General features: G+C 65.8%; 49 protein-coding genes and 4 pseudogenes (1 of these 53 only partly in view). 26 read left to right on the top strand and 27 right to left on the bottom strand.

The window, feature by feature from the left end; genetic code table 11:
- Positions 1–702 carry the 3' portion of a TRAP transporter small permease subunit gene (locus RGUI_RS18440; RefSeq protein ID WP_081535562.1) on the top strand. It extends 192 nt beyond the left edge of the window, so 702 of the gene's 894 nt are visible here — the last part of the coding sequence; the start codon falls outside the window, past its left edge; it ends in the stop codon at positions 700–702.
- 17 nt (positions 703–719) lie between these two features.
- Entirely contained in the window at positions 720–3,080 is a 2,361-nt protein-coding gene (locus RGUI_RS18445) for a TRAP transporter large permease subunit (RefSeq protein WP_081535564.1), read from the top strand.
- Between the two features lie 100 nt (positions 3,081–3,180).
- On the opposite strand, the gene RGUI_RS18450 is transcribed toward RGUI_RS18445, so the two are convergent.
- The 3 genes from RGUI_RS18450 to RGUI_RS18460 form a co-directional block, all read right to left on the bottom strand.
- Positions 3,181–4,017, bottom strand: a complete 837-nt coding sequence (locus RGUI_RS18450) for an arginyltransferase (RefSeq protein WP_081535566.1) — start codon at positions 4,015–4,017, stop codon at positions 3,181–3,183.
- Positions 4,018–4,087: 70 nt separating this feature from the next.
- A complete protein-coding gene (locus RGUI_RS18455; RefSeq protein ID WP_081535568.1) occupies positions 4,088–4,546 on the bottom strand; it encodes an RDD family protein in 459 nt (152 codons plus the stop codon).
- An 80-nt stretch (positions 4,547–4,626) separates the two neighbouring features.
- On the bottom strand, positions 4,627–5,019 hold the full coding sequence (locus RGUI_RS18460) for a DUF2852 domain-containing protein (protein WP_081535570.1): 393 nt from the start codon (positions 5,017–5,019) through the stop codon (positions 4,627–4,629).
- Positions 5,020–5,221: 202 nt separating this feature from the next.
- On the opposite strand from RGUI_RS18460, the gene RGUI_RS18465 reads away from it, so the two are divergent.
- The gene (locus tag RGUI_RS18465) at positions 5,222–8,026 is read left to right on the top strand and encodes a glutamine-synthetase adenylyltransferase (protein ID WP_081536170.1); all 2,805 of its coding nucleotides are present in this window, start codon (positions 5,222–5,224) and stop codon (positions 8,024–8,026) included.
- Complete coding sequence (locus RGUI_RS18470; RefSeq protein ID WP_081535572.1) at positions 8,016–8,282, top strand: hypothetical protein; 267 nt, start codon at positions 8,016–8,018, stop codon at positions 8,280–8,282. Before RGUI_RS18465 ends, RGUI_RS18470 begins: the two co-directional genes overlap by 11 nt.
- Positions 8,283–8,299: 17 nt before the next feature.
- Here RGUI_RS18470 and eda read toward each other — a convergent pair whose 3' ends face one another.
- Together eda and edd are read right to left on the bottom strand one after the other, a co-directional pair.
- Complete coding sequence (gene eda, locus RGUI_RS18475; RefSeq protein WP_081535574.1) at positions 8,300–8,941, bottom strand: bifunctional 4-hydroxy-2-oxoglutarate aldolase/2-dehydro-3-deoxy-phosphogluconate aldolase; 642 nt, start codon at positions 8,939–8,941, stop codon at positions 8,300–8,302.
- Positions 8,942–9,058: 117 nt separating this feature from the next.
- A pseudogene (gene edd / locus RGUI_RS18480) lies at positions 9,059–10,866 on the bottom strand (phosphogluconate dehydratase).
- 106 nt (positions 10,867–10,972) lie between these two features.
- Here edd and RGUI_RS18485 point away from each other — a divergent pair.
- The gene (locus RGUI_RS18485; protein WP_081535576.1) at positions 10,973–12,169 is read left to right on the top strand and encodes an RSP_2647 family RNA methyltransferase; all 1,197 of its coding nucleotides are present in this window, start codon (positions 10,973–10,975) and stop codon (positions 12,167–12,169) included.
- On the top strand, positions 12,166–12,705 hold the full coding sequence (locus tag RGUI_RS18490) for an RSP_2648 family PIN domain-containing protein (protein ID WP_081535578.1): 540 nt from the start codon (positions 12,166–12,168) through the stop codon (positions 12,703–12,705). Before RGUI_RS18485 ends, RGUI_RS18490 begins: the two co-directional genes overlap by 4 nt.
- A gap of 273 nt (positions 12,706–12,978) precedes the next feature.
- Here the strand turns inward: RGUI_RS18490 and RGUI_RS18495 are convergent, their stop codons facing one another.
- Positions 12,979–13,674 carry a M48 family metalloprotease gene (locus RGUI_RS18495; protein WP_081536171.1) on the bottom strand — a complete coding sequence of 232 codons (696 nt, stop codon included), beginning with the start codon at positions 13,672–13,674 and terminating at the stop codon, positions 12,979–12,981.
- A 436-nt stretch (positions 13,675–14,110) separates the two neighbouring features.
- Here RGUI_RS18495 and modA point away from each other — a divergent pair, with 436 nt between their 5' ends.
- From modA to modD, 4 genes are read left to right on the top strand one after another with little or no spacing between them, the layout of a single operon-like run.
- Positions 14,111–14,872, top strand: a complete 762-nt coding sequence (gene modA / locus RGUI_RS18500) for a molybdate ABC transporter substrate-binding protein (protein WP_081535580.1) — start codon at positions 14,111–14,113, stop codon at positions 14,870–14,872.
- A gap of 19 nt (positions 14,873–14,891) precedes the next feature.
- Positions 14,892–15,560 carry a molybdate ABC transporter permease subunit gene (modB, locus tag RGUI_RS18505; protein ID WP_156883028.1) on the top strand — a complete coding sequence of 223 codons (669 nt, stop codon included), beginning with the start codon at positions 14,892–14,894 and terminating at the stop codon, positions 15,558–15,560.
- Entirely contained in the window at positions 15,557–16,675 is a 1,119-nt protein-coding gene (modC, locus tag RGUI_RS18510; RefSeq protein ID WP_081535584.1) for a molybdenum ABC transporter ATP-binding protein, read from the top strand. Before modB ends, modC begins: the two co-directional genes overlap by 4 nt.
- 52 nt (positions 16,676–16,727) lie before the next feature.
- Positions 16,728–17,561 (top strand): ModD protein, encoded by an 834-nt coding sequence (gene modD / locus RGUI_RS18515; protein WP_253798618.1) that lies wholly within the window; start codon positions 16,728–16,730, stop codon positions 17,559–17,561.
- A gap of 12 nt (positions 17,562–17,573) precedes the next feature.
- On the opposite strand, the gene RGUI_RS21775 is transcribed toward modD, so the two are convergent.
- On the bottom strand, positions 17,574–17,726 hold the full coding sequence (locus RGUI_RS21775) for a hypothetical protein (RefSeq protein WP_172841196.1): 153 nt from the start codon (positions 17,724–17,726) through the stop codon (positions 17,574–17,576).
- Positions 17,727–17,772: 46 nt separating this feature from the next.
- On the opposite strand from RGUI_RS21775, the gene RGUI_RS18520 reads away from it, so the two are divergent.
- On the top strand, positions 17,773–18,723 hold the full coding sequence (locus RGUI_RS18520) for a GNAT family N-acetyltransferase (RefSeq protein ID WP_253798621.1): 951 nt from the start codon (positions 17,773–17,775) through the stop codon (positions 18,721–18,723).
- A 4-nt stretch (positions 18,724–18,727) separates the two neighbouring features.
- On the opposite strand, the gene RGUI_RS18525 is transcribed toward RGUI_RS18520, so the two are convergent.
- Genes RGUI_RS18525 through iorA form a run of 5 tightly spaced genes read right to left on the bottom strand, consistent with a single transcriptional unit; the run spans position 18,728 to position 23,965 of the window.
- Complete coding sequence (locus tag RGUI_RS18525; RefSeq protein ID WP_081535588.1) at positions 18,728–19,267, bottom strand: 2-oxoacid:acceptor oxidoreductase family protein; 540 nt, start codon at positions 19,265–19,267, stop codon at positions 18,728–18,730.
- Positions 19,267–20,115 carry a 2-oxoacid:ferredoxin oxidoreductase subunit beta gene (locus RGUI_RS18530; protein WP_081535590.1) on the bottom strand — a complete coding sequence of 283 codons (849 nt, stop codon included), beginning with the start codon at positions 20,113–20,115 and terminating at the stop codon, positions 19,267–19,269. Before RGUI_RS18530 ends, RGUI_RS18525 begins: the two co-directional genes overlap by 1 nt.
- A complete protein-coding gene (locus RGUI_RS18535) occupies positions 20,112–21,254 on the bottom strand; it encodes a 2-oxoacid:acceptor oxidoreductase subunit alpha (RefSeq protein ID WP_081535592.1) in 1,143 nt (380 codons plus the stop codon). Before RGUI_RS18535 ends, RGUI_RS18530 begins: the two co-directional genes overlap by 4 nt.
- The gene (locus tag RGUI_RS21780; RefSeq protein ID WP_172841197.1) at positions 21,251–22,141 is read right to left on the bottom strand and encodes a 2-oxoacid:acceptor oxidoreductase family protein; all 891 of its coding nucleotides are present in this window, start codon (positions 22,139–22,141) and stop codon (positions 21,251–21,253) included. The genes RGUI_RS18535 and RGUI_RS21780 overlap by 4 nt, the downstream gene beginning before the upstream one ends.
- Before the next feature lie 3 nt (positions 22,142–22,144).
- Positions 22,145–23,965 carry an indolepyruvate ferredoxin oxidoreductase subunit alpha gene (iorA, locus tag RGUI_RS21785; RefSeq protein WP_172841198.1) on the bottom strand — a complete coding sequence of 607 codons (1,821 nt, stop codon included), beginning with the start codon at positions 23,963–23,965 and terminating at the stop codon, positions 22,145–22,147.
- 243 nt (positions 23,966–24,208) lie between these two features.
- On the opposite strand from iorA, the gene RGUI_RS18545 reads away from it, so the two are divergent.
- The gene (locus RGUI_RS18545) at positions 24,209–24,913 is read left to right on the top strand and encodes a VPLPA-CTERM sorting domain-containing protein (RefSeq protein ID WP_081535594.1); all 705 of its coding nucleotides are present in this window, start codon (positions 24,209–24,211) and stop codon (positions 24,911–24,913) included.
- Between the two features lie 61 nt (positions 24,914–24,974).
- Here the strand turns inward: RGUI_RS18545 and paaK are convergent, their stop codons facing one another.
- Complete coding sequence (paaK, locus tag RGUI_RS18550) at positions 24,975–26,285, bottom strand: phenylacetate--CoA ligase PaaK (protein ID WP_081535596.1); 1,311 nt, start codon at positions 26,283–26,285, stop codon at positions 24,975–24,977.
- On the bottom strand, positions 26,282–26,746 hold the full coding sequence (paaI, locus tag RGUI_RS18555) for a hydroxyphenylacetyl-CoA thioesterase PaaI (protein ID WP_156883106.1): 465 nt from the start codon (positions 26,744–26,746) through the stop codon (positions 26,282–26,284). The genes paaK and paaI overlap by 4 nt, the downstream gene beginning before the upstream one ends.
- Before the next feature lie 413 nt (positions 26,747–27,159).
- Between paaI and RGUI_RS18560 the strand changes: the two genes are divergently transcribed.
- The 5 genes and pseudogenes from RGUI_RS18560 to RGUI_RS18580 all read left to right on the top strand — a co-directional run bounded on the left by RGUI_RS18560 (position 27,160) and on the right by RGUI_RS18580 (position 31,710).
- Positions 27,160–28,302 carry an ABC transporter substrate-binding protein gene (locus RGUI_RS18560; RefSeq protein WP_081535598.1) on the top strand — a complete coding sequence of 381 codons (1,143 nt, stop codon included), beginning with the start codon at positions 27,160–27,162 and terminating at the stop codon, positions 28,300–28,302.
- Positions 28,303–28,415: 113 nt separating this feature from the next.
- Positions 28,416–29,288, top strand: coding sequence for a branched-chain amino acid ABC transporter permease (locus RGUI_RS18565; RefSeq protein WP_081536174.1), 873 nt, complete (start codon positions 28,416–28,418; stop codon positions 29,286–29,288).
- A gap of 2 nt (positions 29,289–29,290) precedes the next feature.
- A pseudogene (locus RGUI_RS18570) lies at positions 29,291–30,246 on the top strand (branched-chain amino acid ABC transporter permease).
- The gene (locus RGUI_RS18575) at positions 30,243–31,022 is read left to right on the top strand and encodes an ABC transporter ATP-binding protein (RefSeq protein ID WP_081535600.1); all 780 of its coding nucleotides are present in this window, start codon (positions 30,243–30,245) and stop codon (positions 31,020–31,022) included. Before RGUI_RS18570 ends, RGUI_RS18575 begins: the two are co-directional and overlap by 4 nt.
- Complete coding sequence (locus RGUI_RS18580; protein ID WP_081535602.1) at positions 31,009–31,710, top strand: ABC transporter ATP-binding protein; 702 nt, start codon at positions 31,009–31,011, stop codon at positions 31,708–31,710. Before RGUI_RS18575 ends, RGUI_RS18580 begins: the two co-directional genes overlap by 14 nt.
- A gap of 89 nt (positions 31,711–31,799) precedes the next feature.
- Here the strand turns inward: RGUI_RS18580 and RGUI_RS18585 are convergent.
- The 3 genes and pseudogenes from RGUI_RS18585 to RGUI_RS18595 form a co-directional block, all read right to left on the bottom strand.
- Positions 31,800–32,332 (bottom strand): annotated as a pseudogene (locus tag RGUI_RS18585) (polymer-forming cytoskeletal protein).
- Positions 32,322–33,668 (bottom strand): M23 family metallopeptidase, encoded by a 1,347-nt coding sequence (locus tag RGUI_RS18590; protein ID WP_081535604.1) that lies wholly within the window; start codon positions 33,666–33,668, stop codon positions 32,322–32,324. Before RGUI_RS18590 ends, RGUI_RS18585 begins: the two are co-directional and overlap by 11 nt.
- Before the next feature lie 229 nt (positions 33,669–33,897).
- Positions 33,898–34,359 carry a peroxiredoxin gene (locus RGUI_RS18595; protein ID WP_081535605.1) on the bottom strand — a complete coding sequence of 154 codons (462 nt, stop codon included), beginning with the start codon at positions 34,357–34,359 and terminating at the stop codon, positions 33,898–33,900.
- Positions 34,360–34,492: 133 nt separating this feature from the next.
- Here RGUI_RS18595 and RGUI_RS18600 point away from each other — a divergent pair, with 133 nt between their 5' ends.
- The 6 genes and pseudogenes from RGUI_RS18600 (at position 34,493) to RGUI_RS18625 (ending at position 42,604) form a co-directional block, all read left to right on the top strand.
- Positions 34,493–37,765, top strand: coding sequence for an AsmA-like C-terminal region-containing protein (locus RGUI_RS18600; RefSeq protein ID WP_081535607.1), 3,273 nt, complete (start codon positions 34,493–34,495; stop codon positions 37,763–37,765).
- A pseudogene (gene queA, locus RGUI_RS18605) lies at positions 37,762–38,813 on the top strand (tRNA preQ1(34) S-adenosylmethionine ribosyltransferase-isomerase QueA). Before RGUI_RS18600 ends, queA begins: the two are co-directional and overlap by 4 nt.
- Positions 38,814–39,028: 215 nt before the next feature.
- Complete coding sequence (locus RGUI_RS18610; protein WP_081535609.1) at positions 39,029–40,294, top strand: MFS transporter; 1,266 nt, start codon at positions 39,029–39,031, stop codon at positions 40,292–40,294.
- Positions 40,295–40,369: 75 nt separating this feature from the next.
- Positions 40,370–40,948 carry a DUF924 family protein gene (locus RGUI_RS18615; protein WP_081535611.1) on the top strand — a complete coding sequence of 193 codons (579 nt, stop codon included), beginning with the start codon at positions 40,370–40,372 and terminating at the stop codon, positions 40,946–40,948.
- A 59-nt stretch (positions 40,949–41,007) separates the two neighbouring features.
- On the top strand, positions 41,008–42,402 hold the full coding sequence (lpdA, locus tag RGUI_RS18620; protein ID WP_081535613.1) for a dihydrolipoyl dehydrogenase: 1,395 nt from the start codon (positions 41,008–41,010) through the stop codon (positions 42,400–42,402).
- 16 nt (positions 42,403–42,418) lie between these two features.
- Entirely contained in the window at positions 42,419–42,604 is a 186-nt protein-coding gene (locus RGUI_RS18625; protein WP_081535615.1) for a hypothetical protein, read from the top strand.
- A 111-nt stretch (positions 42,605–42,715) separates the two neighbouring features.
- Here the strand turns inward: RGUI_RS18625 and RGUI_RS18630 are convergent, their stop codons facing one another.
- Positions 42,716–43,078 carry a rhodanese-like domain-containing protein gene (locus RGUI_RS18630; RefSeq protein WP_081535617.1) on the bottom strand — a complete coding sequence of 121 codons (363 nt, stop codon included), beginning with the start codon at positions 43,076–43,078 and terminating at the stop codon, positions 42,716–42,718.
- A 112-nt stretch (positions 43,079–43,190) separates the two neighbouring features.
- Positions 43,191–43,568: a rhodanese-like domain-containing protein gene (locus tag RGUI_RS18635; protein ID WP_172841200.1), complete on the bottom strand. Its 378-nt coding sequence runs from the start codon at positions 43,566–43,568 to the stop codon at positions 43,191–43,193.
- A 247-nt stretch (positions 43,569–43,815) separates the two neighbouring features.
- Between RGUI_RS18635 and uvrA the strand changes: the two genes are divergently transcribed.
- Together uvrA and RGUI_RS18645 are read left to right on the top strand one after the other, a co-directional pair.
- Positions 43,816–46,674, top strand: a complete 2,859-nt coding sequence (gene uvrA / locus RGUI_RS18640) for an excinuclease ABC subunit UvrA (RefSeq protein ID WP_081536175.1) — start codon at positions 43,816–43,818, stop codon at positions 46,672–46,674.
- 124 nt (positions 46,675–46,798) lie between these two features.
- The gene (locus tag RGUI_RS18645; protein WP_081535621.1) at positions 46,799–47,449 is read left to right on the top strand and encodes a VPLPA-CTERM sorting domain-containing protein; all 651 of its coding nucleotides are present in this window, start codon (positions 46,799–46,801) and stop codon (positions 47,447–47,449) included.
- Positions 47,450–47,629: 180 nt separating this feature from the next.
- On the opposite strand, the gene RGUI_RS18650 is transcribed toward RGUI_RS18645, so the two are convergent.
- The 7 genes from RGUI_RS18650 to RGUI_RS18680 all read right to left on the bottom strand — a co-directional run bounded on the left by RGUI_RS18650 (position 47,630) and on the right by RGUI_RS18680 (position 53,525).
- Positions 47,630–47,827 (bottom strand): DUF2892 domain-containing protein, encoded by a 198-nt coding sequence (locus tag RGUI_RS18650; RefSeq protein WP_081535623.1) that lies wholly within the window; start codon positions 47,825–47,827, stop codon positions 47,630–47,632.
- A gap of 99 nt (positions 47,828–47,926) precedes the next feature.
- Positions 47,927–48,586 (bottom strand): Crp/Fnr family transcriptional regulator, encoded by a 660-nt coding sequence (locus RGUI_RS18655; protein ID WP_081535625.1) that lies wholly within the window; start codon positions 48,584–48,586, stop codon positions 47,927–47,929.
- Complete coding sequence (gene mmsB / locus RGUI_RS18660; protein WP_081535627.1) at positions 48,583–49,455, bottom strand: 3-hydroxyisobutyrate dehydrogenase; 873 nt, start codon at positions 49,453–49,455, stop codon at positions 48,583–48,585. The genes RGUI_RS18655 and mmsB overlap by 4 nt, the downstream gene beginning before the upstream one ends.
- A gap of 14 nt (positions 49,456–49,469) precedes the next feature.
- Positions 49,470–50,084 (bottom strand): glutathione S-transferase family protein, encoded by a 615-nt coding sequence (locus tag RGUI_RS18665; RefSeq protein ID WP_081535629.1) that lies wholly within the window; start codon positions 50,082–50,084, stop codon positions 49,470–49,472.
- 43 nt (positions 50,085–50,127) lie between these two features.
- The gene (locus RGUI_RS18670) at positions 50,128–51,174 is read right to left on the bottom strand and encodes an enoyl-CoA hydratase/isomerase family protein (protein WP_081535631.1); all 1,047 of its coding nucleotides are present in this window, start codon (positions 51,172–51,174) and stop codon (positions 50,128–50,130) included.
- A complete protein-coding gene (locus tag RGUI_RS18675; RefSeq protein WP_081535633.1) occupies positions 51,171–52,316 on the bottom strand; it encodes an acyl-CoA dehydrogenase family protein in 1,146 nt (381 codons plus the stop codon). The genes RGUI_RS18670 and RGUI_RS18675 overlap by 4 nt, the downstream gene beginning before the upstream one ends.
- A 75-nt stretch (positions 52,317–52,391) precedes the next feature.
- Complete coding sequence (locus RGUI_RS18680; RefSeq protein WP_081535635.1) at positions 52,392–53,525, bottom strand: carboxylate-amine ligase; 1,134 nt, start codon at positions 53,523–53,525, stop codon at positions 52,392–52,394.
- 362 nt (positions 53,526–53,887) lie between these two features.
- Here RGUI_RS18680 and RGUI_RS18685 point away from each other — a divergent pair, with 362 nt between their 5' ends.
- Entirely contained in the window at positions 53,888–54,433 is a 546-nt protein-coding gene (locus RGUI_RS18685) for a VPLPA-CTERM sorting domain-containing protein (RefSeq protein WP_156883029.1), read from the top strand.
- Positions 54,434–54,498: 65 nt separating this feature from the next.
- Here RGUI_RS18685 and RGUI_RS18690 read toward each other — a convergent pair whose 3' ends face one another.
- Positions 54,499–55,998: a CoA-acylating methylmalonate-semialdehyde dehydrogenase gene (locus tag RGUI_RS18690; protein WP_081535639.1), complete on the bottom strand. Its 1,500-nt coding sequence runs from the start codon at positions 55,996–55,998 to the stop codon at positions 54,499–54,501.
- Positions 55,999–56,224: the final 226 nt, after the last annotated feature.

Below are 56,224 nucleotides of genomic sequence, written 5' to 3' on the forward strand. Positions count from 1 at the left end.
GGCATATGGCGACGGTCGATCATGTGGGGCGCGGTGCGCGTGCTTGAAGGCTTCGCCAACTCCGTGGGCCGCGTGGTGGCCTGGGCCGGTCTTCTGATGGTTCTGCAGCAGGTGATGATCGTCTTCCTGCAACGCATCTTCCGCGTCGCCGAGATCGAGCTTGGGCCGTTCGGCTATTCCTTCGCCAAGGACCTGTCCTGGTGGGGGGAGGAACTGAAGCTTTACAACGCGATGATCGTGGCGCTGTGCGTGACCTACACCTTCGTGCAGTCGGGCCATGTGCGGGTCGATCTGGTCTATTCGGCGGTCGGGCACCGGGCGAAACGCGTGATCGACATGTTCGGCTCTCTGTTCTTCATGATGCCGATGGCGGTGCTGATCTGGATGTATGCGTGGTTCTTCATGTGGCGCCACCTGATCACGCCGAAACCCTCTGCCTCCGACAGTATCGAGCGGTTGTTGATGAAGGCCCGCGCGGTGCGCTGGAATGTCGAGACCATCGGGTTCTCGCCCAACGGGTTCAACGGGTATTTCCTGTTCAAGGTGCTGCTGGTTGCCCTTGCGGGCCTGATTTTCCTGCAGGCCATCGCGTTCTTCTACCGCTCCTTCCTCGAAATGGTCGAGGGGGAGGACAGCGTCGGAAAATACCTCGACCGGGACAGCCTTGGCGCCGGTGAAGAAGCCTATGAAGGCACGCATTAAAGGGGCTGGGCATAGTCATGCTTTTCGGACTTGATGGCATCGAGATCGGCCTGATCATCGTCTTTCTCTGCCTCTTCAGCGGGATCCTGTCGGGCTTCCCGGTGGCCTTCGCCATCGGCGGGTCGGCCATCATTTCCTTCGGTGTCATCGCCAGCCTCGACAGTGCCGGTCTGCTCATGCATCAGGCGATCGACACCGGCAGCGCGGCCTATAACGCGCTGATCGCGCAAGGGCTGCACCCCGACGCGATATCGCATTTCCGATACCCCGACCTGCCGACATATGAGGAACCGCTGTTCCCCCGCGGGTGGGAGGTCGCGCTTGACCGGAACATCAGCTTCATCGTGAACCGCATCAACGAACGCGTGCTTGCGGGCCAGTCGATCGAGACGCTGCTGGCGGTGCTGATGTTCGTGCTGATGGGCATCACGCTGGAACGGTCCAAGATCGCCAATGACCTGCTGACGACGATGGCGCGGGTCTTCGGGCCGCTGCCGGGCGGTCTGGCCGTGTCGGTCGTTGTCGTGGGGGCGTTCCTTGCGGCCTCCACCGGGATCGTGGGGGCGACGGTGGTCACCATGGGGCTGCTCAGCCTGCCCACCATGTTACGCAACAAGTATTCGCCGGAACTGGCCACGGGGGTGATCGCAGCCTCCGGCACGCTGGGGCAGATCATCCCACCCTCGATCGTGATCGTCCTGCTGGGCACGCTGGCCGGGGACCTCTACGCCACCGCGCAGGAACAACGGGCGCAGATCGCGGGCTGTTCCGACGCGCTGACCTATCTGGGAGAGGCCGCGGTCGTCTCGGTCGGTACGCTGTTTCAGGCAGCGATCCTGCCGGGGATCCTGCTGGCGGTGCTCTATGGTGTCTACGCCTTCGGTTATGCGCTTCTCAACCCGTCCAAGGCCCCGCCGGTTGTTGCCGCGGGCGCGCAGGCCGGGGACCGCGGGTCGCGCAAGGCGGCGCTGACATGGCTTCTGGGCGTGCCGGTCGCGCTCATCGCCGCGGCGACGATGGCGACATGGGTCGGCTTTGCGGGCAGTCAGGACATCACGGTTTCCAGCTTCTCGGAACGGGGGCAGGGCGCCGTCCTGCGCACCAACGTGTCCGAACAGTGCCAGGCCTCGATGATCGAGTTGCACGGGCAGGAGAAATGGGATCTTGCCGTCCGGCAGCAGCAGGCGCTTGAGGCGTCCGGCGCGGCGATCGAGTCCCGTGAACTGACCGCCGAAGAGATCGAGGCCGCGCGGGCCGACAAGATCGCGAATGCGGCACCTGTCTCTACCCCGGTTCTGATCGGGTTCATGCTTCTGGCCCTGATCCTCGCCTTTTCCCGCGGGATCGTTCCGACGGCCGGCACGCGGCCGCTGATCGTCGGCGCGGCGGGGGTCTTGCTGGCCTTTGCCGTCGATGCCCTGTTCATCACGCCCCTGACGACGCCGGGCACCGCGTTCCTGCTGTTGGCCGTGCCGCTTGCGATCACGCTTTACGGTGTCCGCTATGCGGTGGGTCTTCTGGGCCATTCAGAGCTTTTGCGGGTGGTGTTCCCGCCGCTTGTGCTGATCGTGGCGGTGCTCGGTTCCATCCTTGGGGGCATCACCAACCCCACACCCGCCGCGGCGCTGGGCGCGGGCGGGGCGCTGATGCTGGCCGCCTATCGCAAGCTGAGCGAGGAACAGGGATCGGGCAAGCTGATCATCTGGGCGTCCTTTTCCATCGTGATCATGATCCTTGTCGGCGTGAATTTCGATTTGCGGGTGCATCGCGAAACCGTGCCGGTGGAAGACTGGATCGCCTTCCTTGTCGCGCAGGGTGCATACCACTTCGCGATGCTGGGGATCCTCTATTCCTGCTTCGTGCTGTTGCGTTCGGGCGTGCTGGCCCCGGTGGTGCGGGAAACTGCCAAGGTCACGTCGATGGTGTTCACGATCCTGATCGGGTCGCAGCTTCTGAACCTCGTCGTGATTTCCTTCGGCGGCGAACACTACATCCAGCAATTCCTGCGCAGCTTCGACAACGAGTTCACGGTATTCCTGCTGGTGATGCTGGTGCTTTTCGTGCTGGGCTTCGTGCTGGATTTCCTTGAGATCATCTACATCGTGGTGCCCATCGTCGGCCCGGTGATCTATGGCGGCACGTTCGACCCGAAATGGGTGACGATCATGATCGCGGTCAACCTGCAGACCAGCTTCCTGACACCGCCCTTCGGCTTTGCGCTGTTCTACCTGCGCGGCGTGGCACCCAAGGAGGTCACGACGATGCATATCTATCGCGGCATCGTTCCCTTCGTGCTGATCCAGGTGCTGGGGCTGGCGATCCTGTGGTATTTCCCCGACATCGTGACCATCGTGCCCAGCCTGCTGCCGAACGGCTAAGGCGCGCCAATCCGCGGGCTGGCGCGGGGCGTGATCCTGCCACAAGATGACCGGTTCAGCCGGCCATCAGGGCGCTGACGGGTCTGTCGTAACGTTTGGGTCAGCCCTTCGTCGGCCGCGTATCCGGCAGGGTGATCTTGGCCACCTGTTCGGCAATCGGGGCGACCGACAGCGGGTGGGTTTCGCCGTTGTGGGACTCGGCGTCGCCGATGTCCTGCCATGCGCCGTTCTTGTAGATCTCCAGCGCGTCGAAGTTCGACTTGTAGCCCATCTTCGGGCTGCCCGGCACCCAGTAGCCCAGGTAGACGTAAGGCAGGTTGGCCTCCCGCGCGATCTCGATATGGTCGAGGATCACATGGGTGCCGACCGACCGGCTTGCCCTTTCGGGTTCGTAGAAGGAATAGACCATCGACAGCCCGTCATCGAGGATATCGGTCAGGCTGACGGCCACCAGCGGGCGGTGGCGGCTGCCCTCGGGCGGATCGGCGCTGTATTCCACGACGCGCGAACGCACCGGGGTTTCCTCGATCATCGCGGCGAATTCGAAGATGTCCATGTCGGCCATCCCGCCATCGGCGTGACGACTGTCGAGATAGCGGCGGAACAGCGTGTATTGTTCCTCCGTTGCCCAGGGGGAACTGGCCTGCCGTTTCAGGTCGGAATTGCGGTTGCGGGCCTTGCGCTGGCTGCGCGTGGGTTTGAAATCCGCCACCCGGATCCGGGCCGACAGGCAGGCGGTGCAATCCGCGCAGGCCGGCCGGTAAAGCACGTTCTGGGACCGCCGGAACCCCTGCTTGGACAGGGAGTCATTCAGCGTTTCGGACGTGTCCCCCTGCAATGCGGTGAAAAGCTTCCGCTCCATCCGTCGGGGCAGATAAGGGCAGGGTTGTGGCGCAGTCACATAGAACTGCGGCGCGAGCGGGAGCGTGTGGCGCATGGCAAAAATCGGTCATTCCAGTGTTACGAATACGCTAACACCGGCTTTGCCGCCCGCCAAGTCCGTTCGCTCATGTTGTGGCGGGACGGTTAATGGCTGCCGTCCCAAGAATATGGTCGCCAAGGCCCTGGGCCCGCGCCCCCGTAAGCATGAGGATGATGGAGACCAATTGCGGCAGCACAAGGGCCAGACTGGCCGAATAGATCAGCGTATGTATGGCAGCGGTCGCCGTATCCAGCCGTTCGCCACGGGCATTGCGCATCTCGATGGACACAAGGCGCATCCCCCATGTGGCCGATCCGCGGGCCAGCGTCACCGTGCGATAGGCGAAGGCCACCAGAACGCTGAGGGCGGGCAGAAAGAAGATCGCCGTGAAGGCGGTGAAGGGCACGGCCAGAAGCGACAGCACAAGGATGACGATCATGTCGAAGATCCACGCCACGAACCGCTTGGTCGGGACGTTTGCATAGAATTCGGCGTGGCTGTCGGGGTCGGGCAGGCCCCAGTAGGGATCGGATATGTGAGACATGGCTTTAAGGTAGGCAGGCTCTGATGCAATGAAAGGGGGACACGCCGGCGAAGGGGGCCGGCGTGTCGGTGGGGCGGGCGTCAGGCCTCCGCGGGGGTTTCGCGGGCGCGACGGGCGCGGTCTTCCATGAACTGGTCGAACTCGGCCTTGTCCTTGGCCTGGCGCAGCCGTTCAAGGAACTCTTCGAACGCGTGCTGTTCATCCTCCAGCCGTTTCAGCGTTTCGGCCTTGTAGGCGTCGAAGGCGCTGTTGCCGCTGCTGCGGAATGCGTGTTGCGCGTGGCGGAAACGGCTGTGGCGGGATTTGCAGGAACCGGTGAACATGCGTTTGCTCCAGATCAGATAGGCAAGAAGGGCAAGCCCGATGGGCCAGAAGAAGATGAAGGCGAGCACGAGGGCGGCGATCCACGCGCCCTTGCCGCGCTCGTCCAACCAGCTTTCGGCCCGGCCGGGCCAGGTGGCGACGGAAGACATGATGTTACTCCTCGGGGTCGGTCGGCTTTATGTGAATGCTTTTCACATGACATGAGATTGGCATGGGGTGGGGCCGGTTCAAGGCGAGATGTAAAATATATTCACATTTTCTTCCGGCCCCGTCCGCGGGTGGCGTCGGCCGGGGGCGACCTCTGCCGACAAGGCCGTTGACCGCCCGGCAATGCCCCGGCATCACTGCTGCATGAGTTTTGCATCGCGCCTGACCCGAACCCCCATCGCCCATGATACGGACCGTGCGACCGAAGCCGCCGCACGATTTGCCAGCCAACCGCCAGAGGTCCTGGCCCTGTTGACCGGTACGGCCGGATGCAGCCCCTATCTGTGGGCCCTGATGACGCGTGAGGCGGAGTGGATCGAACCGGCACTGGCCGAGGACCCCGACAGCGCCTTTGCGACCCTGATGGCCGATGTCGCCACACTGCCGCTGGAGGGGCTGAAAACCGGGCTCAGGGTCGCCAAACGCCGCGCCGCCCTATTGATCGCGCTGGCCGATCTGGGGGGCGTCTGGCCGCTGGAACGGGTGACGGCGGCCCTGACGGATTTTGCCGATCTCTGCGTCGACACCACCATCAAGCGTCTGGTCGCGGCGGAAATCGCCCGGGGCAAACTGCCCGGCCAGACCGAGGACGATGCCGCGACGGCGGGGGGCATGGTCGCGCTGGCGATGGGCAAGCAGGGGGCCCATGAACTCAACTATTCTTCGGACATCGACCTGATCGTCCTGTTCGACCAGGACCGGTTCGACGAGGCCGACTTTCACGAGGCGCGCAGCGTCTTCATCAAGGTCACGCGCCGGATGACGTCGCTGTTGTCGGAACTGACGGGGGAGGGCTACGTCTTTCGGACCGACCTGCGGCTGCGCCCCGATGCGTCGGTAACGCCCGTCTGCATGTCGATGGAGGCGGCCGAACGGTATTACGAAAGCCTTGGCCGCACATGGGAACGCGCGGCCCATATCAAGGCGCGGCCCTGTGCGGGGGATATTCAGGCGGGCTGGGACTATCTCGATCGCCTGCGTCCCTTCGTCTGGCGCAAGCATCTCGACTTCGCCGCGATTCAGGACGCCCATGACATGCGGATGCGCATCCGCTCTCACAAGGGTTTGCACGGGCCGATCACGCTGCCGGGGCACAACATGAAACTGGGCCGTGGCGGGATACGGGAGATCGAGTTCTTCACCCAGACCCGCCAGCTCATCGCCGGCGGGCGGGACCCGGAGTTGCGGGTGCGTGGCACACTCGACGGTCTTGCCGTTCTGTCGGCCAAGGGCTGGATCCCGTCCGATGTGGCCCAGCGGCTGACAGAGGACTACCGCGCCCATCGCGAGGTCGAACACCGGTTGCAGATGGTCAACGATGCCCAGACCCATGTCCTGCCCGGCACGGATGACGGTCTTGACCGGATCGCGCATTTCACGGGGGAAGGCGACGTTCGGCAGTGGCGGCAAACGCTCACCGCGCGGCTGACCCGCGTGCATGAATTGACCGAGGATTTCTTTGCGCCGGACAAGGCCGACCGCGAAACCGTGACCCTGCCGAAAGAGGCCGAGAGTGTCGTGGAGGCCTGGCCGCACTATCCCTGCTGCCGGACGGCGCGGGCGCGCGAGATCCTCAAACGGCTGAAGCCGGACCTGTTCGGGCGGCTGTCGCGCGCCCCGCGCCCGGTGGAGGCGTTCGTGGCCTTCGACGGGTTTCTCAAGGGGCTGCCCGCCGGGGTGCAGCTCTTCTCGCTGTTCGAGGCCAATCCGCACCTGATCGACCTGATCATCGACATCACCAGCGTCTCGCCCGATCTGGCCCAGTACCTGTCGCGCAATGCCCGCGTTCTGGATGTCGTGATCGCGGGCACCTTTTTCGAGGACTGGCCGGGCAAGGCGGCGCTGCACGACGACCTGTCCAAGCGGTTGTCCGCGATCGGGCACTATGAGGGTCAGCTTGACGCCGCGCGGGGCTGGGCCAAGGAATGGCATTTCCGCATCGGGGTGCATTTCCTGCGCGGGCTGATCGATGCCGAAACCGCCGGGGCCGAATATGCCGATCTGGCAGAGGCGGTGCTGTCCGCCCTGTGGCCGGTCGTGGTCGGGAATTTCGCGGCCAAGCATGGCGACCCGCCGGGCAAGGGGGCCGTGGTTCTGGGCATGGGCTCGCTCGGCGCGGGGCAGTTGACGGCGAAGTCCGATCTCGATCTCATCGTGATCTACGATGCCGACGGGGTGGAGCAGTCCGAAGGCCGCCGCCCGCTGGCTTCGCGCACCTATTACGCCCGTCTCACCCAGGCGTTGGTGACGGCCCTGACCGCCGCGATGAGCGAGGGCAAGCTTTACGAGGTCGACATGCGCTTGCGCCCCTCGGGCAACCAGGGGCCGGTGGCGACATCGATCCAGAGTTTCCGCAACTACCAATTGGACGAAGCCTGGACATGGGAGCACCTGGCCATGACCCGCGCGCGCCCCGTGGCGGGCGACGCGGCCGTGACGGCAGAGGTGGAGGCGTTCCGGCGTGATCTGCTGCGCCAGAAGGCGGACATTGAGAAAACCCTTTCCGGCATTGTCGACATGCGCCAGCGGCTGGCCGAAGCCAAACCCGCGAAGTCGGCATGGGACGGCAAGCAGGGGCCGGGCCGGGGGCAGGATATCGAACTGATCGCCTCGGCCGCCGCCCTGATCGCGGCCAGCCCCGCCACATCGGTGCCCGACCAGCTTGCCGCCGGGGTGGCGGCCGGATGGCTGCACCCGCCCGAGGCCGACACGCTGCTGGAGGCCTACCGGTTGCTGCGCAAGGTGCAGGGGGCGGCCAAGCTGATCTCTGACCGGCCGCTCGACCCCGCGACGCTGGGTGACAGCGGCCTGACTTTCCTGCTGCGGGGGACAGGGGCAGAAAGCGCCGAGGCGTTGGAGACCCTGTTGAACGACGCGCGCGCCCGGGCCGCCGGGATGATCGAAACGGTGATCGCACGGGGCCCAGTCGGGGGGCAGGATGCGGATTGAGGACGCCGACCCCAAGGGCCTGATCCGGGAATCCTATCGCATCGAAGGCTTGGGCGAGGTCGAATGCCGGTCGATCTTCTTCGACTGGTCGCTGGACCTGCCCGCCACGACAGATGCAAGGCGCGCGATCAAGCGGCTGCTGGCCGAATACGGGCGCGACACCGCCGATCACCCGATGACGGCTGTCCTGCGGTCCGGCCTTGACGCGGCCCCCAGGCCGCGGCGGCGGGGTGGGGCGGCAGGACGCAGGAACTAGACCGCTTGCCCGGCGCGTCAGCGCGGCAGGCCGGCCGCCTCTGCGGCAAGGGCCGTGATCCCCGCCCAGTCCCCGGCTGCGACTATTTCTTTTGGGGCGACCCATGATCCGCCCACGCACAGCGTGTTCGGCAGGGAAAGATAGGCGGGCGCGTTGGCGGGCGTGACCCCGCCGGTCGGGCAAAAGCGGATTTGCGGCAGCGGGCTGGCCAGCGCCTTTAGTGCCGGAACGCCGCCCGCGGCCTCTGCCGGGAAGAACTTCTGAACCGTATATCCCCGTTCCAGCAGCGCCATCGCCTCGGTCGCCGTGGCCGCCCCGGGAAGCAAAGGCAAGTCCCCCGCCCGGGCCGCGTCCAGCAGCGCGGGGGTCGACCCGGGCGATACGCCGAAGCGTGCCCCGGCCGCTTGCGCGGCCTCGACATCGGCGGGTGTCAGCAATGTTCCGGCCCCCACGATGCCGCCCTCGACCTGCGCCATCTCGGCGATTGCCTCCAGCGCGGCGGGCGTGCGCAGCGTCACCTCCAGCACCGGCAGACCGCCGGCGACCAGCGCCTCGGCCAAGGGCCGGGCGGTCCGCGCATCCTCGATCACAAGCACGGGGATGACCGCGGCGCGGCGGCACAGGGCCTCGGTCATTTCACTGGCGGCATGGGGGGTCATGGGCTGGGGCCTCCGTAAGAGTTGTCGGGCGCGGTCAGAGTGATGTCCCGCGCGCCCGCGAACAATGCCCAATCCGCGCCGAAGGGGAAATTTACCGGGCCTTCGGGGCGGTCCGTGTCAAACCCCCAGGCTGCCCGCGCCGCAATCGGCCGGGCGGGCCATCTGGCGGAACGTCTCGAACAACTCGCGTCCCATGCCCGTCTGGTTGGCCGACAGGTCCGGGGTGACCGCGGCGCGGTCCAGCGCACCGTCGGTCAGCACATCCAGCGTACCGGCGGCGGCGTCCAGCCGGACAAGATCGCCATCGGCAAGCCGTGCCAGCGGCCCGCCATCGGCGGCCTCGGGGCTGACATGGATCGCCGCGGGCACCTTGCCGCTGGCCCCCGACATCCGCCCGTCGGTGACCAGCGCGACCTTCAGCCCCCGATCCTGCAGCACCGCCAGCGTGGGCGTCAGCGAATGCAGTTCCGGCATCCCGTTCGCCTTCGGCCCCTGAAAGCGGACCACGACGATGGTGTCGCCCGTGAATTCCCCCCGCTTGAAGGCGGCCTTAACGTCTTCCTGATCGTGGAAGATGCGCACCGGCGCCTCGATCACATGGCGTTCCGGTGCCACGGCAGAGACCTTGATGATCCCGCGGCCCAGATTGCCGTCCAGCGTCCGCAGCCCGCCGGTCGGCTGGAACGGGTCCGCGGCCGGGCGCAGGATGCGGTCGTTGCGGCTGTGGGTCGGGCCGTCCTCCCATGCCAGCGCGCCATCCTTCAGCTTCGGCTCCTGCGTATAGGTGGCCAGCCCGCCGCCCGCGACGGTCAGCGTGTCGGGATGCAACAGCCCCGCCTCCAGCAACCCGCCGATCATGTAGCCCAGACCGCCCGCCGCGTGGAAATGGTTCACGTCGGCCAGACCGTTGGGATAGACCTTGGCCATCAGCGGCGTGACGGCCGACAGCCGCGCGAAATCCTCGATATCCAGCACGATCCCCGCGGCCCGCGCCATCGCTGGCAGGTGCAGCACAAGGTTCGTCGACCCGCCCGTCGCCATCAGCCCCACGATCCCGTTGGCAAATGCGCGTTCGTCCAGCACCTGCCCCGCGGGCGTATAGGCGTTGCCCAGGGCCGTGATCTCCAGCGCCCGTTTCGCGCCGGCCACGGTCAGCGCATCGCGCAGCGGCGTGCCGGGGTTGACGAAGCTGGCGCCGGGCAGGTGCAGGCCCATCACCTCCATCAGCATCTGGTTGGAATTGGCGGTGCCGTAAAAGGTGCAGGTGCCGGGGCTGTGGTAACTCTCCATCTCCGCCTTCATCAGCGCGTCGCGGTCGACCCGGCCTTCGGCGAATTGCTGGCGGACCTTGGCCTTTTCATCGTTCGGCAGGCCGCTTGGCATCGGGCCTGCGGGCAGGAAGACCGCCGGCAGATGGCCGAAACTGGCCGCGGCGATCACCAGCCCCGGCACGATCTTGTCGCAGACGCCCAGAAACACCGCCGCGTCGAAGGTGTTGTGGGAAAGCGCCACCGCCGCGGCCATCGCGATCACGTCGCGGGAAAAAAGCGACAGTTCCATCCCCGTCTGCCCTTGGGTGACCCCGTCGCACATGGCAGGCACGCCGCCGGCCACCTGTGCGGTGGCCCGGCCTCGGCCGCGGCCTGCTTGATCAGGGCGGGGAAGCGCTCAAACGGCTGATGTGCCGACAGCATGTCGTTATAGGCCGTGACGATCCCGAGGTTGGGCGCGCGCCCCTCTGCCAGCCGGTCCTGTGCCGGGCCCATCGCGGCATAGGCATGGGCCTGGTTGCCGCAGGTCAGATGCGCCCGGGCGGGGCCCTGTTCGGCGGCCCGCGCGATGCGCTCAAGATAGGCTTGGCGGCTGTCCTTCGACCGGGCCACGATGGCCTCGGTCACCTGTTGCAGGACGGGGTTCAGGGCCATGTCGGGCTCCTTCCGGTTCCGATCCGGTTCGATATAGTCCGGGGACGTCAACGGGAAAACCCCGCGGCCCCTTTCCGCCCGCTCTGCAAGGGCGTATGCAGCGGATATGACAGACACCCGCCCCACCGTCCGCCTGCGCCCCAAGGCCGAGGCCCGCGCCATCCGCCATGGCTTCCCCTGGGTCTATGCCGATGAACTGGTCACCGACCGCCGCACCAAGGCGCTTGCCCCCGGCACGCTTGCCCGGTTGGAGGATGCGGAGCGTCAGCCGCTGGCGCTGGTGGCGGTGAACCCGCAGTCGAAGATCATCGCCCGCGTGCTGGACCGCGATCCGGATGCCGAGGTTGACGCGACATGGTTCGAAGATCGTCTGCGGCACGCCGTGGCGCTGCGCGACCGGCTGTACGACGCGCCTTTTTATCGCCTTGTCCATGCAGAGGCCGACGGCCTGCCCGGTCTGGTGATCGACCGTTTCGGGGACGCCGCTGTGATCCAGCCCAACACCGCGTGGACGGAGGCCCGGCTGGACATGCTGGCCGGGGCGCTGACCGCCGTCACCGGGGTGACGACCATCGTCAAGAACGGATCGGGCCGGGCGCGCGTGCTGGAGGGGCTGGACGAAGAGACCGGCATTTTGCGCGGCGATCTGGCCGGGTCGTTGCCGGTGCCGATGAACGGCGCGACCTACGTGGCCGATCTGCTGGGCGGGCAGAAGACGGGGCTGTTCTTCGACCAGCGGGACAACCATGCTTTCGCACAGAAACTTGCCAAGGGCGCGCGGGTGCTGGACGTGTTCTCCCATGTCGGCGGCTTTGCCCTGGCCGCACTGGCCGCAGGGGCCGACCGGGCACTGGCGGTCGACGGATCGGCCCCCGCGCTGGAGCTTGCAGAACAGGGTGCCGCGGCGATGGGCGCGGCCGACCGCTTTGCCACACGCAAGGCGGATGCCTTCGACTGCATGACGGCACTGGCAGAGGAGGGGGCAGAGTTCGATCTTGTCATTTGCGACCCGCCCGCCTTCGCCCCGTCGAAACAGGCACTGGATGCAGGGCTGCGGGCCTATGAACGGGTGGCGCGCCTTGCCGCCGCGCTGGTGGCGCCGGGCGGGTATCTTGCCCTTTGCTCCTGTTCGCATGCCGCCGATCTGGCAAGGTTCCGCGCAGCATCGGCCCGCGGTATCGGCAAGGCCGGGCGGCGCGGGCAGATCATCCATACCGGATACGCGGCCCCCGACCACCCGGTGCTGCCCCATCTGGCGGAATCCGGCTATCTCAAGGCGCTGTTTTTCCGGTTGATGCCGTGAAGGTGTTGCTGGACGCCTGCGTCCTGTACCCCACCGTATTGCGGGAAATCCTGCTGGGCGTGGCGGGTAAGGGGTTGTTCCAGCCGCTCTGGTCCGCCCGGATACTGGAGGAATGGGCCCGCGCCGCCCGCAAGATCGGCCCCACCGGAGAGATGCAGGCCCGGGCGGAAATCGCGCTGCTGCGCGCGGCATGGCCGGGGGCAGAGGTTGCTGTGCCCGCGGGGCTTGAGGCGCGGCTCTGGTTGCCGGACCCGGCCGATATCCATGTGCTGGCCGCCGCCATCGCGGGCAACGCGGACACGATTGTCACCTTCAACGCGCGCGATTTCCCCCGGGACACGCTGGCCGAAGAGGGCCTGCGGCGCGACGCGCCCGACGCGCTGCTGCTGGACCTGTGGCAGACCCATCCCGATGCGGTCGCCGGGGTGGTGGACGCCGTCCGGCAAGAGGCCGCGCGCCTGTCGGGGGAGGAGATGGCCGTGCGCGCACTGTTGAAACGCGCCCGCCTGCCGCGTCTGGGCAAGGCGCTGGAATAGGGGACTGAACGAGGACACCGAAGGGCAGGTGCCGGAACGGGGGCCCGTCACGTACCGCGCTGCCAGAGTGTCTGGCGCGGAGGCAAGGCCGCAGGCCGCCGCGCCATCGCCGGGCCGACCCCACGGCACGGCGATATGGCGAAGCAGGTGCGCCGCCGGAGGTTCTTCGGGCTTGGCACGATAAACTGCCCCCCTCGTCCGTTGTATCGCCGCGCCTCGGCCCGCCAATGGCGCGGCTCTGATCTGCATCTGGCCAAGGCGCTGGCCGCCTGATCAGGTTGCGTCGATGGTATTCCAGCGCGCTTCCAGCGCCTCGATGGCCTTCACGCGCTCATCGGTCTTGGGGTGGCTCATCAGCCAGGCGGGCATGACGCCGCCGCGCCCGGCGGTCAACTCCTCCAGTTTGCGGAACAGCGACTTCTGCGCGGCCGTCCCGATGCCCGACTTGGTCAGCAGCGCCGCGGCATAGGCGTCGGCCTCGTACTCGTCCTGTCGGGACAGCCGGGCGGCCAGAAGTGCTGTCAGAGCGTTCGCGATATAGACCCCGATCCCCGGCAGGAACCGGCTGAGGATCATGGCAAGCGCGGTGCGCAGCGCATTTTGCCCGGAAAAGTCGATCATCCGCCGCCGGGAATGGCCCAGCGCCACATGGCCCAGTTCGTGGGCGATGACGCTGGCCATTTCCTCTGCCGTCACCTCGCCCGCGCGATAGCGGTTGTAAAACCCGCGCGTCAGGAAAATCCGCCCGTCGGGTGCGGCCAGCCCGTTGACCGGGTCGATTTCATAGATGTTCACCCGGATCCGCGGCAATTCCAGCGCCGCCGCCATCCGGTCTGTCATCGCCTTCAGCCGCGCATCGGCCAGTTCGGTCGATTTCGCATCCAGTTCGCGCGCGGTGCGCCATGCTGAAAAGCGGTACATCGCGACGGCGTACAGGATCGCCAGCAAAAGGGGGGTCAGCTTCAACATGGGCGCAATATGGGGCGCGGGTCGGGGCATGGCAAACGCACGCGCCCCGAATTGGCCAGAGTTTCGCATGCGAAACGTTTGAAAATTTCCTTAACCGGCCTGTTTTGCGGCCAGACATATCCCCGCATGCCGAATATGCGTGCAATTTCCGAGTAAAAGTGTCACCCAAGCGTGGCAGGCTGACGCGGTGCCCTTTCGCAACCGCAATTCGCTATGTAGGTTCGGTGCATAACGATTGCCGTCCCCTGAAAGTTCCCCCATGGCCGAGACTGTCCTGACCCCTGCGCTGACCGTCGAACCTGCCGGTTTGTCCCCTGTGTGCGGGGACGTTTGCTGGCCGGTGCACGCGGTGGACGAACACGGCCCCGGCACCGCCATGCCGCCGGCATCGCGGACGTCGCCATTCCCGATGCCCAAGACCCCGAAAGGATGTTCCATGACCCGTTTCCCGTATTTCCGACCGTCCCTTGCCGTTCTGGCGCTGTCGGTGGGCCTTGCCGGGCCTGTCCGGGCAGACGACACCATAATCGCCGTCGCGGCCAACTTTACGGCCGCGGCCAAGGAAATCGGGACGGCCTTTGAAACGGCGACGGGCCATCACGTCACCTACAGCTTTGGCTCCACCGGGCAGCTTTACACCCAGATCACGCAAGGCGCGCCGTTCGAGGCATTCCTGGCCGCCGACACCGCCCGCCCCGAAAAGGCAGAGGCCGCGGGGCTGGGCGTGCCCGGCACCCGCTTTACCTACGCCACCGGCAAGATCGTGCTGTGGAGCGCGGACCCCGACCTGATCAACGCGGACGGTGATATCCTGCACTCCGACGCGCTGACCCATGTCGCCATCGCCAACCCGGTGACCGCGCCCTATGGCGCCGCGGCGGTCGAGGCGATGCAGGCGCTGGGCGTCTACGAGGCCCTGCAACGCCGGATCGTGCAGGGCAAGACGATCCTGCAGACCTATCAGTTCGCGGCGACCGGCAATGCCGATGTGGGGTTCGTGGCGCTGTCGCAGGTGGCGATGGACGATGCCGGGTCCCGCTGGGGCGTTCCCGATGACCTTTACGCGCCGATCCGGCAGGATGCGATCCTGTTGCAGAAGGGCGCTGACAGCGCAGCGGCGGCCGCCTATCTCGACTTCCTGAAAAGCCCCGAGGCCGCCCGGATCATCGAGCGGTTCGGCTACGGCACCGGCGGCTGAGGGCATGGGAGGCAGCCCGATGTTCGACGCGGCGATGACCCAGACGATCCTGCTGACCCTGCGTCTGGCCGGGATCACCACGGTCGTCCTGCTTCTGGTGGGTACGCCGCTGGCCTGGTGGCTGGCGCAAGGCCGCGGCCTGTGGAAAGAGGTCGTCGCCGCCATCGTGTCGCTGCCCATCGTGCTGCCGCCGACGGTTCTGGGGTTCTACCTGCTGATCGCGATGGGGCCTGACAGCCCGTTGACCGCGATCCTTGGCCGGTCGCTGGCCTTCACGTTCGAGGGGCTGGTTCTGGGCTCGGTCATTTATTCGCTGCCCTTCGTGGTCAACCCGATCCGCAACGCGTTCGAGGCGATGGGCCCCCGCCCGATGGAGGTGGCCGCGACGCTGCGGGCCGCACCGCTGGACGCCTTCTTCACCGTGGCGCTGCCCTTGGCACGGCCCGGTATCCTGACCGGGGCGATCCTTGGCTTCGCGCATACGGTCGGCGAATTCGGCGTGGTGCTGATGATCGGGGGCGGTATTCCCGGCCAGACCAAGGTGCTGTCGGTGACGATCTTCGACTATGTCGAGATGCTGGAATGGGGCAAGGCGCATGTGCTGGCGGGCGGCATGCTGATGATGTCCTTCGCCGTGATCCTGACCATGCTGCTGATCGAACGCCGCCTGACACGGGGGCAGCGATGATCGAGGCCGCGTTTTCCGCCGACCGCGGCGGGTTTCGACTGGATGTCTCCTTCACCGTGCCGGGGCAGGGGGTCACGGCTCTGTTCGGGCCGTCGGGATGTGGCAAGACCACGGTGCTGCGCTGTCTGGCAGGGCTTTTGCGCCTGCCGGGTGGGCGGCTGGTCGTCAACGGGGAGGAATGGCAGAACGGCCGCCGCATCCGCCCCGCCCATCGCCGCGCGGTCGGTTACGTGTTTCAGGAGGCGAGCCTTTTCCCCCATCTGTCGGTCCGCGAAAACCTGCGCTTCGGCTTGCGCCGGTCGAAAGGCCCGGTGCAGATCGGTGAGGATGAGGTCGTGGACCTGCTGGGCATCGCGCGGCTGTTCGAACGGCCCACTGCGGCGCTGTCGGGGGGGGAGCGTCAGCGGGTCGCCATCGGCCGGGCGCTCTTGTCGCAGCCCAAGCTCTTGTTGATGGACGAACCGCTGTCTGCGCTGGACCGGTTCAGCAAGGATGACATCCTGCCCTATCTGGAAAAACTGCACGCGACGCTCTCGATCCCCGTCGTCTATGTCAGCCACGATATCGCCGAGGTCGAGCGTCTGGCCGACACCCTTGTCCTGATGGACACCGGGCGGGTGCGGGCCGCCGGGCCGATTGCGGAGCTTCTGTCGGACCCGGCCCTGCCGCTGATCCACATGCCGCAGCCCGCCGCCGTGATCGAGGGGGAGGTCGTTGCCACCGATCCGAAATATGGGCTGACTGATGTGCGCGTCCCCGGCGGGCGGCTGACCGTGGCAGGGGATCTGGGGCCCAAGGGCACCCGGCGGCGTCTGCGCATCCCGGCCAGCGATGTCAGCCTTGGCCGCCACGCGCCGCTGGACACCACCATCCTGAACGCCCTGCCTGCCCGCATCGTGGGGGCCGAACCCGAGGCCGAGCACCAGATGACGGTGCGCCTGCGGCTTGGCCCCGATGGCACCGGCGCGCCGCTTCTGGCGCGGGTGTCGCGAAAGTCGTGGGACACGCTGACCCTCCGCCCGGGCGAACTGGTCGTGGCGCGGCTGAAGGCCGTGATGCTGGGCGACAACAGCAGTGCCTCGGGCAAGGCCGGCCCCGGCACTCCCCCCGGATAGCCCCGTAACCGAAGCCTCGCCGATCACGCGAAAGGACCGATGCCCGATGTTCATGCTCGATGACAAAGCCCTGATGTGTCTTTTGAAGGAAGACGTGCCCAACGGCGATCTGACCACGCGCAGCCTGGGGATAGAGGGGCAGAAGGCCAACCTGACCATGCGCGCACGCTATCCCATGACCGTTTGCGGCACGGAAGAGGCGGCGCGCCTGTTCGCCCTTGTCGGGGCGGCGGCGGATGTTTCGGCCGAAAGCGGCACGCAGGCCGCGGCGGGGGATCTGCTGCTGGCGACAAGCGGGTCGGCCGCGTCCCTGCTTGCGGGTTGGAAGGTGGCGCAGACGCTGGTCGAATGGGCCTCTGGCGTGGCGGGGGCTGCGGCGGCGATCGTCACGGCGGCGCGGGCCGTGGATGCGGGGGTGAACGTGGCCTGCACGCGCAAGGCCATTCCGGGCACGCGGCCCCTGTCGCTGAAGGCGGTGACGGTCGGGGGCGCCACGATCCACCGCACGGGGCTGTCCGATACCGTGCTGCTGTTCCCCGAACATCGGGTCTTTGGCGGCGCCGGGGCCCTGCACGACCAGATCGCGCGCCTGCGGGCGGCCTGTCCCGAACGCCGCGTGGTGGTCGAGGTGAAAAGCCACGACGAGGCGCTGGAGGCCGCCAAGGCCGGCGCCGATGTCCTGCAACTGGAGAAGTTCCCGCCAGAGGACGTCGCCGCCACCGCCACGGCGCTGGGCCCGCACTGGCCGGGCTGCATCGCCGCGGCAGGCGGGATCAATGCCGGCAATGCGGCGGCCTATGCCGCGGCGGGGGCGAGGGTGCTGGTGACCTCGTCGCCCTATTATGCAAAGCCTTCGGATGTTGCCGTGACCATCGAGGCCGCCTGACGGCGCACAGACCTATCGCCCCAGCAGCCAGAGCGCGCCCTGGATCAGCATCACGATGACGGCCAGTGGCAGGGTGATCACCAGCGCGACCCACAAGGCCCCGGCGATGGTGGGTTTCGGGGGCGGGGCATGCACGCCCTGAACGGTCTCGGTCACTTTTGTCATGGGGCCATTTACACTTGATTAGCCTTTCTTTGGGTTAACATGCGGTATGGAAATCACATGGTCCGAGGCCCAGCGCCCGAAAACGCCGAAAGGCGCGCCGATGCCGATGCAGCAGCACCGGGCCTATGGCGCGGCGTGCAAGCGCATCGGGTCTCAGGTGATGTGGCTGGAGGGACGCGCGGGCGGAAAACCCGTGGCCAGCGCGCAGATCCTGCGGCGGACATGGCCGCTGTTCGGGCAGTTCGCGTTGCTGTCCCGCGGGCCGCTGTTTGCCCCGTCCGTGGGGGCAGCGGATGCAGGCCGCGCAACCCGTGATCTGGTCGCGATGCTGGCGCCGGACCATCGCGGCGTGATGGCGACGCCCGATTGCATCGACGGGCGCGATCCGCTGATGGGGCAGGGGCTGTTGCAGATGGTGACGGGCGGCCATGTCGCGCGCCTGTCGCTCAAGGAACCCGAGGCGGCGCTGCGGGCTGCCCTGCATCAGAAATGGCGCAACCGCCTGAAACGGGCAGAGGGGGCGGGGTTGTTCCTCGACAGTGGGCCGATGCCACCCGATCCCGGCCATTGGCTGTTGCGGGAAGAGGCCCGGCAGGCCAGCCAGCGCCGCTATGCCCGCCTGCCGCCGGAATTCGCCGTGGCCTGGGCGAGCCTTGGCGAAAGCCTGCTGGTCACGGCCAGCGACAAGTCCGGTCCGGTGGCGGGGATGCTGTTCCTGATCCATGCGCCCTGGGCCAGCTATCACCTTGGCTGGACGTCCGAAGACGGGCGCAGGATGGATGCCCATAACCTGCTGATGTGGACCGGCATGCTAGCGCTGAAGGCGCGCGGGCTGACGGCGCTGGAACTCGGCACGCTCGACACGGTCAAGACGCCGGGGCTGGCCCGGTTCAAGCTGGGCACCGGTGCGGTTCCCGTGCCGCTTGGCGCCACCTGGATGCGCTCGGTCGGCAGCGGCGCGGTGGCGCGGCTGGCGGGATTGCGGCGGGCGGCCTGATCTCTCAGGCCGGGACCGGTGCCTCTGCCATCGCCTTGCCGGCGGCGAAGGCTTCCCGGTTCAGTTGCGCGAATTTCGCAGGTGTCATCGCCAGGATGCTGCGTTCCAGCGCGTCCGCGTCACAGACCTTGCCCAAGGCGACCAATGCCCCCAGCGCCACGATATTCGTCACCCGCGGATTGCCCAACTGCCGGGCGGTTTCGGTGAAAGGCAGGGCGTGCACGGTGAACGGCCCCTCTGGCAGCGTCGTCACCCGTTCGGCATCGGCCAGCACCACCGACGCGGCGTCCAGCAGATGGGTGGAGGCCGTCGCCGCGGCCTCGTCCAGGATAAGCAGGAAGTTCAGCCGGCGGCTGAGGGGATAGTCCGCCTCCCCGTCGCTGATCACCAGATCCGACCGGGACAGCCCCCCGCGCGACACCGGCTCATAGGCGTTCGACTGCGCGATGTTGCGCCCCTCTTCGGCCAGCGCTGCGGCAAGGATGCGCGCCGACAACAGCAGGCCCTGCCCGCCGCTGCCGCTGAAACGGATTTCGGTGGCCATCAACCGCCCTCCCTCTCGCCGCGGATCATCGCCGCCATCGACCGGTAGGCAGCGCCATATTCCGGGCGTTCGTTCTGCGACAGGACCCCGGTGCGCAAGGCGTTGGGCCGGAACGGCACGTCCACGGTGTTGCGATAGGCATAGGGGCGCATCTCGCTTTTCTTGGCCAGCATCATCTCGGGCGAGGCGCCGAGATCGTTCTTGCGGCCGTAGATCTCGGTGCAGTCCGACAGCACCTCGACGAAGGAAAAGCCCTCATGCCCCAGCGCCTGCCGGATCAGGTCGCGCAGGGCAAGCACCTGCATTGTCACCTCTCGCCCGACAAAGCCCGCGCCCGCCGCGGCGGCCAGTGCGCAGGCATCGAAGGTGGGTTCGGTATTCCCCGCCTGCGTGGTGGAGGTATAGCGCCCCTCCGACGTGGTGGGGGACACCTGCCCGCCGGTCATGCCGTAGATCTCGTTGTTCAGCATGATGCAGGTGATATCCAGATTGCGGCGCGCGGCATGGATCAGGTGGTTGCCGCCGATGGCAAGGCAGTCGCCGTCGCCGGTGATGACGATCACATGCAGGTCGGGACGCGCCAGTTTCAGACCGGTGGCAAAGGTCAGCGGGCGGCCATGGGTGGTGTGAAAGGTGTTGGCGTCGATATAGGCGGACAGGCGCCCCGAACAGCCGATGCCCGAAACCACGGCCAGCTTGTCCTTGTCGATGCGGGCGTCGTGGATGGCCCACAAAAGGGCGCGCAGCGCGATGCCGTGCCCGCAGCCGGGGCACAGGAAATGGGGCATCTGGTCCTGCCGCAGCCAGTCGTTGACGTCGAAGGCGGCCTCAACGGTGGTGTCTTTCATCGCAGCGCCTCCCGCGCCTTTGCGGCAATCTCGTCGGGCGTGATCGCCTGCCCGTCAACCTTGCCCAGCCCTTCGACCGTGGCGCGGCCGGCCAGCACGCGCTCGACCTCCAGAACCAGTTGGCCCTGATTCATCTCGGGCACCAGCACGGTCTTCGCGCCTGCCTTGGCCACCGTTTCGCGCAGCGCATCCTCGGGGAAGGGCCAGAGCGTCACCGGGCGGAACAGCCCGACCTTAAGCCCCTCGGCCCGCAGGTCCTTGACCGCCTGCCGGGCGGCGCGGGCGGAAATGCCGATGGCGACGATCAGCAGGTCGGCGTCGTCGGTGTCCTGCACCCGCCAGCTTTCGATCCTGTCACGGTGCAGGATCAGCTTGTCGGTGGTGCGGTTCAGCGCCTCCGCCGCGACGGTCGGCACCTGCGTCGGGAAGCCGCCCGGCGCATGGGTCAGGCCGGTGCAGTGGGCGCGATAGCCGTCGCCGGGCCGCGCCATGGGCGGGATCATGTCCTCGGTCACCTCGTAGGGCTCGAACCCCTCTACCGGGCCATCGGCGAACTTGCGCCAGACCTCCGGCGCCTCTGGCACGGCGGCCAGATCGACGGTTTCGGTCAGATGGCCGATCACCTCGTCCAGCAGCACCACGACCGGCACCCGCAGTGTTTCGGACAATTCCACCGCGCGGATGGTTTCGGAATACGCCTCTGACACCGAGGCCGGGGCCAGCACGATGATCGCGTGGTCGCCATGGGTGCCCCAGCGGGTCTGCATGATGTCGCCCTGGGCGGGGCGCGTGGGCATCCCCGTCGACGGGCCGCCGCGCATGACGTTGACCACGACGCAGGGGATCTCTGCCCCGCAGGCATAGCCGAGATTTTCCTGTTTCAGCGAAAAGCCGGGGCCAGAGGTCGCCGTCATCGCCTTCACGCCCCCCATCGAGGCGCCGATCACGGCGCCCATCGAGGCGATCTCATCCTCCATCTGGATGAAGGTGCCGCCCACCTTGGGCAGTTCGCGGGACATGACCTCGGCCACTTCCGAGGACGGGGTGATGGGGTAGCCTGCAAAGAAGCGGCAACCGGCGCGGATCGCGCCCAGCGCGCAGGCCTCGTTGCCTTCCAGATTGCGGCGCGTCGCAGTCATTCGGCGGGCTCCGTTTGGGGAATATTCGTAACCTTGATCGCCTGATCGGGGCAGAGCCAGGAACAAAGCTGGCAGCCGGTGCAGAGATCGGGCAGGGCAAGTTCGGCCTTGAGCTGGTCGTTCAGCCGCAGGCAGCGCTCGGGGCACATCTTCACGCATATATCGCAGCCCTTGCACCATTCCTGCGTGATCTCCAGCACGGTATCGACCTGCGGGTGATGCACCTCCACATGGGACTTGTGCAGGCCCGAGGCGGTGACATCGATGCGCTTTTCGCCCAGCTTGGCCCACTCCCGGCCCTCGGCAAAGGCTTGCCGGTTGATCTCTACCGATTTCGGCGGGACGGTGGCCGAGATGATGTCGACCCAGGCCTCTGGCGGGAAGTCCAGAACCGTGGACAGCGCGCCCAGCAGCACCGTGTTCGATGCCCGCGCATTGCCCAGATTGGCCGCCATGGTGGTGGCGTCCATGACATAGCCTGCGTGCACCTGTTCGATGATCTCCTCGGGCGTCTGGGGCGCATAGGCGGGCTCTGCCCCGCGCTTGCGGTTGCGGCAGGCAAAGGGCGGCACGATCTTCTGGCAATCGGCGATGAAGGTCCCGGTGTCGGGCTTGAGGTGTTTCAGCCAGCGCAGGCCTTCCGCCCATTCCAGCGCCACGAGGATATCGACCTCGCCCTCGGGGATCGTGGGCGACCAGACCTTGGGGCCAAAGCGGACATGGCTGAACACGCCGCCCCCGCGCTTGGCCATGCCATGGACTTCGCTTTGCTTCACATCGTGGCCGTCGGCCTGGCAAAGCTGCGCCAGCACCTTGGACACCATGATCACGCCCTGTCCGCCGACGCCGACGATCAGCACATTCGTTGTCGTATTCGGTTTGCTCATGGGTCAGGCAGGCTCCGCAACCGGTTTGATCGAGTGGCTGGTGCAAAGCTGCGCGCACAGGCTGCAGCCGATGCAGGCCTCCGGGTCGATCTTCACCTTGTGGCGGCCGTCGTGCCAGCCTTCGGACCATGTGATCGCCGGGCAGCCAAGGTTCATGCAGGCCTGACAGGCGATGCAGCTTTCCTGCTCGACCTCCATCGCCGGGCCCTTGATCTTGACCGGGTCCAGCACGCAAGGCCGGTCGGAGATCACCACCGACACGCCCTTGTAGGCCGTTGCCTCGCGCAACTGCTGCTGCATCGTGGCGGTGTCGTAGCTGTCGATCTTCTGCACCCATTTCACGCCCAGCGATTTCACCAGATCGAAGAAATCGACGCGCGGGGCGATCTCTCCGCGCAGGGTCCGGCCGGTGCCGGGGTGATCCTGCCCGCCGGTCATCGCGGTGATGTGGTTGTCGAGGATGAAGACGGTGATGTTGGCGTTGTTGTAGACCGCGTCGATCAGCGGCGGGATGCCCGAATGCAGGAAGGTGGAATCGCCGATGGTCGCCACGATCGGCTTGGTCTCGGTCCCCGCCTTGGCCATGCCGACCGCGTTGGCGATGGAGGAACCCATGGAGACACAGGTGTCGATGCTTTTCAGTGGCTCCACCACGGCAAGGGTGTAGCAGCCGATATCGCCGGCCACCCGCGCATCCATCGCGCGCAGCGCCATGAAACAGGCCGCATGGGGGCAGCCCGCGCACAGCACCGGCGGGCGCACCATCGGGGCGAATTCGAAGGGGGCCGCGTTCTTGCGCGGCTCCATCAACCCGGCCTTGGCAAAACCGTCATGGACGATTTCGGGCGAGAATTCGCCCTCGCGCGGGAAGAACGCCTTCCCCTCGCACGCGACGCCCATGGCCTTCAGCGCGTCCTCGATCAGCGGTTCCAGTTCCTCCACCACGATCACCCGGTCGACGCCGGCGGCGAAGTCGCGGATCAACTGGTCGGGCAGGGGATAGGTGACGCCGAGTTTCAGGACAGAGACGTCCGGCAGGCATTCCTTCACATAGGTATAGGGGATGCCCGAGGTGATGACGCCGACGCGGGTATCGCCCGGCTCCACCCGGTTCAGGGGATTGTCGGTCAGCCATTCCTTCAGCCGCCGTTCGCGTTCCAGCACCTGCCCGTGCTGCATCCGGGCATGGGCGGGGATCATCACGTTCTTGCGCGGGTTGTCGGCAAAGGCGCGCCCCTCTGGCGCCGTGCGCTCGCCCAACTGCACCGCGCTGCGGGTATGGGACAGGCGGGTGGTGGACCGCACGAAGACCGGCGTGTCGAACGCTTCGGAGATGTCGAACGCCTGGCGCGTGAATTCCAGCGCTTCCTGTCCGTCCGACGGTTCCAGCACCGGCACCTGAGCAAAGCGGGCATAGATCCGGCTGTCCTGTTCGTTCTGGGACGAATGGATGCCCGGGTCGTCGCAGACGGCCACGACCAGCCCGCCATTGACCCCGATATACGAGAACGACATCAGCGCATCGGCGGCCACGTTCATGCCGACATGTTTCATCGCCGTGAAGGCCCGTGCCCCTGCGAAGCTGGCCCCGATGGCCACGTCCATCGCCGTCTTTTCGTTGGTCGACCACTGGGCGTGGATGTCGGCGGCCGGATAGGTGGCGACGTTTTCCATAATCTCGGTCGACGGCGTGCCGGGATAGGCGGCGGCGACCTTGCAACCGGCCTCCCACACGCCGCGGGCGATGGCCTCGTTCCCGGTCATGGGGCGGATGGCACCGGCAGCAGTCGGGGTGGCGGTGGCGGACCGCAGGGCTTGCGTCATGGGCTGGCGTCCTGTTTCGCGCGTTTCAAGTGCAGAAAGTTACGTGCATTCCAAACTTTGAGCAATTTGGTAATACATGGCGGATCGCCGCAGTCGTTGACATGGGTCAACAGCCCGGGGTGACAGCTCTCGGGGTGCCAAAGTGTAGCGGGAAATTCACGCGCGAATCCTCTCTTTTGCAGTACATTCTCCCGCGTGGGATGCGCGATGAGGCAGAATGCTTCGCAATTGGGTGGAACTTCAATGAAACACTACCGCTACCATCTTGCCGGCATGGCCGCTGCGGCTGCGATTGCCGGTCTTGGTGTGGCCGATGCCGTATGGGCCGGCACCATCACCGACGGGTTCACATATGCAGTGGCGTCTGACGGGATCGACAACCGATTTGGCGACCACTTCCACTCCAGCACCGGCGGGGATTACGGAAACCCCGCCGGCAAGGCCGAGGTCGGCAACTTCTACTCCGAAGAGGTTCGCGGCCTGTCGGAATACAACCTTGACAGCCTTTCTGTGGCCACGTCGGCCTTTGTGACGTTCGAGGTGTATCTCCTGGGCGGTCTGTTCGTGGGCGAAAACGACTTCCTGTATGAGGGCAACATCGCAGTGGCCTCCTACCTCGGGAACAACAGCGAAGACATCACTGACTATGAGGCGGCGAGCACCGGTTCGATCGGAAGCTTCAGCACCATCGGCCTTGCGGTCGGCGACACGCTCAGCTTCGACATCACATCCGTCTACAACGCGGCGATCCTGAACGGTGACGAGTCCCTCGGGATCAAGTTGTTCTACACCCCGACCCAGTCCAATGGCGGGGCGATCACGTTCGACTGGTTCCGGCTGACCACGGACAACCAGTCGAACATCGTGCCGCTGCCGGCCGGTCTGCCGATGCTGGTGTCTGCGCTTGCCGCGCTTGGTGTGCTGGCTGGCCGCCGCCGCCGCATCTGAGACGGCCTGATCCAAAGCGCCGCGGCGGCCGTGTCTTGCGGCCGCCGCCTGCTTTCGGGCGTCAGGCTTTCGGCCGGTGATCCACCACGCGCTTGGCCTTGCCGACCGAACGTTCGACCCCTTCGGGTTCGTGGACGACGATCTTCGTCGTGATCCCGACCACCGACTTGATGTGATGCGCCAGTTGCTCGGCCGATGCCTTGCGGGCCACGGCCGTGCCGTAGCCTTCGGCATGTTCGACATGCACGGTCATGTCGTCCCGGTGGGCGTCGCGCGTCAGTTCGATCTGGAAATGGGGGGTGAGGCCTTCGCATTTCAGGATCTGTTCTTCGACCTGCGTGGGGAAGACATTGACGCCCCGCAGGATGATCATGTCGTCCGACCGCCCGGTGATCTTCTCGATCCGCCGCATGCTGCGCGCCGTGCCGGGCAGAAGCCGCGTCAGGTCGCGCGTACGATAGCGGATCATCGGCAGGCCCTCCTTGGTCAGCGTGGTAAAGACCAGTTCACCGATCTCGCCATCGGGCAGGACCGCGCCGGTTTCGGGGTCGATGATTTCGGGGTAGAAGTGATCCTCCCAGATATGCAGGCCGTCCTTGGTTTCCACGCATTCCGCGGCGACGCCCGGCCCCATGATCTCTGACAGGCCGTAGATGTCGACGGCGTGCATGTCGAAGGCCTCCTCGATCTCGCAGCGCATGGCGTTGGTCCACGGCTCCGCCCCGAAAAGACCCACCTGAAGCGAGGACTCCCGTGGGTCGAGGCCCTGGCGGCGGAACTCATCCAGGATCGACAGCATGTAGGACGGTGTGACCATGATGATCGACGGTTTGAAATCGGTGATCAGCGTGACCTGCCGCTGGGTCATCCCGCCCGAGACCGGCACCACCGTGCAGCCCAACCGCTCCGCCCCGTAATGGGCGCCCAGCCCGCCGGTGAACAGGCCATAGCCATAGGCCACATGGGCGATGTCGCCGGGCCGCCCGCCGGCGGCGCGGATCGACCGGGCCATGAGATCGGCCCAGACATCGATGTCGTGCTTGGTATAGCCCACGACGGTCGGTTTGCCCGTGGTGCCCGAGGAGGCGTGGACCCGCACGATCTTGTCGCGCGGCGCGGCGAACATCCCGAACGGATAGCTGTCGCGCAGATCGCCCTTGGTGGTGAAGGGGAACTTCGCCAGATCGGCGAGCGTCTTCAGGTCATCGGGGTGGACATCGTGATCGTCGAACCGCTTTCGGTAGAAGGCAGAGTTGTCATACGCATGCTTCAGCGTCCGCTTCATGCGGTGGAACTGCAGCGCCTCGATCTCGTCTCGCGCCGCGGTTTCGATCGGGTCGAGCATGTCCTTGGTCGGTGTCAGGTCGGTCATTCGGATCCCCCCTTGTCCGGGTTCTTGTGGGCGCTGTCGTCGGGCAGCAGCCTGTCCTTGATGGTGCGGGCATTGCCGCGGAATTCGGCGATGGTCCGGCCGTCCTGGTCGGCGACCGTCACGTCATAAAGGCCCGAGCGCCCGGTTCGGGTGACCTCTCGCGCATGGGCGGTCAGCCGGTCGCCGATGCGTGCCGGGGCCAGATAGGTGATGGCGCAATGCTGGGCGAGCGTGGCCTGGTTGTAGGTGTTGCAGGCATAGGCAAAGGCGCTGTCGGCAAGGGTGAAGATGACGCCGCCATGGGCGATGCCGTGGCCGTTGGCCATATCGGGCGAAACCTCCAGCGACAGAACGGCCGTGCCGGGTGCGACCCGTTCGCGCGTGATGCCAAGGCGATGCACCGCGCGGTCGCCGTCCCACATGGCACGGGCACAGGCGTCGGCCAGTTGCTGGGGCGTCATGTCGGGGGCGTTGGTCACGCCGTGGCCCCGCCGATCCGCGACCCCCCGTATGCGCGCCGCGGCCATCCGCCCTGTGCGGTTCCTGTGGCCTGCACGGGTTTCGTGCCGATCATCGCGCTCCTCCGCTGCCCGGATGCCCGGGCATGTCTTCCCGTTACATCTGCCAACAGGATCGGCAATAATGACCATTAATAATATTGTCGCAGTTTGAAACATTCGTTCGCGGTGGGCGGGTTCGTCGTGCCGCCCGCTCGCCCGCCGTTGGGGCCCCTGGCCATGGCGCGACGTTCCATCCGCTTTCCTGAGTGTCGGATCACGGTCATTCTGGCCCACGTCGATTGCGCCCCGTTCTTGCCGCGGGGCTGGACAGGAAGAACCGGGCCGCCAAAGCGTCCCACCGGGAGGAGAAGACCTTGAAACCGCTTGCTACCACAGCCCTTTCTGCCGTGCTGACCCTTGGGGTCGCGGGCGCGGCCACTGCCGAGATCCGCATCGGATCCAGCCTGTCGACCACCGGTCCGGCCTCGTTCCTTGGCGACCCCGAGGCGAAGACGCTGGAAATGATGGTCGAGGAGATCAACGCCGCCGGCGGCATCGATGGCGAGATGATCGAACTGATCGTCTATGACGACGGCGCCGACCCGAACAAGGCGCGCACCTTTGCCACCCGCCTGATCGAGGATGACGAGGTCGTCGCCATCGTGGGTGGTTCCACGACTGGGGCGACCATGGCGATCATGTCGGTGGCCGAGGACAACGAGGTGCCATTCATCTCGTTCGCCGGGTCGATCAAGATCATCGATCCGGTCAATCCGTGGGTGTTCAAGACGCCCCATACCGACCGCATGGCCTGCCAGAAGATCTTCACCGACATGGCCGCGCGGGGATTCACCAAGGTCGGCATGATCTCGGGCACCGGGGGTTTCGGCGCCTCGATGCAGGCCCAGTGCAAGGACGTGGCGCCCGATTTCGGGATCGAGATCGTGGCCGATGAGACCTATGGGCCCAAAGACGCGGACATGACCCCGCAACTGACCAAGATCCGCAATACCGAAGGCGTGCAGGCGGTGCTGAACCCCGGCTTCGGGCAGGGGCCGGCGATTGTCACCCGCAACTACAAGCAACTGGCCATCGACCTGCCATTCTATCAGTCGCATGGCGTGGCCTCGGATGCCTTTATCGATCTGGCCGGGGCCGATGCGGCCGAGGGCGTGCGCCTGCCGGGCACCGCGCTGCTGATTGCTGACCAGTTGGGCGAGGACGACCCGCAGCGCGAGGTCGTGCAAGCCTACCAGACCGCCTATGAGGCGCGCTATGGCATGGAGGTGTCGACCTTCGGCGGCTATGCCCATGACGGTCTGATGCTGATGGTCGATGCGATCCGCCGTGCCGGCAGCACCGAGCCGGAGGCGATCCGCGACGCGCTGGAGGCGACCGACGGCCTGGTCGGGACGACGGGCACCTATACCTTCACGCCAGAGGATCACCTTGGCCTCGATCTCAGCGCGTTCCGCCTGCTTGAGATCGGAAACGGCGGCTGGGTTCCGGTCGAGTGATGTGAAACCCGGGTGGCATCCGGCCGGGCCGGGTGCCACCCGACGCGAAAGGGGGCTGCCTTGCCCGCCGCGCCAGACCTTTCCACCCTATGCCAGACGATCCGGGGGCGCCGATGGATGCGCTGATGCAGTTCCTGTTGTCCGGTGTCACGGTCGGCGCGGTCTACGCGCTGGTCGCGCTGGGCTTTACCATCATCTACAACGCCTCGGACGTGGTGAACTTCGCGCAGGGCGAGTTCGTCATGCTGGGCGGCATGATCACCGTCTTTGCCTTTCAGGCCGGGTTGCCCCTGCCACTGGCGGCCGTGATCGCCATTGCGGCCACCGCGGCCATCGGGGTGGGGCTGAACCGTCTGGCCATCGAACCGGCCCGCGGCGCACCGGTGGTGTCGCTGATCATCATCACCATCGGCGCCTCGATCCTGATCCGCGGCGCGGCGCAGTTGATCTTTGACAAGCAGATCCACCGCTTTCCGGCCTTTTCCGGCGACGACCCGATCCATATGATGGGCGCGACGATCCTGCCGCAAAGCCTTTGGGTGATCGCGGGGGCCATCGTCGTGTTCCTGGCGCTGTGGCTGTTCTTCAAGAAGACCCTGATCGGCAAGGCGGTGCTGGCGACGTCGAACAACCGGACAGCGGCGCAACTGGTGGGGATCAACACGAAATGGGTGATGACCCTGTCTTTTGCCCTGTCGGCGGGGATCGGGGCCTTTGCCGGGGTGCTGGTGACGCCCGTCACGATGGTCAGCTATGACGTGGGCGTCGCGCTGGCGCTGAAAGGGTTCGCCGCGGCGATGCTGGGCGGGATGGGCAACCCCAAGGGCGCACTGGTGGGCGGGCTGCTGCTGGGGCTGATGGAGGCGCTGACCGCCGGATATCTGAGTTCGCAATACAAGGACGCGGTGGCGTTTATCGTCATCCTCGGCGTGCTGTTCGTGATGCCGCAGGGCCTGTTCGGCAAATCCACGACGGAGCGGGTGTGAGGATGGGCAACTCGTCGAAATGGGCGCAGCTTCTGATCCTCTTGGTGCTGATCGTCGTGCTGCCGGTGTTCTTCCCCTCGGGCTATTACTACCGGGTGGGGCGCTGATCTTTGTCAACGGGCTGGCGGTCATCGGCATCGTGATCCTGACAGGCTATGCCGGGCAGATCAGCCTTGGCCATGCGGGCTTTGCCGGGATCGGGGCCTATGCCTGCGCGCTGGCGCCACCGAATCTGGGGCTGCATCCGGCGCTGGCCGCGCTGTTGGGGGCCGTGCTGTCGGGCGGGTTGGCATGGCTGGTGGGCCGGCCGATCCTGCGGCTGAAGGGCTACTACCTTGCGGTGGCGAGCCTTGGTTTCGGGATCCTTGTCGCCATGGTGCTGACAAACGAACGCGGCCTGACCGGCGGGCCGGACGGCATTTCGGTCGCCGATCCGGGCCTGCGGGCGGTGCTGAAGGACATGGGCCTGAAGCTGACAGGGGGCGAGTTCTGGTATTGGGCCTGCGGCGCCATCCTGCTGATCGGGGCGTGGGTCGCGCTGAACCTTGCGGGCAGCCCCACGGGCCGGGCCCTGCGCGCCCTGCACGGGTCGGAGGTCGCGGCCAGCACGGTCGGTGTCGACGTCGCCCGGATGAAGTTGCAGGCATTCGTCATTTCGGCGGTCTATGCCTCGGTCGCGGGGTCGCTGCTGGCGATGCAGAACCGGTTCATCACGCCCGATGTCGCGGGCTTCATGCATTCCATCGAGATGGTGACCATGGCGGTGCTGGGGGGCGTGGGGTCCGTTCTTGGCGCGACCTTCGGCGCGGTGATCCTGACGCTGTTGCCGCAGGTGCTGACGGTCTTTGCGGAATATGAGCAGGTGATGCTGGGCCTTGTGATGATCCTCGTGATGATCTTCATGCCGCAGGGGCTGTTGCCGTCCATCACCCGCAAGCTGAGGGGGCGGGGGGAATGAACCTCTTGTCGGTCGAAGGGCTGGGGATCAGTTTCGGCGGGTTGCGCGCCGTGCATGATGTCGGCCTGTCCGTCAAGGCGGGAGAGATCGTCTCGATCATCGGGCCGAACGGGGCGGGCAAGACGACGCTTTTCAACATGATTTCGGGCCTTTACCTGCCGCAGGCCGGGCGGGTGTGGCTGGACGGGCAGGATGTCACCGGTATGGCCCCGCATCTGCTGGCCCGGCGGGGGCTCTCGCGCACCTTCCAGAACCTGCAGATCTTCCAGACGATGAGCGTTCTGGAAAATGTCGCGGCGGGGTTCCACCTGCGCGAACGCGGGCCGGTCTGGGCCGATCTGCTGTCCCTGCCCGGATCGCGCCGCCGCACGGCACGGACGCTTTCGGGCGCGCGCGACCTGCTGGCCCGCGTGGGGCTGGAGCGCGCGGCGGAGCAGGAGGCAGGCGCGCTGTCCTATGGCGCGCTGAAGCGGCTGGAGATCGCGCGGGCACTGGCCGTCTCGCCCCGTCTGTTGCTGCTGGACGAACCGGCGGCGGGTTGCAATGCGGTCGAGACCGAGGAGATCGACCGGCTGATCGCGGACCTCGCGGCCTCTGGCATCGCGATCCTGCTGGTGGAGCATGACATGAAGCTGGTCATGCGGATTTCCAACCACATCGTCGTGCTGGACCATGGCGAAAAGATCGCCGAGGGGGACCCGGCCACGGTCAGCCGCAACCCTGCGGTCATTGCCGCCTATCTGGGCACGGGGGAGGGCGCCCATGCTGACGGTTGAGGGATTGCGCGCGCGCTATGGTCGGATCGAGGTCTTGCACGGCGTCGATCTGCAGGTGCGGTCCGGCGAGATCGTCACCGTGGTGGGGGCCAACGGGGCGGGCAAGACGACGCTTCTGCGCTGCCTGTCGGGTATTCAGCCGATCACCGACGGTCAGGTGATCTTTCGCGGCGAACCCTACACCGCGACGCCCGCGCACAAGCGGCTGCGCCATGGGCTCGCCCATGTGCCCGAGGGGCGGCAGATCTTCACCAACCTGACGGTGGAGGACAACCTGCGCCTTGGGGCGTTTCTCTATTCCGACGACCGGGTGGCGCGGGATATGGAGGACGCCTTTGCCCTGTTCCCGGTGCTGCGGGAAAAGCGCAACCTGAACGCCGGTGGCCTGTCGGGGGGCCAGCAGCAGATGCTGGCCATAGCGCGCGCGCTGATGGGGCGGCCGTCGTGCCTGTTGCTGGACGAACCGTCCATGGGGCTGGCGCCGATCCTGGTGGAGCAGATCTTCGACGTGGTCAGGGGCATGAAGGCGCTGGGCGTCACCGTGCTGCTGGTGGAACAGAATGCCCATGGCGCGCTGAAAGTCGCTGACCGGGCTTATGTGATGGAGACGGGGCGGATCAGCATGAGCGGCACGGCCGAAGAGATGATCGCCGATCCGGGCGTCCGGGCCGCCTATCTGGGGATCTGACCGCCTGCGGTTGGTCGGGCGAAACGCAAAGGGCCCGGACCGGGATGGTGCGGGCCCTTTTGGGTAGCTCTTGGCAGACCGATCCGGTCTCAGGCCTTCGGCGCGGTGCCGGCTGCGGCGGGGGCCCCGGATTGGGCGGGGGCCGCTGCCGGCTGCGGTGCGCGCTTGCCGGTGTTCAGCGGGTCGTCCTGCCGCTGGACCGAGCCCTCGAAATGGGCGCCGCTTTCGATCGCGATGGTCTTGTGGATGATGTCGCCTTCCACCCGTGCGGTCGAGGTCAGGCGCACCTTCAGGCCACGCACGCGCCCGATGACGCGCCCGTTGATGACCACGTCATCGGCGACGACTTCGCCCTTGATGATGGCGGCTTCGCCGACGGTCAGCAGATGGGCCTGGATGTCGCCATCGATATTGCCCTCGACCTGGATATCGCCAGAGGTCTTGAGGTTGCCGGTGACCACGAGGTCGGACGACAGCATGGAGGCAGGGGGTTTCGCCTTGGGGGGGTGGGCATTGTTGGTTTGTCTCCGCCGGGGCGCGGGGCGCTGGCCTCGGGCGCCCGGGCCTTGTCGGCATCGCCGGCTTTCGGGCCGGGTTCGTTGATCCTGCTTTTAGAAAACATCTCTGGCCGCCTTGATGTAGGTCGTGGGGTTCACGGGTGTATCGCCGACGCGCACCTCATAGTGCAGATGGGTGCCGGTCGACCGTCCGGAACTTCCCATATCACCGATCCTGTCCCCGCGCGAGACCCTTTGCCCCTCTTTCACGCGGAGGCGAGACAGGTGCCCATACCGGGTTTCCAGACCGAATTCGTGCTTGATCTTGACCATGCGGCCATAGCCCGAAACCCATCCGGCCTTGGTCACCACGCCGTCGGCGGTGGCATAGATCGGCGTGCCGTGGCCGGCGGCCATGTCCGCGCCTTCATGCATGCTGTAGCGGCCCGTGGTCGGGTGGCGGCGCATGCCAAAGGGGCTGGTGTAGCGGAACGCGGATTTCAGGGGCATGGCAAAGGGCAGTTTCTCTGCCGCGATGCGGTACAGGTTCAACTCGTCCAGCCGGTTCAGCAATTCGGACGCGCGCAGCTCGTCGGCCGTGGGCGTGGCGGCGGACCCCTTGGAGGACACCGCGATCGGAACCAGCGGACCGCCGATGCCGTTATAGCCTTCGCGCACCTCGTCGATCAGCTCGTCGGTGGACAGCCCCGCCTTGCGGAACATCTTGTCCAAAGGCTCGACCGAGATCGCCAGGGCTTCTTCCAGCGTGTTGAAGATGCGATCATTGCGCTGCTCGACCAGCTTGCGCTCATAGGCCAGCGCCTCGGCCAGTTCATAGGCGGCGGCAGCATCTGCCGCGACGGTCTCGCGTTCCATCGCCGCGGTGTCGAGCGCGGAGGACAGGAAGGCCAGCATGTCCTGCATGTCGGCCGTGCGCGGCTTGGCAGTATCATCGCCCTGCTCAGTGCCCTCGATCTTCGCCACCAGTTGCGCCTGCGCGGCGCGGGCCTGATCGCGTTCGGCAAGCGTGCGGCGCAGGGTTTTCTGTACGACCTCGATCCCGGTTTCGAGTTCCCGCCGGCGTTCCTCCGACGCAAGAAGGGCCGACTGCATCTTCGACACTTCCGCCATGGCGAGGCTGAAGCGTTCCTGCGCGGCCAGAACCTCTTCCACCCGGCGGTCGCGTTCTTCGGCCAGCGCATTGATGCGGGTGTCGTAAAGCGCCTGGTCGCGGCGGGCCTGTTCGCGCAGGTTGCCGGCGCCGATCCCGTCCATCAGCAGCAGCGCCGACGAGATCATCGCCCATGCCACAAGGACGGCCGCGCCGGAGCCGATCAAGAAGATGGAGGAGGGTGTCAACCTCACGAACCGGGTGCTGTCTTCCGAACGGAGAAACAGACGCTGTTCCGGAATGTAGCGCCCAAGCGCCACGTCAAAGCGGTGAATCAGTCGCGCCGTCAATGCTTTGCCTCATCTGCCCATTGTCATTCGGTCAGACGCGCCGTGCCCCGGCTTCGTCTTCCCGTGCGTATCCAGCGGCCTGCTCTGCCGCAAGGCTTTTAACGAAGTGTACATCTTTTGTGCGGCTTGTCGCCCGAAAACCGGCAAAAGTTTGCCGATGCGCGAAAATCGTGTCTTACACGCATCGGTTGTAACGCGGCTGTCACAGTTTTCTGACGCCCCGCGGGACTCAGAGGGCCTTCACGGCCTCCAGAACCTCTTCGGCATGGCCGGGCACCTTGACCTTTCGCCAGATGCGCGCGAGTTGCCCGTTGCCGTCGATCAGGAAGGTGGAGCGTTCGATCCCCATATAGGTCTTGCCGTACATCTTCTTTTCGACCCAGGTTCCGTAGGCTTCGCAAACGGTGCCGTCCTCATCGGACAAGAGCGGCACGGTCAACTCGTGCTTGGTGCGGAACTTGGCGTGTTTGGCGACCGTGTCCTTTGACAGGCCGAAGACCTTTGCGCCGGCGGCCTCGAACTCCGGCTGCAAGGCGCTGAAGGCAATGGCTTCCTTGGTGCATCCGCTCGTGTCATCCTTGGGGTAGAAATAAAGAACCACGGGGGCGGGGCGCAGGGCCGAAAGGGTGATGTCGTCGCCCCCGTCCTGGGGCAGAGTGAAATCGGGCGCTGTCTGGCCGGTATCGATCATCGCTGGTTGATCCTTCGGGTTGTCAGGGTGGTGCGAAAGAAAAATTCAATCGCGCAGCGGCATAGGATAGGTGCAGCGTGCGGGCAGACAAGCGGCAGGAACAATTCACCGGCCTTGCAGGCCGGAGACCAAGATGAGCGACACGGACACCGCAACACAAAAGCCCGAGATGCTTCCGCATCACCGGTTCGGTCTTTTGTTGTTGCTGAGTGTCGGCGCACTGGTCGGCGCGATGGGGCTGGCCGCGCTGGTCCTGACCGGCCGGATGGTGCATGTGCCCGACTGGGTGACCGACCGGATCGAGGCGCGCCTTTCGATGGAGCTTGCGCCCGCAACGGTGGCCCTGGGCGCCGCCGACATCTTTTTTTCCCGCGATGGGGCGCCCCGGGTGCGGCTGACCGAGATCGGGGTCTACGATGCCGCCGGGCGCAATGTCGTGCGCCTGCCCGAGCTTGATGCGACGGTTTCGGTCGAGGCGCTGTCGCGCGGAAAGCTGGCGGTGTCCCATGTTGCGCTGACCGGCGCCGAGGTCGCCTTGCGCCGCGCCCCCGACGGGCGCTTCGATCTGGCCCTTGGCAACACGGCCACGCCCGCCAGCACGGCGACGTCGCTGGCCGAGGTGCTGGACAATATCGACCGCGCCTTCTCGACCTCGGCATTGGCGTCAGTGCGGACGGTCAGCGTCGAGTCCCTGCAACTGAGCTATGAGGACGCGCGGGCGGGCCGGTCCTGGCGGATGGATGACGGGCTGATGGCGCTGGAACAGGACGCCGAGGCGGTCACGCTGACGACCTTCTTTTCACTGCGCGGGCGGGGGGCGCGTCCCGCGGAGTTCGCGTTCACCTTCGTGTCCCTGAAGGGTGGGCCCGCGGCCAAGCTGTCGGCCAGCTTTTCCGATGTGGCCTCGGCCGAAATCGCCACGCAGTCGCCCGCCCTTGCAGCACTTGCCCTGATCGATGCGCCGATTTCAGGGTCGGTCCGGACAGAGGTCGACGCGCGGGGACAACTGGGCCCGTTCAGTGCCGCGCTGGAAATCGGGGCGGGCGAGCTCAAACCCGCGGTCGGGGCGCCGCCGATCCGTTTCGACGCGGGCAAGTCCTATTTCCGGTATGACGCGGACCGGCGGCGGCTGAATTTCGACCAGATCGAACTGGACACAGCGGTCTTGCGGCTGGAGGCGGACGGCCATGCCTATCTGCGCGACCTTGACGGCGGCTGGCCGCGGGCGCTGGTCGCGCAACTGGGCTTTCGCAAGGTGGTGTTGGACCCCGAGGGGATGTTCGAGGACCCGGCGGTGTTTTCCGCCGGGGCGCTGGATCTGCGGGTCGATCTGGACCCGTTCGCCGTCGATATCGGTCAGGCGGTGTTGCGCGACGACGCGCGGACCTATCGCATCACCGGCGATATCCGCGCCCGTCCCGATGGGTGGCAGGTGGCCGTTGACGCGACGCTGGACCGGATCGGGGCCGACCGTCTGCTATTGCTCTGGCCGCTGGATCTGGCCGCGAGTACGCGCAAATGGTTCGCCGATCACGTGATTGCCGGGGAATTGCAGAATGTGCATGCGGCCGTGCGCCTTTCACCCGACACGCCGCCGCAGGTGTTTGTCGGTCACGGCTTTCAAGACGCCGAGGTGACGATCCTGAAAGAAATGCCGCCGGTCACCGGGGCGGCGGGGTATTCGGTCCTTGCCCGCGGCGCCTATTCGCTGGCGCTGGAAGAGGGCGTGATCGCCGTGCCGGGTGCGGGCCCGGTCGAGGTTGGCGGGACCGTTCTGCACGTCCCCTCGGTTCGGGAGCCGCAGACGCCTGCCGAGATCACGCTGCACAGCCGCGGCAGTATTGGCGCGGGGCTGGCCCTGATCGACTATCCGCCGTTGCGGATTCCGTCGAAATCCAATCTCGACCACGGGATCGCCGAGGGCGAGGCCGACATCGTCACGCGGCTGCGGCTGCCATTGAAGCGCGACCTCGCGCCGGAGGATGTGGACTATCAGATTTCCGGGACGTTGCGCGACGTGCGGTCCGATGCGATTGTGCCGGGCCGGGCCGTGTCGGCGGACGCCGTGGCGCTTGCCGTCACCCCGACCCGGATTTCCCTTTCTGGTCCCGCGACCATCGACGGTGTCCCGATCGAGGTGACATGGACATCGGGCCTTGGCGACGCGCGGGACGGGACCAGCCGGGCGGAGGGCACGATCGCGCTGTCGGAAGACCTGAACCGCGTCTTCGGCCTTGGCCTGCCGGAGGGCAGCCTGAGCGGTGCGGCCGACGCGACCTTTGCGCTCGACATGGTCAAGGGGCAGCCGCCGCGGCTGTCGCTGGCGTCCGACCTGACGGGCCTTGGGGTGAGCCTGCCGCAGATTGGCTGGTCGAAACCGAAGGCGACGCCGGGCACGCTCGATTTGGCCGTGACCCTTGATACCCCGCCGCGGGTCGACCGGTTGGCGCTGTCGGCCCCGGGGCTGGACGTGGCGGGAACGGTCGAATTGCGCCCGGCCGGCGGATTGGACGCCATGCGGCTGAACCGGGTCCGCGTCGGCACCTGGCTGAACGCCCGGGCGGTGCTGCGCGGGCAGGGCAAGGGCAATCCGCCCGCGCTGTCGCTGACCGGCGGTTCGGTCGATCTGGAACGGCTGCCACGGCTGCGCGGGTCGGGCAAGGGCGGGCCGATCGATCTGTCCCTCGACGAGGTCCAGGTCGGCAAGGGGATCGTCCTGACCGATGCGCGGGGGCGGCTGGTGCCCGCTGGCGGCGCGGTGTCGGGGAAGGTTGCCGCAAAGGTCCGGGGCGGCACACCCATCGCGGCAACCCTGTCACCGGGCGAAAGCGGGACGGTCATAGACATCACCGCGGCCAATGCCGGCGGCGTGCTGCGCGATGCGGGCCTTTACAAGCATGCGCAGGGCGGCACGCTGAACGTCAAGCTGACCCCGATGGCCGGGAAGGGCCGGTACGAGGGCCGGTTGGAGGTCGACGATATCCGCGTCGGCGGCATCCCCGTGCTGGTCGAGGTGCTGAACGCGATCTCGGTCGTCGGGATGGTGGAGCAGCTTGACGGCAAGGGCCTGTCCTTTTCCAATGTGCAGTCCGGTTTTCGGCTTTTCCCCGGCCTCGTGGAGGTGCAGGAGGCCAGTGCCGTCGGCCCGTCGCTTGGGGTGTCGCTGGCGGGTATCTACAAGACCGGGAGCAAGGAGATCGACATGCAGGGCGTGGTTTCGCCGATCTATATCCTAAATGCCGTGGGCGCGGTCGTCTCGCGCCGGGGGGAGGGGCTGTTCGGGTTCAATTTCAGCGTCGGCGGAACGGCGGACAAACCGAAGGTCGGGGTAAATCCCCTGTCGATCCTGACGCCCGGCAAGTTTCGAGAGCTTTTCCGCGCCCCGCCGCCGCGGGTGGCCGAATGAAACTGTCCGATTTCGATTTCGACCTGCCCGAAGAACTGATCGCCACGCGCCCCGCCAGACCGCGTCCGGCGGCGCGGCTTCTGGTGGCCGATGGCGGGCTGACCCGCGACGCCCATGTGCGCGATCTGCCCGCCTTCCTGCGCCCGGGGGACCGGCTGGTTCTGAACGACACCAAGGTCATCCCCGCGCGACTGACCGGGACACGCCGGCGGGAAACGCCGCAAGGCCCGGTCGAGGCGCGGGTCGAGATCACGTTGATGGAACCGGCCCCGGATGGGCGCTGGCGGGCGATGGCCAAGCCGCTGCGCAAGCTGAAGGCCGGGGAACGGATCGACTTCGCCCCCGATTTCTCTGCCGAGGTGACCGACCGCGGGGCGGAGGACGTGACGCTGGCCTTCAACTGCACGGGCGATGCGTTCGACGCCGCGCTGGCCCGGGTGGGTGCGATGCCGTTGCCCCCCTATATCGCGGCGCGCCGCCCGGCCGACCATCAGGACCTGGACGACTATCAAAGCGTCTGGGCTGCACGGGCCGGGCCGTGGCCGCCCCGACCGCATCGCTGCATTTCGATGCGGCGTTGTTGGCAGAGCTGTCCGCGCAGGGCGTGGGCCTGACCCATGTCACGCTGCATGTGGGGGCGGGGACGTTCCTGCCGGTCAAGGTCGACGATGTGTCAAACCACCGGATGCATGCCGAATGGGGCGAGGTCACGGAACAGGCCGCGGCCGAGATCAACGCCACCCGCGCAGCCGGCGGGCGGATCATTCCGGTGGGCACCACCGCCTGCCGCCTGATCGAAAGCGCGGCCGATGGGGACGGCATCGCGCCGTGGCGGGGGGAGACCGACATCTTCATTCGTCCGGGCTACAGCTTCCACGTGACGGACGGGCTGATCACCAATTTCCACCTGCCGAAATCGACGCTCTTGATGCTGGTCTCTGCCCTTATGGGGCGGGAGCGGATGCTCTCGCTCTACCGGCATGCCATCGACGCGCGCTATCGGTTCTTCAGCTATGGCGATGCGTCGCTTCTGCTGCCCGAAAGGTGACGGGCGCGGCCCGGAACCTCAGTTCCGCAAGGGCATTTTCCCGGTGGATGCCGCAACAGAATGACAGCGCAAGGAACCGGTCATCGCGGACCTTTAGAATTGTCGGCGGAATGGTCAAAGGGCGACATCGATATGTCGCTTCGCGGCGCGATGATCCGCTGGCGACTCGCCTAGAGCGTACGTCTCGGGAAGGTGCCGGCTGAAGGAGATGCGCCATGTTGCAAGTGTTCCGGTCCAGCTGGGCCCTGCTGTTCGGAATCCTGTTGCTGATGGTCGGCAACGGCCTGCAGGGCACGCTTCTGGGTGTCCGCGGCGGGATCGAGGGGTTTTCGACCTTCGAGATGTCCATCGTGATGTCGGCCTATTTCGTGGGCTTTCTCGGCGGGTCGCGGCTGGCACCGGAAATGATCCGGCGCGTGGGGCATATCCGGGTCTTTGCCGCGCTTGCCTCGATGATCTCGGCGGTGCTGATCCTTTATCCCGCGCTGGCGCATCCGGTGACATGGACGCTGGGCCGGGTGCTGATCGGCTTCTGCTTTTCGGGCGTCTACGTGACCGCCGAAAGCTGGCTGAACAACGCGGCGACGAATGAAACCCGCGGGCAGGCGCTGTCGCTTTACATGATCTTGCAGATGGCGGGGATCGTCAGCGCGCAGGGTCTTTTGCTGATCGCCGATCCGGCGGGGTTCGTCCTGTTCATCATCCCCTCGGTCCTCGTCTCGATCTCGTTCGCGCCGATCCTGCTGTCGGTCAGCCCGACGCCCGCCTTCGACACGACCAGACCGATGAACCTGATCAAGCTGGTGCGCACCTCGCCCACCGGGGCGGTCGGTATCCTTCTGATGGGGGGCGTCTATTCGGCGCTGTTCGGCATGTCTGCGGTTTTCGGCACCGAGGCCGGGCTGAGCGTCAGCCAGATCTCGGGCTTCATCGCGGCGCTCTACATGGGCGGTTTGCTGTTCCAGTATCCGATCGGCTGGCTGTCGGACCGGATGGACCGGCGCACGCTGATCCTTGCCGCCGCGGCCACCGGGGGCGCGGCCGGTGGCGCGGCGATGGCGCTGGGGGCGGACTATCCGGCGCTGCTGGCCGCGGCCTTCCTGATCGGTGGCATGTCCAACCCGCTTTATTCCCTGCTGATCGCCTATACCAACGACCATTTGGAACCGGACGACATGGCTGCGGCCTCTGCCGGATTGCTGTTCATCAACGGGGTGGGCGCGATCCTGGGGCCGCTGGTCACGGGCGCGCTGATGGGGATCATCGGGCCGCAGGGGTTCTTCCTGTTCCTGATGCTGTTGATGCTGTCGCTTGCGGTGTTCACGGCCTATCGGATGACGCAGCGCGCGGCCGTGCCGGTGGACGAGACGGCCTCCTATGCGCCGGTTCTGCCCACGGCCTCGCCCGTTGCGGTTGAGGTCGCGCAGGAGGTCGCCATCGAGGCCGCGCATGAGGAAGAAAGCGACGCCCTGGCGTCTTGATCGGGAACGGCTTGCGCCCCATACCTTAATCTGAAACGATCCGGCCAAGGGCTGAAACCGGGTAGGAGGAGTATCATGTCGCGCCAAGAGGAAATCATCGATTTCTGGCTGAACGAGGTCGGCCCCGAGGGCTGGTATGCCGGCAAGCCGGAGACCGACGAGGCGGTCGTGACGCGCTTCAAGCCGGACTGGGAGGCCGCCCATGCGGGCGAATTCCACGACTGGCCGACCAATCCGCAGGGTGCGTTTGCCTACCTGATCCTGACCGACCAGTTTCCGCGCAACATGTTCCGTGACGACTGGCGGTCCTTCGCGACCGACGTTCTGGCGCGCGCCGCCGCCAAGCAGGCGATCGAGCATAATTTCGACATGCGCTTCCCCGAGCCGGAGCGGCATTTCTTCTACATGCCCTTGATGCATTCGGAATGCCTGATGGATCAGGACCGCTGCGTGCGCCTGATGCTGACCCGGATGACCGAGACGGGGGCCGAAAACCTGCTGCACGCCAAGGCGCATCGCGAACTGATCCGCCGCTTCGGCCGGTTTCCGTTCCGCAACGACGCGCTGCATCGCGGCTCCTCTGACGATGAAAAGGCGTTCCTGTCGGCGGGCGGCTATGGCGCCTGCGTGGAAGAACTGCGCGCGGCATCCTGATCCGGAACGGGCTGCGGGCCCGACGGCTGCATCGGTAGAACGAGGGGGAGGGCGGCGCCATGACTGCGCAGCAATTCGACATGATCGTGATTGGCGCCGGGCCAGGCGGCTATGTCGCAGCGATCCGCGGTGCCCAGCTTGGCCTGAAGGTCGCCGTGGTCGAGCGGGAGCATCTGGGCGGCATCTGCCTGAACTGGGGCTGCATCCCGACCAAGGCGCTGTTGCGTTCGGCCGAGGTGTTCCACCTGATGCATCGCGCCAAGGAATTCGGCCTGAAGGCCGAGGGCATCGGCTATGATCTTGACGCTGTGGTCAAACGGTCCCGCGCGGTGTCAAGGCAACTCGCCTCCGGTGTCGGCCACCTTCTGAAAAAGAACAAGGTCACCGTTGTGATGGGGGAGGCGACGCTGCCCGCCAAGGGCAAGGTCGCGGTCAAGACCGACAAGGGCACCGAGGAGCTGACCGCGAAATCCATCGTGCTGGCGACGGGCGCGCGGGCGCGCGAGTTGCCGGGGCTGGAGGCGGACGGCAAGCGCGTCTGGTCCTACAAACACGCGCTGGTGCCACCCCATGAGCCCAAGAGGCTTTTGGTCATCGGCTCCGGCGCCATCGGGATCGAGTTTGCGAGCTTCTACAACACGCTTGGGGCCTCAACCACCGTGGTCGAGGTGATGGAGCGCATCCTGCCGGTGGAAGACGCCGAGATCTCGGCCTTCGCAAAGAAGCAGTTCGAAAAGCAGGGCATGACGATCCGCGAGAAGGCGACCGTGAAGAAGCTGGACCGCGCCGCCGACAAGGTCACCGCCCATATTGAGCAGGGCGGCAAGACCGAGACGGTCGAGGTCGATACGGTGATTTCCGCCGTGGGCATCGTCGGCAATGTCGAGGGGCTGGGGCTGGAGGCCCTTGGCGTCAAGGTCGACCGAACCCATGTCGTCGTGGACGAGTTTTGCCGCACCGCGGTGGAGGGGCTATATGCCATCGGCGATATCGCCGGGCCGCCCTGGCTGGCGCACAAGGCCAGCCATGAAGGCGTGATGGTGGCCGAACTGGTCGCGGGCGGGCATCCCCATCCGATCCGCCCTGGCTCCATCGCGGGGTGCACCTATTGCCACCCGCAGGTGGCCAGCATCGGCCTGACCGAGGCGCGGGCCAAGGAAAAGGGGTTCGAGATCAAGGTCGGCCGCTTTCCCTTCATCGGCAACGGCAAGGCCATCGCCCTTGGGGAGTCCGAGGGCATGATCAAGACCGTGTTCGATGCGAAGACCGGGGAACTGCTGGGCGCCCATATGGTCGGGGCCGAGGTCACGGAACTGATCCAGGGCTATGTCGTGGGGCGTAGTCTTGAGACGACCGAGGCCGCCCTTGCCGAAACCATCTTCCCGCATCCGACGCTGAGCGAGATGATGCACGAGGCCGTTCTGGACGCCGACGGGCGGGCCATTCATTTCTGACGGTGCAGAGGCCGTGGTGGACCTGAAATCCAAACGAAAGGAACTTCAGGGCGTCAACGGGGCGGTCGGGCTTGTCGTGGGCATGGGTGGCATCGTCGGCCATCTTTACCGCCCCGATCTGGCCGTGTTCCTGATGCTTGCGATCTGGATTGTTGGCGCAACGCTGATCAACCTGCTGACCGATCCGCCGCGCCGGAAATAGAACTGCCCCTTGCGCGCGCCGAAGGAATGGTGCTGCTCCGCATGCCAGCAACGGTGACGACGGGGTTGGGGAATGCGCCCCGTGGTGAACGCGCCGGTCCCGCGGTCGCCCCTATTTCTCGACCGGCAGCCCGGCCCCCACCCAGTCGCGGAATGTGCCAAGGTTGTAGACGTTTTCATAGCCCAGCTTCTTCATCGTCCGGGCGGCCATCAGGGACCGGGCGCCGTTCGCGCAATACAGGGCAAAGGTGTTCGAGGGGGCGAACGGCTCCGCACCGCTTCCCGCCTTTTGCCGGATCATCGACATCGGCACGTTCAGCGCACCCTTGCATTTGCCGGAGGCCGCGATCTCGCGCGCCTCGCGCACGTCGATCAGCACGATCTTGCCCTTCTTCGCGGCCGTCCATGCATCCATCGGCTGGATCGTCTCGACCGGGGGAAACATGTCTTTGAAGAACGCGCCGATATTGAACATGACGTCTCCTGCGGTTTCGATGCCCCGCGGTGATCGGGGGGCGGCAAGGGGGGTAAGCGGCCCCCTTGCGGTGTTCCCGGGGGCGCGGTGGTTCAGTGGCGCGAATGCGGGGCTATTTCTCGACCGGCAGCTTGGCGTTCAGCCATTCGCGGAAAGCGCCCATGTTGTACACATTCTCATAGCCGAGCTTCTTGAACACGCGCGCGGCGGCGATCGCGTCGCTGCCGTTTTCGCAATAGAACGCAAAGGTCTTGGCGGGGTCCAGCGCCGGGTCGAAATGCGGGCTTTTGCGGTTCGCCTTGTGGCGGGTCATGTGCATCGGGATGTGGATCGCGCCCCGGCATTTGCCGAAGCGGGCGATCTCATGGGGTTCGCGCACATCGATCAGCACGATCTCTCCCTTTTCGGCGAACTCCCAGGCATCCTTTGCCCGGATTTCCTCGACATAGGGGTAGACCTTCAAGATTAAGTCGGCCCAGTTGCTGAACATGGCGTTTCCTCCGTCGGTGCAGCACGCGGCGTGGACTATACGCAACCGCGCCGGATTGTTAAGGGGAGATCGGCGTACAGGCTGACGCGGGTGCCGTGGTGTCGACGGCTTGGATGGGCGGCGGGACGGCATCGCGGGATGACCGCCCCGCGCCTGCCCCTGTCTTGTTCCCGGTGTGTTCTGTCATTCGGCTTGGCGATCCGGTCCGGATGCCCTATCTTCTGCAACGGCTTTTTCGGGGATGCGCATGTCAGAGCTCAAGTTCATCGAGGTGCGCGGCGCGCGCGAGCATAACCTCAAAGGAATCGATGTCGATATCCCGCGCGATGCGTTGGTGGTGATCACCGGGCTGTCGGGCTCTGGCAAGTCCTCCCTTGCCTTCGACACGATCTATGCGGAGGGGCAGCGCCGTTACGTGGAATCGCTGTCCGCCTATGCGCGGCAATTCCTCGACATGATGGAAAAGCCCGATGTGGAACATATCGCAGGCCTTAGCCCGGCGATTTCCATCGAGCAGAAGACGACATCGAAGAACCCCCGCTCCACCGTTGGCACGGTGACCGAGATCTATGACTACATGCGGCTTCTGTTCGCGCGCGCGGGCACCCCCTACAGCCCCGCCACCGGTCTGCCGATCGAGGCGCAGCAGGTGCAGGACATGGTCGACCGCGTGATGGCGATGGAGGAGGGGACCCGCGCCTATCTGCTGGCCCCGATCATCCGCGACCGGAAGGGGGAGTATAAGAAAGAGTTCCTTGAACTCCGCAAGCAGGGCTTTCAGCGGGTGAAGGTCGACGGCGAGTTCTATGACCTTGATGAGCCTCCGACGCTGGACAAGAAGTTCCGCCACGATATCGATGTCGTGGTCGACCGTATCGTCGTGAAAGAGGGGCTGGAGACGCGACTGGCCGACAGTTTCCGTACCGCGCTTGACCTGGCCGACGGGATCGCGGTGCTGGAGACCGCGCCGAAAGAGGGCGACCCGGAACGCCATACCTTCAGCGAAAACTTCGCCTGCCCGGTGTCCGGCTTCACCATCCCCGAGATCGAGCCGCGGCTGTTTTCGTTCAACGCCCCCTTCGGCGCCTGCCCCGATTGCGACGGGCTGGGGGTAGAGCTGTTCTTTGACGAACGGCTGGTCGTGCCCGACGCGGCGCTGACCGTTTATGACGGCGCCATCGCGCCGTGGCGCAAGGGCAAGTCCCCTTATTTTCGCCAGACGATCGAGGCGATTGCGGCCCATTACGAGTTCGACAAGGACACGCCTTGGAAGAACCTGCCGAAATTTGTGCAGCAGGTTTTCCTGTACGGCTCTGGCGACGAAGAAATCCCCTTCCGTTATGACGAGGGCGGGCGCATCTATAATGTCACGCGGCCCTTTGAGGGGGTGATCCCCAACATGGAACGCCGCTATCGCGAGACCGACAGCAACTGGGTCCGCGAGGAGTTCGAGCGCTATCAGAACAACCGCCCCTGCCATACCTGCGGCGGCCATCGTCTTAGGGCCGAGGCGCTGGCCGTGAAGATCGCGGGGCTGCATGTGGGTGAAGTGGTACAGATGTCGATCCGGGAGGCGCTGGCCTGGGTAGAGGCCGCGCCCGACAGCCTGTCGAGGCAGAAGAACGAGATCGCCCGGGCCATCCTGAAGGAAATCCGCGAGCGGCTGGGCTTTCTGAACAATGTCGGGCTGGATTATCTGACGCTGGCGCGCAATGCCGGGACGTTGTCGGGGGGGGAGAGCCAGCGCATTCGTCTGGCCAGCCAGATCGGTTCGGGCCTGACCGGGGTTCTGTACGTCCTCGACGAACCTTCCATCGGGTTGCACCAGCGTGACAACGGGCGGCTGTTGCAGACGCTGAAGAACCTGCGCGATCAGGGCAATTCCGTGCTGGTGGTCGAGCATGACGAGGAGGCGATCCGGGAGGCCGACTATGTCCTCGACATCGGCCCCGGGGCTGGCGTGCATGGTGGGCAGATCGTGTCACAGGGGACGCCCGCGGAGATCGCGGCCGATGCGGCCTCTGTCACCGGGCAATACCTGTCGGGCAGCCGTGAAATCGCCGTGCCGGCAGAGCGGCGCAAGGGCAACGGCAAGAAGATCACCGTGGTCAAGGCGACCGGCAACAACCTGAAGGATGTGACCGTCGATTTCCCGCTGGGGAAATTCGTCTGCGTGACGGGCGTGTCGGGCGGGGGCAAGTCCACGCTGACGATCGAGACGCTGTTCAAGACCGCCTCGATGCGGCTGAACGGGGCGCGCCAGACGCCCGCGCCCTGCGAAACGATCAAGGGGCTGACCCACCTCGACAAGGTGATCGATATCGACCAGCGCCCGATCGGGCGGACGCCGCGGTCAAACCCCGCGACTTATACCGGCGCCTTCACGCCAATCCGCGACTGGTTCGCCGGTTTGCCCGAGGCCAAGGCGCGCGGCTATAAACCAGGGCGCTTCAGCTTCAACGTCAAGGGCGGGCGCTGCGAGGCCTGCCAGGGCGACGGTGTCATCAAGATCGAGATGCACTTTCTGCCCGATGTGTATGTAACTTGCGAGACGTGTCATGGCGCCCGATACAATCGGGAAACCCTTGAGATAAAGTTTAAGGGCAAGAGCATCGCCGACGTGCTCGACATGACGGTCGAGGATGCACAGGATTTCTTCAAGGCGGTCCCCTCGATCCGCGAGAAGATGGATGCGCTGGTCCGTGTGGGCCTTGGCTATATCAAGGTGGGTCAGCAGGCCACGACGCTGTCGGGGGGCGAGGCGCAGCGGGTAAAACTGTCGAAGGAGTTGTCGAAACGCGCCACCGGGCGGACGCTCTACATTCTCGACGAACCGACGACGGGCCTGCATTTCGAGGATGTGCGGAAGCTGCTGGAGGTGCTGCACGAACTGGTGGAGCAGGGCAACACCGTCGTGGTGATCGAGCATAATCTGGACGTCATCAAGACCGCCGACTGGATCATCGACATCGGCCCCGAAGGCGGCGATGGCGGGGGCGAGATCGTGGCCGAGGGCACGCCGGAAGAGATTGCTGACGTCGAGCGAAGCCATACCGGGCGGTATCTGAAGGATATGCTGGGGCCGCGAAAGGTGGCGGCAGAGTAAAACTCTGCCTCAGGTTTCCGCCACGAAAAGCAAGGCCGTTGCGAAGATGCGGCCGCATCGAATTTCTGATACCATTGAACCGTGAAAGGCCACCCTTTCGTTGTTCTTTGGAGGAGGGAACAAGATGGCGTTTATTGACAGGTTTGTCGGGCTTCTGACCTCGGCATTGGTTCTGGCGCAACCGGCCGGCGCGGCCCTTGTTGCGGCGGACTGGGTGGATGAAACCGCGGGTGTGCTTGGCGGTGTGGGGTTCACGGTCACAGGCGGGGATTCTCACTTTCCGCCGGTTTTGATGTCCGATCTGTCTGGCAGCGATTACAGCTATGCGCCGCTGAAGAATGTCGAGGTTCTGCAATACCGGACAAACGCCAATATCTCTTTCGTCTTCGATACGCCGATCAGCAACCTGCTGCTTTATGCGGGATATTGGCGTGGCGAGTTTGTGAGTGGTTTCGATGAACCGGCATCTGTCTATACGCTGAGCCCGGCGTTCAGTGTCGAGTCTGGCTTCACCAAATCGCAAATCGCGGGCCCGACGATATCCATCGACGATGACGTTACCGATTTCGACGGCGGGATACTGAGCTTTGCCGGGCCGGTCAGTTCCCTGTCGATCACCTACACGGCCGGTGCCGACCTGGACTATGGTCAATCTCTGACCTTCGCCGTCGATCTGGCACCTGTCCCGATTCCGGCAGGGATTGTCCTGATGGTGACGGGGGTTGGATGTCTCGGCGCGGCGTCGCGTCGGCGCATGTCACAAGGGCAGATGTGAAGGCTGCCTGTTGCGCTCGTCGCGTTCGCGGCTGGGGGTGACAGGCTGACTTTCCACCGCCCGTATCCGGTCCTTAAGGCAGATCGACCGTTGTGTCGGCAGACGCGGTGCCCCGGAAAGCCTTACGTCAAGACAGGTTGCCCCGCACCCCGTTCGCTCAGGGTGCGGGGCAGGTACAGATCAGTCTTTCGTCGTGCAGGTGTTCACGCCGATGAAGTTGTAGAGCATGCAGGTCTGCATGATGCCGGTGCCCAGCGCCACGAGACCGAGGATGACGAAGATCCAGTGGCCGCCGCCAAGCAGGCCGAAGGCCAGCAGAAGGGCGCCAACAACGATACGGGCGATGCGGTCGATGCCGCCGACGTTTTTCTTGAGCATGGGTCTCTCTCCGATGGTGCAGAAATGCGTTCAAGGCCCGAATCTCTCGGGCCTCTCACTTCAGCATGCCTTAACCATTAGGACAGGTCTGTGACTGTGTCACGCGGCCCGCCCCTGCGCGGCAAGGCCGGCAAGGGTTTCGGGGTCTTCCAGCGTCACCACGCCGCGGTCCACACGGACCAGACCGGCCTTTGAAAGCGCATCCAGCCGGCGCGACACGACCTCGCGCGCGGTGCCGATGCGGGTCGCGATCTCCTGGTGGGTGGCGTGGACGGTGCCGTCTTTCGCGTTGTCCAGCAGATCGGCTGCAAGACGGCTTTCGACCTTTTGAAAGGCCACCCGTTCCAGCAGCGACATGACCGCCTGCAACCGCCGGGCGAAGGCGCCGAACACGAAGCGGCGGAAGACGGGGGAGGTGTCCATGATCGACAGGAACGCCTCGCGCGGGATCAGCACCGCCTCGCAATCGGTGACGGTGATCGCTTCGCCGGTGTAGTCTTCTCCGCCCAGAAGGCCGAGGGTGGACTGTACGCAGGACTGGCCCGGCTCGATCCCGTAAAGCAGGATCTCGCGCCCGGTCGGGCCGATCAGGAAGACCTCCACCCGGCCCGACAAAAGGATGGTGAAGCCGCGCGCCGCCTCTCCGGGACAGAACAGCACCTTGCCCTTGGGCAGGCGCATGATCGGCAGGCTCTCAAGCCGGGCAGCGGTGCCCGGTTCGATCCCTTCAAGGCCCGTGGCGCGCGACAGCCAACTCATGATCGGCCGCGCTTCACGAACCGGGGCAGCATTGCCGAGAAATCCATACCGCGTCCCCCTTCCTGTTCGACATACTCAGCATAAAGGTCCGCAGCGCGTTTGCCCATCGGCGTATCGGCATCGACGGCCTCGGCCGCCTGTTGGGACAGGCGCAGGTCCTTCAGCATCAGCTCTGCTGCGAAACCGGGCTTATAGTCATTGTCGGCGGGGCTTTTCGGCCCGATGCCGGGGGCGGGGCAATAGGCGTTCATCGTCCAACTGTAGCCCGAGGATGTCGAGACCACGTCAAACATCTTGTCGCGGGCAAGGCCCAGCTTGTCGGCCAGGGCGAATGCCTCGCATGTTGCGATCATGGTCGCGCCAAGGATCATGTTGTTGCAGATCTTCGCCGCCTGTCCATTGCCGCTGGGCCCGCAATGCACGGCCTTCTGGCCCATGACGTCGAAGAGCGGCCGCACCTTTTCGAACGCGTCTTCGCTGCCGCCGGCCATGAAGGTCAGCGTACCTGCGGTTGCCCCGCCGACCCCGCCTGAAACAGGGGCGTCAACGGCCAGCACGCCCAGCGCCGCCGCCTGATCCGCCACGGCGCGGGCGCTGTCGACATCGACGGTCGAGCAATCCAGATGCACCGCGCCCTTGTCCATCCCCTTCAGGATGTCCGCGGCGACGGCGCGCAGGATCGATCCGTCGGGCAGCATGGTGACCACGACCTCCTGCCCCTTGGCGGCCTCTGCCGCGGTCGCGGCCTTGGTCACACCTTCGGGCATCGGGGCGGCAAGGTCGAACCCTGTCACCTGATGCCCGGCCTTCACAAGGTTCGCCGCCATCGGCGCGCCCATGTTTCCCAGTCCGATAAAGCCGATTTTCATGTGCTTTCCTCCCCTCAGATATGTCCTGTCGCTTCGATCCGCGAGAACGGTGCGTCGCAGAACGGGCTGCGCGCTTCGCAAAATGCCCGATGCGCCGCCAATGCCGAATAGCTGTCCGGGGTCAAAGCGGGATGTTTTTCCGCGATATACGTGGTTGCGCAGGCCAAGGCGAGATCGGCGCGGGTCAGACGCCCGTCGCATACCCAAGTACCCATGGCGCGCGATTCTAGCCAAGCCATGGCCTGCGAGATCTGCCGGTCGATCCGGTCGAGTGTTTGTGGGTCCGGCTGGATACGGCGCAATTCGGCGCTGCGCCCCACGGCCTTTTCCGCCAGTCCGATCGCGGTTGCCTCGATGGCCAGCATGTCCACCAGCCCGGCGCCTGTGACGGTCAGCGTGGGGCCGGGCTGCGTTGCGTCCAGCCATTCAAGGATGGCGTGGCTGTCGGTCAGCACCCGGCCATCGTCAAGCGTCAGCGCAGGCGCCCGGCCAAGCGGATTGGCAGCCGACAGCGCGTCGAAGTCGCACAGGACCGACAGCGCGCGCCGGTCGTAGTCGAGGCCGTAGTGATGCAGCGCAAGTGCCGCCCGGCGGACGAACGGGCTGTCCATCAGACCCCAGAGGATCATGCGACAGCCCCCGCCCGGCGAGCGGGTTTCCGCCCGTCCCCTGTCACCCCAGCGCCGTGTCGAGGTTCAGCCCCTCGTCGCCCAGGGGCGCCAGCATCGCGGCGATGTCTTCGTCGGGCACCGCGCCCAGATCGGTGTGCCGCCAGCGCGGGGATTTGTCCTTGTCGATGATCGCCGCACGGATCCCTTCAAGGAAATCGGAATGCTCCGGCGCACGATGGGTGAAACGGTACTCCAGCGCCAGCGCCTCGCGGATTGTGGTGCCGGGCCCCATCCGGTTCTGCATCTCGATGGCGCAGGCGATGGCCAGCGGGCTGCCACGGGTCAGGCGCTTCAGCGTATCGGCCGCGAAGTCCGAACTGTCCGCACGCAGCGCCGCAACCACGTCGCGCAGCGTTTCACCGGCGAATGCGGCATCGACTGCGGCCTGAAGGCCGGGCAGGGCGCCCCGGTCGGGGGTTTGGCCAGCATTCTCGACCGCGCCGATATCGCCGGTCGCAATCAACTCGGCGGTCAGGTCGGGCCAATCGGCCTCGGGTATGAAATGATCGGCAAAGCCCGCATAGATCGCGTCGGCCGGCCCCATGCGGCGCCCGGTGGTTCCCAGATAGGCGCCCATGTGGCCCGGTGCCCGCGCCAACAAGAGCGACCCGCCCACATCGGGCACCAGCCCGATCCCGCATTCGGGCATGGCGATCTGGCTGGTCTCGCCGACAACCCGGTGCGATCCGTGGCACCCGGCGCCGACTCCGCCCCCCATGGTGAAGCCCTGAAGCAGGCTGACCACTGGCTTTGGGTATTCGTCGATCTTGGCGTTCATCCGGTATTCGTCGCGCCAGAATTTCTGACCGTAGGCAAAGTCGCCCCTGGTGCCGGTTTCATACATCACCGCGATGTCGCCGCCCGCGCAGAACGCCTTGTCCCCCGCCGCGTCCATCAGCACCAGCGCGACGGCGTCATCGTCGCGCCAGTCGTCCAGCGCGGCCTCGATCGCAAGGCACATCTCATAGGTCAGCGCGTTCAGCGCCTTTGGCCGGTTCAGCGTGATGCGGCCCGCGCGGCCTTCTACCCGGATATCGATGTCGCTCATCCCCGCGCCTCCAGCAGGTGGCGGGCGGTGATCAGGCGCATGATCTCGTTCGTGCCTTCGAGGATCTGGTGCACCCGCAGATCCCGCACGATCTTTTCGATGCCGTAATCGGCCAGATAGCCATAGCCGCCATGCAGTTGCAGGCACTGGTCGGCCACGCGGCTGCCGGCCTCGGTCACGAACTTCTTGGCCATGGCGCAGAACTTGGTGGCATCCGGCGCGCCCTGATCCAGCTTCCACGCCGCTTGGCGCAGAAAGGTGCGCGCGGCCTGCAACTCGATCTCGGCATCGGCCAGCCGGAATTGCAGCGCCTGGAACTGGTCGATGGATTTCCCAAAGGCCTTGCGCTCCCCCATATAGGTCAGCGTCGCGTCAAGGGCCGCCTGCGCGGCGCCCAGCGAACAGGCCGCGATGTTCAGCCGTCCGCCGTCCAGCCCCATCATCGCATAGCGAAAGCCCTTGCCTTCCTCGCCCAACAGGTTCGCCGCCGGGACCGCGCAGCCGTCGAATTGCACCTGCCGGGTGGGTTGCGCGCGCCAGCCCATCTTGGATTCCAGCCCGCCAAAGCTGAGGCCCTCGGCGCCGTCCTCCACGATCAAGGCAGAGATCCCGCGCGGGCCGTCCTCTCCCGTGCGCGCCATCACGATATAGGCGTCGGAATAACCGCCGCCGGAGATGAAGGCCTTCGTCCCGGTCAGGGCAAAGCCCTCATTCGTGCGTTCCGCGCGGGTTTTCAGGGCCGCCGCGTCGGACCCCGATCCGGGCTCTGTCAGGCAATAGGAAAAGACCTTTTCCATTGTCAGCGCCGGGGCGAGGAAGCGGTTCTTCTGCTCATCCGTGCCGAAGGCGTCCAGCATCTTGGCGCACATGTTGTGGATCGACAGGAATGCCGCGACCGAGGGGCAGGCCATCGACAGCGCCTCGAACACCAGGGTCGCGTCAAGCCGGGTCAGGCCCGAACCGCCCGACTCCTCGCTGACATAGATGCCCGCCAGCCCCAGTTCGGCGATCTTCGGCCAAAGCTCTTTCGGGATCGTCCCGTCCTGTTCCCAGGCCAGCGCGTGGGGCGCGATATTGTCCGCCCCGAATCCGCGTGCCATGTCGAAGATCGCGGTCTGCTCCTCGCTGAGTGCGAAATCCACTTGCCTCACCTCCCCGCGCTTATTGAACGCGTGTTCATTTGGCAGAGCCTGCGGGCCGATTGCAAGCGTCCGCCGTCAAAGATCGGCGTTGTATTCCTCGATCAGCGCGCGGATCACCGCACAGAAGGCATCGTCCGGATCCTTGCCCTCACTGACCGCCTGTGCATGGACGGCGCGCTGGCGATCTGCGCTGGTCCCGTTGGCGATCACGTTGCGGGCGGCGTTGATCTCATCCAGACAGCCAAGCACGGCGGCGTCGGCCTCGACCAGCGTGATCAGTTCTTCCAGCAGGTCGACGAAGGGAACGACTTCCTTGCGCCCGAAATCGATCAGCCCCTCATTCGCGCCATAGCGCTGGGCCAGCCAGCGGTTTTCCCCCACGAGGAAGCGTTCATAGACCCGCCAACGCTGGTTCAGGCTGGCCAGCCGCCACAGCATCCGCGTGACGCATTGGGTCATGGCCGCAATCGAAAGGGTGTGTTCCAGCCGGGGGGTGACATCGCAGATACGGGATTCCAGCGTCGGGAACCGGGCCGAGGGGCGCAAATCCCACCAGATCTTCGTGGCGTCCCCGATCATGCCCAGATTCACCAGCACGCCGACCGACCGTTCATAGTCTGACCAGCTTGCAAAGCGCGGGGGCAGCCCTGTTCGGGGCAGGTTGTCGAACACCGTGAGGCGATAGGAGGCCAGTTCGGTATCCACCCCCTGCCAGAAGGGCGAGGATGTGGACATCGCCAGGAAATGCGGCAGGAAATAGGTCAGTTGCGCCATCAGGTCGATGCGCTGATCCTTGTCGGGTACGCCGACATGGACATGCATGCCACAGATCAGCATCCGCCGGGCGACTGCGGCCAAGGCCTTGTCGAGGTCGTTATACCGGTCCTTGTTGGTGTGGTGCTGCTGTTTCCAATCGGCCATCGGGTGGCAGGACACGGCGATCGGGGCAAGACCGAAGCGGCCCGCATGTTTCGCGACGGTGGCGCGCAGGCGGCGCAGGTCTTCGCGGGCCTCTCCCACGGTCTTGCAGACGCGGGTGCCGACCTCGATCTGGCATTGCAGGAATTCCGGCGTGACCTGATCGCCCAGTTCGTCGGCACAGGCCTGCATCAACTCCTTCGGCGCCTCGGCCAGCGCGCAGGTATCGAGATCGACCAGAAGATACTCTTCCTCGATGCCGATCGTGAAGTCGGGTTCGGTAGCTGTCATTCGACCGCTCCGCCAGTGGATCGTGAACGGCATTGTCAGCAGGAAAACCGCCTTGGGGCAAGTCCCCTGCGCGCGGCACAGGCACATATTCCGGCGAAGGCCCATGGACGATACCGCCTGTTCGGCGTGAAACCGCGAATCGATTGTCGCAGGCTTTACGCTTTGACCGGTGCGGCGCCGTCGGCAAGCAACTGGCGGTGGTATTGCCGAAAGGATATGGCGAAGCTTTGTGCACTTGTAGGTCCGGATCCGAAAATTTTATGACGCCTCGGGAAAATGTTCTTCCCATTCGCGTGAAATGCTTCGAAAGACCCTGCAATTGATGTAAGTTAACTTCAGTTTTTAGCGGTGGGGAGCGGTCCTTGACACACATTCTTAAGACTTTGGCAGGCGGAACCGCGTTGGCGTTCACGCTCGCAGCGGGCTACGCAAGTGCGACGACGGTTTATTACGGAGAGGGCGCGGGCAACGACCCGTTCCCGGAGCCCTTGCTGGGGGCCGAGGCGCTGGCAAAATGCGATCAGGGCGGCGGCTCTGGCACGTGTATCGCGTGGGAAGACGCGCCCGAAGCGCAGGGCGGGGCAGAGGGTGACTACAGCGCTGCCTTTTCGGTGGTTTACAGCGGAAACCAGTCCTTCGGCTGGTCCTTCGACAGCAGTCTCGTGACCGGCGCGTCGAACGTGCTGTTGCCGACGATCATCGCCGTGAAGGCCGCGAACAAGTACCAGATCTTCGAGATCACGGGCGGTGACGTGTCCGGGACCATCGATATTTCGGGGTATCAAAGAAACGACATCTCGCATGTCAGTTTCTACAACATCGCAGCGGTGCCTTTGCCTGCGGCCGGCTGGATGCTGATCGGTGGTCTGGGCGGTCTTGCCGCGATGCAGCGCCGGAAGACGGGCTGACAAACCCCAAGATGACTTGAAGTGATCGGGGGCGGCCGTGTTGGCCGCCCCTGGCCATTCCGGCGTCAGTCCATCTGTTTGAAGTGGAACTCGCCGCCTTCTTTCAGGCCCGATGGCCAGCGCGCGGTGACCGTCTTGGTGCGGGTGTAGAACCGGAAGGCATCCGGCCCATGCTGGTTCAGGTCGCCGAAGCCCGACTTCTTCCAGCCGCCGAAGGTGTGATAGGCCAGCGGCACCGGGATCGGCACGTTGATCCCCACCATGCCGATATTGATGCGCGACGCAAAATCGCGCGCGGTGTCGCCGTCGCGGGTGAATATCGCGGTGCCGTTTCCGTATTCGTGGTCCATCGCGTAACCCAGCGCCTCCTCATAGGTCTTGGCGCGAACGGTCGAGAGCACGGGCCCGAAGATCTCTTGCCGGTAGATCTCCATGTCGGTCGTCACCTTGTCGAACAGGCTGGGCCCTACGAAGTAGCCGTTTTCATAGCCTTGCAGGGCAAAGTTCCGGCCGTCGACGACCAGGTCTGCGCCTTGGTCGACACCGGAATTGATCAGCCCCAGCACCCGCTCTTTCGCCTGCGCGGTAACCAGCGGCCCATAGTCCACCCCGTCGCCCGAGGTGTAGGGCCCGACCTTCAGCTTTTCGATCCGGGGCACCAGTTTCTCGATCAGGCGGTCGGCGGTCTCATCGCCCACCGGCACGGCCACGGAAATCGCCATGCAGCGTTCGCCCGCGGCACCATAGCCCGCACCGACCAGCGCATCGGCGGCCTGGTCCATGTCGGCATCGGGCATGACGATCATGTGGTTCTTGGCGCCCCCGAAGCATTGCACCCGCTTGCCGTTGGAACACCCGCGGCCATAGATGTATTCGGCAATCGGCGTGGACCCGACAAAGCCGATGGCCTGCACGGTCGGGTTGTCGAGGATGGCGTCCACCGCCTCCTTGTCGCCGTTGACGACCTGCAGGCAGCCATCGGGCAGGCCGGCCTCTTTCAGCAGGTCCGCCAGCATCAGCGGCACGGACGGATCGCGTTCCGACGGTTTCAGGATAAAGGCGTTCCCGGCGGCCAGCGCGGGACCCATCTTCCACATCGGGATCATGGCGGGGAAGTTGAAAGGCGTGATGCCCGCCACGACGCCCAGCGGCTGCCGCATCGAATACATGTCGATGCCGGGGCCGGCGCTGTCGGTAAACTCGCCCTTCAGCAGATGCGGCGCCCCGATGCAGAACTCGATCACCTCAAGCCCGCGCTGCACATCGCCCTTGGCATCGGGGATGGTCTTGCCATGTTCGGAACTCAGCGCCTCGGCCAGCTTGTCCATGTCGCGGTTCAGCAGGCGGACGAACTCCATCATCACGCGCGCCCGGCGTTGCGGGTTGGTCGCACCCCAGGCCGGCTGGGCCTCGGCAGCGGCAGCGATGGCAGCGTCCATCTCGGCCTTGCTGGCCAGCGGGACCTTTGCCTGCACCTCGCCCAGGGCCGGGTTGTAGACATCGGCAAAGCGGCCGGATGTGCCCGGAACCGCGGCGCCGTTCACGAAATGTGTCAATTCTTTCATTTGTTCCTCCCGTAGTGTTTGCCGGGCAGCATAGACAGGCGCCTTGCCACGCGAAAGCGGCAGATGCACAGCGGATGCGGCAAGGGAACGCGTTTCCCTGCGAAATCCGTATGTCAGCCCCGAACATGCGCGCCCTGCTTGCCCGAATTGCCTGTCAAAACGCAAGGGAGAGGGCAACCCACCAGCCCGATGTTCCCGCCGCAAGCAAGACGCGCCGGTTTCACTT

The sequence above is a fragment of the Rhodovulum sp. P5 genome (assembly GCF_002079305.1).
Lineage (GTDB): Bacteria > Pseudomonadota > Alphaproteobacteria > Rhodobacterales > Rhodobacteraceae > Rhodovulum.

Bases quoted from the DNA above. Each gene is read 5' to 3' on its own strand.
- RGUI_RS21780 (WP_172841197.1), bottom strand. From the start codon at position 22,141: ATGAGCAAACCGAATACGACAACGAATGTGCTGATCGTCGGCGTCGGC.
- iorA (WP_172841198.1), bottom strand. From the start codon at position 23,965: ATGACGCAAGCCCTGCGGTCCGCCACCGCCACCCCGACTGCTGCCGGT.
- RGUI_RS18445 (WP_081535564.1), top strand. From the start codon at position 720: ATGCTTTTCGGACTTGATGGCATCGAGATCGGCCTGATCATCGTCTTT.
- RGUI_RS18690 (WP_081535639.1), bottom strand. From the start codon at position 55,998: ATGAAAGAATTGACACATTTCGTGAACGGCGCCGCGGTTCCGGGCACA.
- paaK (WP_081535596.1), bottom strand. From the start codon at position 26,285: ATGACCGACCTGACACCGACCAAGGACATGCTCGACCCGATCGAAACC.
- RGUI_RS18680 (WP_081535635.1), bottom strand. From the start codon at position 53,525: ATGACAGCTACCGAACCCGACTTCACGATCGGCATCGAGGAAGAGTAT.
- modC (WP_081535584.1), top strand. From the start codon at position 15,557: ATGATCGAGGCCGCGTTTTCCGCCGACCGCGGCGGGTTTCGACTGGAT.
- RGUI_RS18450 (WP_081535566.1), bottom strand. From the start codon at position 4,017: ATGCGCCACACGCTCCCGCTCGCGCCGCAGTTCTATGTGACTGCGCCA.
- RGUI_RS18635 (WP_172841200.1), bottom strand. From the start codon at position 43,568: ATGTTCAGCAACTGGGCCGACTTAATCTTGAAGGTCTACCCCTATGTC.
- RGUI_RS18520 (WP_253798621.1), top strand. From the start codon at position 17,773: ATGGAAATCACATGGTCCGAGGCCCAGCGCCCGAAAACGCCGAAAGGC.
- mmsB (WP_081535627.1), bottom strand. From the start codon at position 49,455: ATGAAAATCGGCTTTATCGGACTGGGAAACATGGGCGCGCCGATGGCG.
- RGUI_RS21775 (WP_172841196.1), bottom strand. From the start codon at position 17,726: ATGACAAAAGTGACCGAGACCGTTCAGGGCGTGCATGCCCCGCCCCCG.
- modD (WP_253798618.1), top strand. From the start codon at position 16,728: ATGCTCGATGACAAAGCCCTGATGTGTCTTTTGAAGGAAGACGTGCCC.
- RGUI_RS18575 (WP_081535600.1), top strand. From the start codon at position 30,243: ATGAACCTCTTGTCGGTCGAAGGGCTGGGGATCAGTTTCGGCGGGTTG.
- RGUI_RS18485 (WP_081535576.1), top strand. From the start codon at position 10,973: ATGACAGACACCCGCCCCACCGTCCGCCTGCGCCCCAAGGCCGAGGCC.
- RGUI_RS18460 (WP_081535570.1), bottom strand. From the start codon at position 5,019: ATGTCTTCCGTCGCCACCTGGCCCGGCCGGGCCGAAAGCTGGTTGGAC.
- RGUI_RS18610 (WP_081535609.1), top strand. From the start codon at position 39,029: ATGTTGCAAGTGTTCCGGTCCAGCTGGGCCCTGCTGTTCGGAATCCTG.
- RGUI_RS18670 (WP_081535631.1), bottom strand. From the start codon at position 51,174: ATGAGCGACATCGATATCCGGGTAGAAGGCCGCGCGGGCCGCATCACG.
- RGUI_RS18665 (WP_081535629.1), bottom strand. From the start codon at position 50,084: ATGATCCTCTGGGGTCTGATGGACAGCCCGTTCGTCCGCCGGGCGGCA.
- RGUI_RS18565 (WP_081536174.1), top strand. From the start codon at position 28,416: ATGGATGCGCTGATGCAGTTCCTGTTGTCCGGTGTCACGGTCGGCGCG.
- RGUI_RS18600 (WP_081535607.1), top strand. From the start codon at position 34,493: ATGAGCGACACGGACACCGCAACACAAAAGCCCGAGATGCTTCCGCAT.
- modB (WP_156883028.1), top strand. From the start codon at position 14,892: ATGTTCGACGCGGCGATGACCCAGACGATCCTGCTGACCCTGCGTCTG.
- RGUI_RS18595 (WP_081535605.1), bottom strand. From the start codon at position 34,359: ATGATCGATACCGGCCAGACAGCGCCCGATTTCACTCTGCCCCAGGAC.
- RGUI_RS18615 (WP_081535611.1), top strand. From the start codon at position 40,370: ATGTCGCGCCAAGAGGAAATCATCGATTTCTGGCTGAACGAGGTCGGC.
- RGUI_RS18545 (WP_081535594.1), top strand. From the start codon at position 24,209: ATGAAACACTACCGCTACCATCTTGCCGGCATGGCCGCTGCGGCTGCG.
- RGUI_RS18580 (WP_081535602.1), top strand. From the start codon at position 31,009: ATGCTGACGGTTGAGGGATTGCGCGCGCGCTATGGTCGGATCGAGGTC.
- RGUI_RS18650 (WP_081535623.1), bottom strand. From the start codon at position 47,827: ATGCTCAAGAAAAACGTCGGCGGCATCGACCGCATCGCCCGTATCGTT.
- RGUI_RS18525 (WP_081535588.1), bottom strand. From the start codon at position 19,267: ATGGCCACCGAAATCCGTTTCAGCGGCAGCGGCGGGCAGGGCCTGCTG.
- RGUI_RS18465 (WP_081536170.1), top strand. From the start codon at position 5,222: ATGAGTTTTGCATCGCGCCTGACCCGAACCCCCATCGCCCATGATACG.
- uvrA (WP_081536175.1), top strand. From the start codon at position 43,816: ATGTCAGAGCTCAAGTTCATCGAGGTGCGCGGCGCGCGCGAGCATAAC.
- modA (WP_081535580.1), top strand. From the start codon at position 14,111: ATGACCCGTTTCCCGTATTTCCGACCGTCCCTTGCCGTTCTGGCGCTG.
- RGUI_RS18455 (WP_081535568.1), bottom strand. From the start codon at position 4,546: ATGTCTCACATATCCGATCCCTACTGGGGCCTGCCCGACCCCGACAGC.
- RGUI_RS18530 (WP_081535590.1), bottom strand. From the start codon at position 20,115: ATGAAAGACACCACCGTTGAGGCCGCCTTCGACGTCAACGACTGGCTG.
- RGUI_RS18535 (WP_081535592.1), bottom strand. From the start codon at position 21,254: ATGACTGCGACGCGCCGCAATCTGGAAGGCAACGAGGCCTGCGCGCTG.
- eda (WP_081535574.1), bottom strand. From the start codon at position 8,941: ATGACCCCCCATGCCGCCAGTGAAATGACCGAGGCCCTGTGCCGCCGC.
- paaI (WP_156883106.1), bottom strand. From the start codon at position 26,746: ATGACGCCCCAGCAACTGGCCGACGCCTGTGCCCGTGCCATGTGGGAC.
- lpdA (WP_081535613.1), top strand. From the start codon at position 41,008: ATGACTGCGCAGCAATTCGACATGATCGTGATTGGCGCCGGGCCAGGC.
- RGUI_RS18645 (WP_081535621.1), top strand. From the start codon at position 46,799: ATGGCGTTTATTGACAGGTTTGTCGGGCTTCTGACCTCGGCATTGGTT.
- RGUI_RS18470 (WP_081535572.1), top strand. From the start codon at position 8,016: ATGCGGATTGAGGACGCCGACCCCAAGGGCCTGATCCGGGAATCCTAT.
- RGUI_RS18630 (WP_081535617.1), bottom strand. From the start codon at position 43,078: ATGTTCAATATCGGCGCGTTCTTCAAAGACATGTTTCCCCCGGTCGAG.
- RGUI_RS18495 (WP_081536171.1), bottom strand. From the start codon at position 13,674: ATGTTGAAGCTGACCCCCCTTTTGCTGGCGATCCTGTACGCCGTCGCG.
- RGUI_RS18655 (WP_081535625.1), bottom strand. From the start codon at position 48,586: ATGAGTTGGCTGTCGCGCGCCACGGGCCTTGAAGGGATCGAACCGGGC.